37 protein-coding genes and 2 pseudogenes (1 of these 39 running past the window's edge) are annotated in these 57,671 nt (G+C 70.7%); 19 read left to right on the top strand and 20 right to left on the bottom strand.

Features of this window, described 5'->3' with window-relative positions; translation table 11 throughout:
• Positions 1–2,333, bottom strand: the 5' portion of a protein-coding gene (locus AB0M99_RS15630) for a polynucleotide kinase-phosphatase (RefSeq protein WP_365920519.1). 295 nt of this gene lie to the left of the window's left edge; only the first 2,333 of its 2,628 coding nucleotides appear in the window; the start codon lies at positions 2,331–2,333; the stop codon falls past the left edge of the window.
• Positions 2,330–3,835, bottom strand: a complete 1,506-nt coding sequence (locus tag AB0M99_RS15625) for a 3' terminal RNA ribose 2'-O-methyltransferase Hen1 (RefSeq protein WP_365920517.1) — start codon at positions 3,833–3,835, stop codon at positions 2,330–2,332. The genes AB0M99_RS15630 and AB0M99_RS15625 overlap by 4 nt, the downstream gene beginning before the upstream one ends.
• Before the next feature lie 193 nt (positions 3,836–4,028).
• Here AB0M99_RS15625 and AB0M99_RS15620 point away from each other — a divergent pair, with 193 nt between their 5' ends.
• A complete protein-coding gene (locus AB0M99_RS15620; RefSeq protein ID WP_365920515.1) occupies positions 4,029–4,451 on the top strand; it encodes a hypothetical protein in 423 nt (140 codons plus the stop codon).
• Between the two features lie 22 nt (positions 4,452–4,473).
• Here AB0M99_RS15620 and mmuM read toward each other — a convergent pair whose 3' ends face one another.
• Both mmuM and AB0M99_RS15610 read right to left on the bottom strand, forming a co-directional pair.
• Positions 4,474–5,373 carry a homocysteine S-methyltransferase gene (gene mmuM, locus AB0M99_RS15615; RefSeq protein ID WP_365920513.1) on the bottom strand — a complete coding sequence of 300 codons (900 nt, stop codon included), beginning with the start codon at positions 5,371–5,373 and terminating at the stop codon, positions 4,474–4,476.
• Between the two features lie 16 nt (positions 5,374–5,389).
• Entirely contained in the window at positions 5,390–6,313 is a 924-nt protein-coding gene (locus AB0M99_RS15610) for an LLM class F420-dependent oxidoreductase (protein WP_365920511.1), read from the bottom strand.
• A 203-nt stretch (positions 6,314–6,516) separates the two neighbouring features.
• Here AB0M99_RS15610 and AB0M99_RS15605 point away from each other — a divergent pair, with 203 nt between their 5' ends.
• On the top strand, positions 6,517–6,819 hold the full coding sequence (locus tag AB0M99_RS15605; RefSeq protein ID WP_365920703.1) for a hypothetical protein: 303 nt from the start codon (positions 6,517–6,519) through the stop codon (positions 6,817–6,819).
• Between the two features lie 51 nt (positions 6,820–6,870).
• Here AB0M99_RS15605 and AB0M99_RS15600 read toward each other — a convergent pair whose 3' ends face one another.
• From AB0M99_RS15600 to AB0M99_RS15585, 4 genes are all read right to left on the bottom strand, one after another.
• Positions 6,871–7,356, bottom strand: a complete 486-nt coding sequence (locus AB0M99_RS15600; protein WP_365920509.1) for a DUF6099 family protein — start codon at positions 7,354–7,356, stop codon at positions 6,871–6,873.
• 123 nt (positions 7,357–7,479) lie between these two features.
• The gene (locus AB0M99_RS15595) at positions 7,480–7,866 is read right to left on the bottom strand and encodes a nucleotide pyrophosphohydrolase (RefSeq protein ID WP_365920507.1); all 387 of its coding nucleotides are present in this window, start codon (positions 7,864–7,866) and stop codon (positions 7,480–7,482) included.
• Positions 7,863–9,143: an ATP-binding protein gene (locus AB0M99_RS15590; RefSeq protein ID WP_365920505.1), complete on the bottom strand. Its 1,281-nt coding sequence runs from the start codon at positions 9,141–9,143 to the stop codon at positions 7,863–7,865. The genes AB0M99_RS15595 and AB0M99_RS15590 overlap by 4 nt, the downstream gene beginning before the upstream one ends.
• A gap of 67 nt (positions 9,144–9,210) precedes the next feature.
• A complete protein-coding gene (locus tag AB0M99_RS15585) occupies positions 9,211–9,606 on the bottom strand; it encodes a cell division protein SepF (protein ID WP_365920503.1) in 396 nt (131 codons plus the stop codon).
• Between the two features lie 172 nt (positions 9,607–9,778).
• Between AB0M99_RS15585 and AB0M99_RS15580 the strand changes: the two genes are divergently transcribed.
• From AB0M99_RS15580 to meaB, 6 genes and pseudogenes are all read left to right on the top strand, one after another.
• Complete coding sequence (locus AB0M99_RS15580; protein ID WP_365920501.1) at positions 9,779–10,507, top strand: DUF2470 domain-containing protein; 729 nt, start codon at positions 9,779–9,781, stop codon at positions 10,505–10,507.
• Between the two features lie 45 nt (positions 10,508–10,552).
• The gene (locus tag AB0M99_RS15575) at positions 10,553–11,473 is read left to right on the top strand and encodes an NADP-dependent oxidoreductase (RefSeq protein ID WP_365920499.1); all 921 of its coding nucleotides are present in this window, start codon (positions 10,553–10,555) and stop codon (positions 11,471–11,473) included.
• 18 nt (positions 11,474–11,491) lie between these two features.
• Positions 11,492–11,950 (top strand): annotated as a pseudogene (locus AB0M99_RS15570) (ROK family protein); the annotation flags it as partial.
• Between the two features lie 62 nt (positions 11,951–12,012).
• The gene (locus AB0M99_RS15565) at positions 12,013–13,944 is read left to right on the top strand and encodes a methylmalonyl-CoA mutase family protein (RefSeq protein ID WP_365920497.1); all 1,932 of its coding nucleotides are present in this window, start codon (positions 12,013–12,015) and stop codon (positions 13,942–13,944) included.
• Positions 13,941–16,136: a methylmalonyl-CoA mutase gene (scpA, locus tag AB0M99_RS15560; protein WP_365920495.1), complete on the top strand. Its 2,196-nt coding sequence runs from the start codon at positions 13,941–13,943 to the stop codon at positions 16,134–16,136. The genes AB0M99_RS15565 and scpA overlap by 4 nt, the downstream gene beginning before the upstream one ends.
• Positions 16,137–16,146: 10 nt before the next feature.
• Positions 16,147–17,130, top strand: a complete 984-nt coding sequence (gene meaB, locus AB0M99_RS15555) for a methylmalonyl Co-A mutase-associated GTPase MeaB (protein ID WP_365920493.1) — start codon at positions 16,147–16,149, stop codon at positions 17,128–17,130.
• A 70-nt stretch (positions 17,131–17,200) separates the two neighbouring features.
• Here meaB and AB0M99_RS15550 read toward each other — a convergent pair whose 3' ends face one another.
• Positions 17,201–18,202: an asparaginase gene (locus tag AB0M99_RS15550; protein ID WP_365920491.1), complete on the bottom strand. Its 1,002-nt coding sequence runs from the start codon at positions 18,200–18,202 to the stop codon at positions 17,201–17,203.
• 130 nt (positions 18,203–18,332) lie between these two features.
• Between AB0M99_RS15550 and AB0M99_RS15545 the strand changes: the two genes are divergently transcribed.
• Positions 18,333–18,788 (top strand): Lrp/AsnC family transcriptional regulator, encoded by a 456-nt coding sequence (locus AB0M99_RS15545; RefSeq protein WP_365920489.1) that lies wholly within the window; start codon positions 18,333–18,335, stop codon positions 18,786–18,788.
• Positions 18,789–18,827: 39 nt separating this feature from the next.
• Here AB0M99_RS15545 and AB0M99_RS15540 read toward each other — a convergent pair whose 3' ends face one another.
• From AB0M99_RS15540 to AB0M99_RS15520, 5 genes are all read right to left on the bottom strand, one after another.
• Positions 18,828–19,490 carry a deoxynucleoside kinase gene (locus AB0M99_RS15540; protein WP_365920487.1) on the bottom strand — a complete coding sequence of 221 codons (663 nt, stop codon included), beginning with the start codon at positions 19,488–19,490 and terminating at the stop codon, positions 18,828–18,830.
• A gap of 355 nt (positions 19,491–19,845) precedes the next feature.
• On the bottom strand, positions 19,846–21,153 hold the full coding sequence (locus tag AB0M99_RS15535) for a TIGR02679 family protein (RefSeq protein ID WP_365920485.1): 1,308 nt from the start codon (positions 21,151–21,153) through the stop codon (positions 19,846–19,848).
• Positions 21,150–25,328, bottom strand: coding sequence for a TIGR02680 family protein (locus tag AB0M99_RS15530; protein ID WP_365920483.1), 4,179 nt, complete (start codon positions 25,326–25,328; stop codon positions 21,150–21,152). Before AB0M99_RS15530 ends, AB0M99_RS15535 begins: the two co-directional genes overlap by 4 nt.
• Positions 25,325–26,569 (bottom strand): TIGR02678 family protein, encoded by a 1,245-nt coding sequence (locus tag AB0M99_RS15525; protein WP_365920481.1) that lies wholly within the window; start codon positions 26,567–26,569, stop codon positions 25,325–25,327. The genes AB0M99_RS15530 and AB0M99_RS15525 overlap by 4 nt, the downstream gene beginning before the upstream one ends.
• Entirely contained in the window at positions 26,566–28,149 is a 1,584-nt protein-coding gene (locus AB0M99_RS15520; RefSeq protein WP_365920479.1) for a TIGR02677 family protein, read from the bottom strand. Before AB0M99_RS15520 ends, AB0M99_RS15525 begins: the two co-directional genes overlap by 4 nt.
• A gap of 432 nt (positions 28,150–28,581) precedes the next feature.
• Here AB0M99_RS15520 and pglW point away from each other — a divergent pair, with 432 nt between their 5' ends.
• Together pglW and pglX are read left to right on the top strand one after the other, a co-directional pair.
• Positions 28,582–33,225: a BREX system serine/threonine kinase PglW gene (pglW, locus tag AB0M99_RS15515; protein ID WP_365920477.1), complete on the top strand. Its 4,644-nt coding sequence runs from the start codon at positions 28,582–28,584 to the stop codon at positions 33,223–33,225.
• Complete coding sequence (pglX, locus tag AB0M99_RS15510; protein WP_365920475.1) at positions 33,222–36,836, top strand: BREX-2 system adenine-specific DNA-methyltransferase PglX; 3,615 nt, start codon at positions 33,222–33,224, stop codon at positions 36,834–36,836. Before pglW ends, pglX begins: the two co-directional genes overlap by 4 nt.
• Positions 36,837–36,905: 69 nt before the next feature.
• Here pglX and AB0M99_RS15505 read toward each other — a convergent pair whose 3' ends face one another.
• Both AB0M99_RS15505 and AB0M99_RS15500 read right to left on the bottom strand, forming a co-directional pair.
• Positions 36,906–37,115, bottom strand: a complete 210-nt coding sequence (locus tag AB0M99_RS15505; protein ID WP_365920473.1) for a DUF397 domain-containing protein — start codon at positions 37,113–37,115, stop codon at positions 36,906–36,908.
• Complete coding sequence (locus AB0M99_RS15500; protein WP_365920693.1) at positions 37,097–37,939, bottom strand: helix-turn-helix transcriptional regulator; 843 nt, start codon at positions 37,937–37,939, stop codon at positions 37,097–37,099. Before AB0M99_RS15500 ends, AB0M99_RS15505 begins: the two co-directional genes overlap by 19 nt.
• A 194-nt stretch (positions 37,940–38,133) precedes the next feature.
• Here AB0M99_RS15500 and AB0M99_RS15495 point away from each other — a divergent pair, with 194 nt between their 5' ends.
• The 4 genes from AB0M99_RS15495 to pglZ all read left to right on the top strand — a co-directional run bounded on the left by AB0M99_RS15495 (position 38,134) and on the right by pglZ (position 45,584).
• On the top strand, positions 38,134–38,364 hold the full coding sequence (locus tag AB0M99_RS15495; protein ID WP_365920471.1) for a hypothetical protein: 231 nt from the start codon (positions 38,134–38,136) through the stop codon (positions 38,362–38,364).
• On the top strand, positions 38,361–38,603 hold the full coding sequence (locus tag AB0M99_RS15490; RefSeq protein WP_365920469.1) for a hypothetical protein: 243 nt from the start codon (positions 38,361–38,363) through the stop codon (positions 38,601–38,603). The genes AB0M99_RS15495 and AB0M99_RS15490 overlap by 4 nt, the downstream gene beginning before the upstream one ends.
• A 187-nt stretch (positions 38,604–38,790) precedes the next feature.
• Positions 38,791–42,690: a phage resistance protein gene (locus AB0M99_RS15485; RefSeq protein WP_365920467.1), complete on the top strand. Its 3,900-nt coding sequence runs from the start codon at positions 38,791–38,793 to the stop codon at positions 42,688–42,690.
• Positions 42,687–45,584: a BREX-2 system phosphatase PglZ gene (gene pglZ, locus AB0M99_RS15480; RefSeq protein ID WP_365920465.1), complete on the top strand. Its 2,898-nt coding sequence runs from the start codon at positions 42,687–42,689 to the stop codon at positions 45,582–45,584. The genes AB0M99_RS15485 and pglZ overlap by 4 nt, the downstream gene beginning before the upstream one ends.
• 9 nt (positions 45,585–45,593) lie before the next feature.
• Here pglZ and AB0M99_RS15475 read toward each other — a convergent pair whose 3' ends face one another.
• The gene (locus AB0M99_RS15475) at positions 45,594–46,640 is read right to left on the bottom strand and encodes a CBS domain-containing protein (protein WP_365920463.1); all 1,047 of its coding nucleotides are present in this window, start codon (positions 46,638–46,640) and stop codon (positions 45,594–45,596) included.
• Complete coding sequence (locus AB0M99_RS15470) at positions 46,637–48,460, bottom strand: DUF262 domain-containing protein (protein ID WP_365920461.1); 1,824 nt, start codon at positions 48,458–48,460, stop codon at positions 46,637–46,639. Before AB0M99_RS15470 ends, AB0M99_RS15475 begins: the two co-directional genes overlap by 4 nt.
• Positions 48,461–48,609: 149 nt before the next feature.
• On the opposite strand from AB0M99_RS15470, the gene brxD reads away from it, so the two are divergent.
• The 4 genes from brxD (at position 48,610) to AB0M99_RS15450 (ending at position 54,539) form a co-directional block, all read left to right on the top strand.
• Positions 48,610–49,944, top strand: a complete 1,335-nt coding sequence (gene brxD / locus AB0M99_RS15465; protein WP_365920459.1) for a BREX system ATP-binding protein BrxD — start codon at positions 48,610–48,612, stop codon at positions 49,942–49,944.
• Positions 49,944–52,127 (top strand): DEAD/DEAH box helicase, encoded by a 2,184-nt coding sequence (locus tag AB0M99_RS15460; protein ID WP_365920458.1) that lies wholly within the window; start codon positions 49,944–49,946, stop codon positions 52,125–52,127. The genes brxD and AB0M99_RS15460 overlap by 1 nt, the downstream gene beginning before the upstream one ends.
• A gap of 147 nt (positions 52,128–52,274) precedes the next feature.
• Positions 52,275–54,146, top strand: a complete 1,872-nt coding sequence (locus tag AB0M99_RS15455) for a DUF2075 domain-containing protein (RefSeq protein WP_365920456.1) — start codon at positions 52,275–52,277, stop codon at positions 54,144–54,146.
• Positions 54,147–54,410: 264 nt separating this feature from the next.
• Positions 54,411–54,539, top strand: a complete 129-nt coding sequence (locus AB0M99_RS15450; protein ID WP_248844642.1) for a DUF6408 family protein — start codon at positions 54,411–54,413, stop codon at positions 54,537–54,539.
• Between the two features lie 58 nt (positions 54,540–54,597).
• On the opposite strand, the gene AB0M99_RS15445 is transcribed toward AB0M99_RS15450, so the two are convergent.
• Together AB0M99_RS15445 and AB0M99_RS15440 are read right to left on the bottom strand one after the other, a co-directional pair.
• On the bottom strand, positions 54,598–56,715 hold the full coding sequence (locus AB0M99_RS15445) for a DUF2075 domain-containing protein (RefSeq protein ID WP_365920691.1): 2,118 nt from the start codon (positions 56,713–56,715) through the stop codon (positions 54,598–54,600).
• A 334-nt stretch (positions 56,716–57,049) separates the two neighbouring features.
• Positions 57,050–57,671, bottom strand: a pseudogene (locus tag AB0M99_RS15440) (IS982 family transposase); the annotation flags it as partial.

The raw sequence follows: 57,671 nt of genomic DNA, 5'->3' as shown, positions 1-57,671 counted from the left end.
TTGACGACCATGCCCTCGCCGCCCGCGGCCGTCAGCTCCAGCCACCAGTCCGTGCCCGCCCGTACGGATTCCTCGTCGGCGGTGTCCACCAGGATCCGGCCGGTGCGGCGCAGCAGGCCCGTTCCGGCGGCCTCGTCCGCGGCGACCATCCGGTCCAGCCAGAACAGCTGCTCGTCGTGCGGTACGGCCGCGAGCGACCGCCCGGCCGCCGCCAGCAGCTGGAACGGCGCGAACCGTACGCCGTCCAGCCCGTCGGTGGTCCAGCAGTAGCGCCGGTACGCGTCGGTGAACCTCGCCGCGTCGGCGGCCCGGTCGCGCTGGCGCTCCAGCAGCTCGCCGGTGTCGACGCCCCGGGCGGCGGCCGCCCCCAGGGCGGCGAGCGCGTCCGGGAAGACCGCTGCGGCGGCCGCGCCCACGGCGGCGTACTGGTTGCGCAGCAGGCCGGTGGACTTCAGCGACCAGGGCAGCAGTTCCCCGTCGACGAGCAGCCAGTCGGTGCCCAGCTCCGCCCACAGGCCCGCGTCGGTGATCGCCGAGCGGAGCCGGGCGAGCACCTCCTCGGTGACCTCGGGATCGTTGAAGAAGGGCCGCCCGGTGCGGGTGTAGACGGAGCCGGTGGGACCGTCGACACCGAAGCGCTCGCGGGCCGCGGCGGCGTCCTTGCAGACCAGGACGGTGGCCCGGGAGCCCATGTGCTTCTCCTCGCACACGACCTGGGCGATGCCGTCCGTGCGGTACTGCGCGAAGGCCTCGGCCGGGTGCTCCAGGTAGCCCCCATCAGCGGCTCCGCCGCGGGCCTCCTCGCGGGAGGTGGCCGTGGGCGCCATGGTCGGCGGCAGGTACGGCACCAGGCGCGGGTCCACCGCGAAGCGGCTCATGACCTCCAGGGCCGCCGCCGCGTTCTCCTCCCGCACGTTGACGTTGCCCAGGTGGCGGGTCTCGACGACCCGGCGGCCGTGCACGTCGGCCAGGTCGAGCGGGCGCCCGTCGTGGCCGCCCGGCACCTCGGTGACCAGCGGCTTGACCGGCTCGTACCAGACCTTCTCGGCCGGTACGTCGACCAGTTCGCGCTCGGGCCAGCGCAGGGCGGTCATCCGGCCGCCGAAGACGGCGCCGGTGTCGAGGCAGATGGTGTTGTTGATCCAGGAGGTGTTCGGCACCGGGGTGTGGCCGTAGACCACGACGGCCTTGCCGCGGTACTCCTCGGCCCACGGGTAGCGCACGGGCAGGCCGAACTCGTCGGTCTCGCCGGTGGTCTCCCCGTAGAGGGCGTGCGAACGCACCCGGCCGGAGGTGCGGCCGTGGTACTTCTCGGGCAGCCCGGCGTGGCAGACCACGAGCTTCCCGCCGTCGAGCACGTAGTGGCTGACGAGGCCGCGGATGAACTCCCGTACCTCCTGGACGAACTCCTCCGGCTCCCCCTCCAGCTGCGCGATCGTCTCGGCCAGGCCGTGGGTCCGCTGGACCTTGGAGCCCTTCAGGTAACGGCCGAGCTTGTTCTCGTGGTTCCCGGGCACGCACAGGGCGTTGCCCGACTTCACCATGCCCATCACCCGGCGCAGGACGCCCGGGCTGTCCGGGCCGCGGTCCACGAGGTCGCCGACGAAGACCGCGGTGCGGCCTTCGGGGTGGACGCCGTCCTCGTACCCGAGTTTGCCGAGCAGGGTCTCCAGCTCGGACGCACAGCCGTGGATGTCGCCGATGATGTCGAAGGGGCCGGTGAGGTGGGTGAGGTCGTTGAAACGCTTCTCCAGCACCACCTCGGCCGCCTCCACCTCCTCCACGGAGCGCAGCACGTGCACCTTGCGGAAGCCCTCGCGCTCCAGGCCGCGCAGCGAGCGGCGCAGATCGCGGCGGTGGCGCTGGATGACCGCGCGCGGCAGGCCGGCCCGGTCGGGGCGGCCCGCGTTGCGCTCGGCGCACACCTCCTCGGGCAGGTCGAGGACGATGGCGATGGGCAGCACGTCGTGCTCGCGGGCGAGGTTCACCAGCTGCCGGCGCGACTCCGCCTGCACGCTGGTGGCGTCGACGACGGTGAGGCGGCCCGCGGCCAGCCGCTTGCCGGCGATGTAGTGCAGGACGTCGAATGCCTCCTTGCTGGCGCTCTGGTCGTTCTCGTCGTCGGCGACGAGGCCCCGGCAGTAGTCGGAGGAGAGGACCTCGGTGGGCTTGAAGTGCCTGCGGGCGAAGGTGGACTTGCCCGATCCGGTGGCCCCGACGAGGACGACGAGGGACAGGTCGGTGACGGGAAGTGTGCGCTTGCGGTGGTTCTCGGCTCCGGTGTGGGTGCCGGTGTCGGCGCCCGTGACTGTGTCGGTGTCGGTGTCGGTCATGCTGCTTCGCCCTCCTTCGGGGTGTCGTTGACGGTGGTGAAGACGGCCATCTGGGTGGGCGGCCCGACCTCGGGGTCGTCGTCGCCCACGGGGGTGAACTCGACGCCGTAGCCGAACCGTTCGGCGACCTGGGCCGCCCAGGCGCGGAACTCCGCGCGGGTCCACTCGAAGCGGTGGTCGCCGTGCCGGACGTGCCCGGCGGGCAGGGTCTCCCAGCGGACGTTGTACTCGACGTTCGGGGTGGTCACGAGGACAGTGCGGGGGCGGGCCGAGCCGAACACCGCGTACTCCAGGGCGGGCAGCCGCTCCGGGTCCAGGTGCTCGATGACCTCGCTGAGCACCGCGGCGTCGTAGCCCGCGAGGCGCTTGTCGGTGTAGGCGAGCGAGCCCTGGACGAGCTGGACGCGGGAGCTCTGCCGCTCGCCCATGCGCTCCAGCCGCAGTCGCCGGGCCGCGGTGGTCAGGGCCCGCACGGAGACGTCCATGCCGACGATCTCGGTGAAGGACACGTCCTTCAGCAGCGCCTGCACCAGCTGGCCCTGGCCGCACCCGAGGTCGAGGACGCGGCCGGCGCCGGCGGCGCGCAGGGCGGCGAGGACGGCCTCGCGCCGGTGCACCGCGAGCGGTACGCGCCGCTCCGCGGCCTCGGTGGCCGGCGCGCCCGCGACGGCCTCGGCGGCCGTCTCGTCGTCGTCCACGGCGTTGTCGAGCTCCTCGACCTCGCTGCCGTCCGCCTCGGCGAGGCGCACCAGCTCCAGCCGCTCCAGGGCGTCCTGGGTCAGCCGCTTGCTCCGGGCGAGGTAGCGGGAGGTGATCGTCGCGTTCTCCGGGTGGGCGGCGAGCCAGCCCTCCCCGGCGCGCAGCAGCTTGTCCACCTCGTCGGGGGCGACCCAGTAGTGCTTGGCGTCGTCCAGCACGGGCAGCAGGACGTACAACTGGCGCAGCGCGTCGGCGAGGCGCAGCTCACCCTCCAGTACGAGCCGTACGTACCGGGAGTCGCCCCACTCGGGGAACTCCTCGTCGAGCACCACCGGGGTCGCCGTCACGGAGTCCCAGCCGAGCGGGCCGAACAGCCGCTCGACCAGCTGCACTCCGCCGCGCGCCGGCAGCGCCGGGATCTCGATCCGCAGCGGGCGCACCTGCTCCGGCAGCTCCGGGCGGGCGGTGCACTGGCCCTTCAGCGCGCTGCGCAGCACCGCGCCGAGCGCGACGGCGAACAGCGAGGAGGCCGCGTACGGGCGGTCGTTGACGTACTGCGCGAGCGCGGCGTCGGGCGCACCGCCCCGGCCCCTGCCCTGACCGCGCCGCACGAGCGCGACGGGATCCACCTCCAGCAGGAGGGCCGCCGTGCACCGCTGCTCCGTCGCCTCGGGGTAGAACACGTGGGCCGTGCCGTGGGAAGTGGAGAACGCCTGCGCCTTCCCGGGATGCTTGTGCAGGAGAAAGCCCAGGTCAGTGGCGGGGTGCTCGGCTGTGCCGGTAGTGGAGATCGTCAGGAACATGCGCCTGAGTATGTGCTGACGCCACCGGCCGGGCCAACGTGTTTTGTGTGCTCCGGGGCCAGTGGGCCGCGCGGGAGCGGGCGCAGGGGTGATGACGTATCAATCATGACAGGTCAGAGCGTGTTTTCGTAGGACCAAGGGCACAGTCGATTGCCCTTGTTTGGACCTGTGTGCGGCTTTCAGAATCTCCCTCATGAATCCCACGGAGAACATCAATCACGACGCCGTACTGCGAGCCCGGGTGGCGCTGCTCGGATCGGGGACGCTGCCGGTCCGGCAGCAGGTCGCCGCTTATCGCGTTCTCGTCCAGGTGAGTCCGTTGGCCTTCCTGCCCCTGCTGGCGGTCGCCCTGTTCGCGTACAGCCGCCAGGAGTTCACCGATCGGCCCGGCATAGCGCTCGCCCTGCGGGCCGAGTCCGTCGCCGCCGCGCGCCGGATGTGCGCGCTGGAGCCCGAGCGGACGCAGCTGCTCCTCACCTCGCTGGTCCACTACCGCGAACAGCTGGCCCTCATGGACCTGCCCGCGGAACTCGCCGCCGTGGAGGCGGAGATGACCGCACTCGTCGGGTCGGGCGGCGGGCTGACCAGCGTGCGCTGGGACACCAGCGGCGTGTAGCGGCGCCGCGGGCCGGGAGGGGTTACCGGCCCGCGGCCAGGTCCGCGATGCGGGGCGGGCCGACGCGGCAGCAGCCGCCGATGAGGCGGGCTCCGGAGCGCCGCCACGCGGCCGTCGGCCAGGGGACCTCGGCCCGCGGCGCGTGCCAGGTCCGCGTGGCGGCGTCCCAGACGGAGCCGTCGTTCGGGTAGGCGAGGAGCGGCTTTCGGGTGACCGGGGCCGCCGCTTCGAGGGCGGGCAGCACGTCCTCGGGGTCGCAGCAGTTGACCCCGAGCGCGATGACGCCCGGGGCTGCGGCCGCGAGGGCGAAAGCCTCGTGCAGTGGCTGGCCCGCCCTGGTGCGGCCGCCCGCGACGGTGTAGGAGAGCCAGGCGCGGGCGCCCGTCTCGGCGAGGACGGTGAGCAGGGCCTCTGCCTCGACGGTGTCCGGGACGGTCTCCAGGGCCAGTACGTCCGGCCCCGCGGCCAGCAGCGCTGCGATGCGGGGCCGGTGGAAGGCGGCCAGCTCCCGCACGCTCAGCCCGTACCGGCCGCGGTACTCGGAACCGTCCGCGAGCACCGCCCCGTACGGGCCCACGGAGGCGGCCACCCACACCTCGTGGTCCGCCGCCCGCGCCGCACGGTCGGCGAGGCGCACGCTGCGCCGCAGCAGGGCGGTGGTCCGCGGCCGGCCGTAGCCGTGCCGGGCGAAGGCCGCGTACCCCACCTGGTAGCTCGCGGTGATCAGCACCTCGGCGCCGGCCCGCGCGTACGCCGTGTGCGCGGCCGTCACCTGGTCCGGCCGTTCGGCGAGCACGCGGCCCGACCAGAGGTCGCCGGACAGGTCGCAGCCCTGGTCGGCGAGCTGGTTGCTCAGTCCGCCGTCGAGGGTCACGGTCCTGCGGGCCAGGGCCTCGGCGAGCGGGCCGGACGCGCGGGGCATCTTCCGGGTCCTCCCGTCAGCCGAGCCGGGACAGGACCTGGGCCGAGATCAGCTCCAGGTGGTCGAGGTCGTCGAGGTCGAGAAGCTGGAGGTAGATGCGGGAGGAGCCGATGGCACCGTAGGTGCCGATCTTCTCCACGACCTCGGCCGGGGAGCCCGCCAGACCGTTGGCCTTGAGCTCGTCCACGTCGCGGCCGATGGCGGCGGCCCGCCTGGCCACCTCGGCGTCGTTCTTGCCGACGCACACCACCAGGGCGTTGGAGTAGACGAGTTCGTCGGCCTTGCGGCCGGCCTCGGCGGCGGCCTCACGGACCCGGGCGAACTGCCTGCGGCTGTCCTCGACCGAGGCGAAGGGCATGTTGAACTCGTCCGCGTACCGGGCGGCGAGGCGCGGCGTGCGCCGCGCGCCGTGGCCGCCGATCAGGACGGGCACCTTGGCCTGGGCGGGCTTGGGCAGCGCCGGCGAGTTCTCCACCTGGTAGTGCCTGCCGGCGTAGTCGAAGGCGGCGCCGGGCTCGGTGGCCCACAGTCCGGTGACGATGGCCAGCTGTTCCTCCAGCCGGGCCATCCGCTCCGCCGGGAAGGGGATGCCGTACGCCTTGTGCTCCTCCTCGAACCAGCCCGCGCCCAGGCCCAGTTCGATCCGGCCGCCGGACATCTGGTCGACCTGCGCCACCTGGATGGCCAGTACGCCGGGCAGCCGGAAGGTGCCGGCCGTCATCAGCGTGCCGAGCCGGATCCGCTTGGTCTCGCGGGCGAGCCCCGCGAGGGTGATCCAGGCGTCGGTGGGACCGGGCAGGCCGTCCGCCGAGCCCATCCGCAGGTAGTGGTCGGAGCGGAAGAACGCGTCGAAGCCCAGGTCCTCGGTGGCCTTGGCGACGGTCAGAAGGGTGTCGTAGCCGGCGCCCTGCTGGGGCTCGGTGAATACGCGGAGATCCATGTCTCCCATCCTGCCCGTTCCACCCCGGCCGGGTGAATCTGTGTCAACCGGGCGGTCCACCCCCGGCCCCGCCAGTGACCAGCCCGGATGGGGATCGTTGGCTCGGACGGAGCCGGACCGCCCGGCCCGCGCGCCGGCGGCCCTTCGCCGGTGTGTCCACCGCCCCCTTCCGCCTCGGAAGGGCCAGGGCCGAGGAGGCCGCCATGTCCCAGGAGTCCGTGCCGGAAGCCCCCCGACATCTCCAACCGCTCCGACAGGACGGACAGACCGGACAGGCAGCGCACGACCATGCACGCCAGGAGTCCGCCGTACCCGCTCAGGGCGGCGCACCCAAGGGCCTGCTGCAGCAGATGGAAGAGCTGATGGCGGCGCTGAACGCCGACCTCTCGCAGCTCGACGCCGACCTCCAGTCCTCGACGGACCGCACCGCGGGCAGCCCTGACGCGCTGCCGGCCCCGGGGATCCGTACGCCCGAGGGCGAGCGCCCCTCCTACCGGTCGTACTGACCGCACGGGTCCCGCCGCGCGCGGCGGGACCCCGCCACGACGCGCCGGTGCTCAGGCCACGCCGGTCGCCGACCCCCGTTCGCGGACGGTCAGCCGGCGCAGGATCGCCCGTACCCGATCGCTCGACTCGTCGGCCGCGTCTATCGACTCGATGCACTGCCAGTACAGGCCTTCGTCGTCCGTCCCGCAGGCCACCCCGACCAGGGCTATGCCCACTTCGCCGAGCAGCGCCTGGAGTCCGAGCAGCGCCTGCCGGACGTCCGCCACCCCGGTCAGCTGCGCCGCCCGCGGCGGATGTTCGGGCGCGATGCCCTCGCCGAGCAGGGCCGCTCTGTCGAGCACCCCGCAGCCTCTGCCCCCTGCTTCACCCAGCCCCCGTGCCTCCGCTCTCAGCTCCGGCGGCCCGGTGACCGCCAGCCAGCTCCCTATTCCCTGCGCGAGGGCCTGTGCCTGCCAGGCCTCGCCCACGATGTCCCACGCAGCCCCGCTCTGTGCCAGCGCGTGCCGGCCGGCCGCGATGAGCCGTACCGCATCCATATGCCGTCCCCCGTCCGCACGACATCCGCCGTTCTCACCACTACCCAGAGTGAGGGCAACGAACCAGTAAAGCCAGGGGTATTCGGAAATCTGTGGACACAAACATGGTTGTGGACGACGCCATCACTCCGAAGAGTGACGATTCGGTGTCCAATCACCCGGCGCCGGAAAGCGGAGCTCGTTCCTCTCGATCTTCGCGGCGAGCGCATCCAGCACATCCACCCCTAGGACCTCACAGAATTGCAGCAGATACGCGAGCACGTCTGCCACCTCATCGGCAACTCTGTGTGCGGTTTCGGGCTGTTCCATGACCCTGGCCGACTGTTCCGGCGTCAGCCACTGGAAGATCTCGACCAGTTCGGCCGCCTCCACGCTCAACGCCGCGGCCAGATTCTTGGGCGTGTGGTACGGCTCCCAGCCGCGCGCCGCCGCGAACTGCGCGAGCCGCCGCTGGAGTCGGTCCAGGCGCTCGTCGGGCCGGGCTTCAGGGGTGTCCCGCATGTCGTTCATGCCGACAGGTCTACCACCGACACCCCCGGGAGATCCCGGGCGGCCGCCGCGCACGCCTCCCCCACCGATGCCACCAGCCGGACGTGCCCGCGCCCGCACGCCAGCCGGGCCAGTCGCAGCAGCTCGGCGCTCTGCCGCCGGTCCAGGTCCCGGTCCAGGCCGTCGGCCAGTACGGTCAGCGCCTGCCGCGCGGACAGCAGTTCGGCGGCCGGGTCCATGGCCAGCACCCCCGGCCCGGTCAGCAGGACCAGCGCCAGCGCCAGGAAGCGGAGCTCGCCCGCGCCGAGCCGGCCCAGTTCCGTGCCGGGCCGGCCGGGGCCCCGGTCCAGCAGCGCGGTGACGGGGCCTTCCGCGGGAGCCCGTACGTCCAGCGCCGCCACCGGGCCCGCGCAGCCGGTACGGGCCGCCTCGGTCAGCAGCGTGTGGCGGGTGCCGCACTCGCCGCGGGTCCGGCGCAGTACGTCGGCCAGGTTCGCGCAGTCGCCCAGCAGCCGCCCCCACCCCGGCGGCACTGGCGCCCGCATCCGCTCCGGGCGGGGGTCGCAGGGGAACACCGAGCGCAGCGCCACCACCACCTGCTCGGCGGCGGCCAGCACCTGCCGCTGCCCGGCCGTGGCGCCGGCGACGCGCAGCGGGAGCATCGCCGTACCGAGCCGGTCGTCGGGCAGCGGGGCCCTGGTGACCCCGGTGGCGCCGCCGGTCAGCCAGGCGGCCTGGACGGATCGCCGGCCGGGGTCGCGCAGCGCGGTGCTGAGCAGGATCTGCCCGTCCACCGAGAGCCGTTCGCCGACGATCCGCAGCGTCGGCTCGGCCTGCACGGCGAGGTCGAGCCGGACCGGCCCGGCGGGCCCGTCGACGGTGCAGCCGATGCGGAAGCCGCGGCGCCGCTCGGCGTCGGGCACGGCGCGGTCCGGGATCAGGGCGCGCGCGTCCGGGAAGGCCTGCTCCAGGGTGGCGCCCGAGCCCAGGGTCGCGAGGGCCCCGTAGGCCTCCAGGGCCTGGGACTTGCCGCTGCCGCTCGGCCCGGCGAACAGGGTGACGGGCCCGAGCGGGAAGACGGCCCCGCGGTGCGAGGCGTAGGCGGAGAGCCGTAACTGCGTCACCGCGGGCCGGTGGTGGACCGTGGCGTCCGGCGGCGCGGCCGGATCCGGGAGCGGGGTCGCGGCGCCCGAGGTCGTGGCGTCCGGGGCGGCGGCGTCCAAGGTGGTGGCGTCCAAGGTGGTGGCGTCCAAGGTGGTGGCGTCCAAGGTGGTGGCGTCCAAGGTGGTGGCGTCCATGCGCCGGACGGTACGGCCCGCCGGAGCCCCCGGGGGCCCGCCGAACCGTTCCCTCGCCGCGACCTTCCTACGATCGGGGGACGGCCGCGGCCGCGATCCCCTCGACCTCGGTGCCGACGGGCGCCAGCAGGAAGACGTTCCGGTCGACCCGGTGCATCCCGCTGCCCAGCCCGAAGACCACGCCGCTGCTGAAGTCCAGGATCCGCTTCGCCACTTCGCTGTCCGCGCCGGTGAGGTCGAGCAGCACCGGGATCTGCGCGATCAGGTACTCGGCCACCTCCCGGGCGTCCGCGAAGATCTGGACCCGGATCACCACGAAGCGCCGCTGCTCCGCCGCCACCGCTCCGGGAGCCGTGGAGATCGTGCGGTGGTCCACCCGGGAGGGCCATTCGTTGCGGCTGCGCAGGGGGACCACCTGGGCGAGCCCCTCCCACTGCTCGTCGGTGACGTCGTACCTGCTCACCGGGCCGCCTCGGCCGTGCGCTTCATGTGCATCCCCCCATCCTCTCGTGTTTCACCCGTTCAGCCCAACAGCGACACGAGGCACCTGTCACCCCGTCCACTACCCCGGGACCTGACGGATGGGTTAGGTTAGGCATACCTAAGTAACCACTCGGGACGATGGAGAGATCCTCATGCGCAAGTCCGGCCCCCCTGCCACCCCGGCCGACCACCCCGCGCCCGCCGCCGCCCGGCCCACCGACGCCGAGCGGGTCCGGTCGGTCCTGGCCGCCGCGCACTCGATGACCGTGGTCACCGACGGACTGCGCACCGAGGTCCGCCACCTCGACGGCTCCGACCCCCTCGGCCGGCTGCACCTGCACCCCGCCGAGCCGGGCGGCCACGCCGAGCACCGGCCCGCCATCCGGCTGGAGTTCACGGACATCGCCCCCACCCCCGTTCGCGACCGGGTGCGCGCCCGGGTCACGCTGCTGGGCCGGCTGCTGACCCCGTACACCGAGGAGGGCGCCGACTCCACCTGCGTGGAATTCGGCCGCGCCGTGCTGGAGACCGGGGACGGCCGCTCGTACGTCGGCCTCGACGAGCTGGACGCCGCCTGCCCCGACCCGCTGGCCCCGTACGAGGCGGGCATGCTCACCCACCTCCTCGACGACCACGCCGAACTGGTCACCCTGCTGCTGCGCCTGGTCCGGCCGGTGCCCGTCACCGCCGTCGTCCGCGCGCTGCCGGTCGCCATGGACCGGTACGGGATCACCCTGCGGCTGGAGCAGCACCGCGGGCACCACGACGTACGGCTGCCCTTCCCCTCACCCCTGGACGACGTGGAGCAGTCCGGGGCGCAGATCCAGGCCCTGCTCAGCGCGGCCCGCCGGCGCTCGCACCGCAACACCCTGCCGGCGTGAGGCGGGACGCGGAATAGCCGGGGGCGGCGTCCCGTTGGGGTGATCATGAAGGCCATCACATACAGCGCATACGGAACTGCCGACGCCCTCGAGCTCGTTGACGTACCGGAGCCCAAGGTCGGCCCCGGCGAGGTGCTCGTCCGCGTCAAGGCCGCGGGCGTCAACCCGGTGGACTGGAAGCTCGCCGCCGGGTACCTCGACCCGATCCTGGAAGTCCGCTACCCCGTCATACCCGGCTGGGACGTGGCCGGAGTCGTCGAGGCCGTCGGCGCCGACACCTTCGACTACGCCGTCGGGGACGAGGTGTACGGGTACGTCCGCAAGGAGTGGGTGGAGCTCGGCACCTACGCCGAGCTGGTCTCCGCCCCCGTCCGCACCCTCGCGCGCAAGCCGCGCTCGCTGACCTTCGAGCAGGCCGCGGGGATCCCGCTGGCCGGCCTCACCGCCTACCAGTCGCTCACCCGGGTGGGCCTCAAGGCCGGCGAGACCGTGCTCATCCACTCCGCCGCCGGCGGCACCGGCTCCTTGGGCGTGCAGATCGCCGTCGCGCTCGGCCTGCGGGTCATCGGTACGGCGGGCGCCCACAACCACGACTACCTGCGCTCCCTCGGCGCCGAGCCGGTCCTCTACGGCGAGGGCCTGGCGGACCGGGTCCGCGAGCTGGCACCCGAAGGCATCGACGCGGGCCTGGACTTCTACGGGGACGGGGTCGTCGAGACCCTCCAGTCCCTCGTCAAGGAGCGCGCCCGGGTGGTCTCCATCGCCGACTACGAAGCCGCCGCCAAGGGCGCGCACCAGCTGTGGGTGCGCCCGGACACCACCGACCTGACCTTCCTGGCGAAGCTGGCCGAGGAGGGCGCGCTCACGGTCAACGTGGAACACGCGCTGCCGCTCGCCGAGGCGGCCAAGGCCTGGGAGCTGAGCGCCTCGGGCCGCACCCGCGGCAAGATCGTCCTGACCGTCTGAGCGCTCCGGGGCCCGGGCGCGGCCGCCGGTGACGTCGCGCACCTCCCGGTGCCCGGTTCGCGGACCCCGTGCACGTGTGGACGTACCGGCTGCCTCCGGGCGACCGTCTCCGACACCGTCCTCGGCGCCGAGGCGGTGCGCCGCGGCATCGTCCCGGACCCCTCCGTCAACCTCCTCGTGGACGCGGCCGCCACCGGCGACCCCCGCGCCGACCGGCTGCTGCGCGAGCGGGCGCGGGCGGTGGGCCGGGCCGCGGCCCTCCTCCTCGACGTGTTCAACCCGGCCGTCATGGTGATCACGGAGCTCTCCAGCGTGCTGGACGAGGACTACCTCGCCGAGATCCGCCGGGCGGCCGGAGACTCCGAGCGCTACGGGCAGCGCACAGTCGGCCCGCACGCCGGACCCGCCGTGCTGCCCGTGGCCGCCGCGACCGTACTGCTCGGTCCGCTCTTTCGTGACCCCTCCCGTCTCACATGAGAGGGGGAGATCACATCCGATGGTTATAGGCGCGCTTCGGGGACCCCCCTAACATTCGAGCCATGACGGTCCTGCCTGATGACGGGCTCTCCTTGGCCGCCGAATTCCCTGACGCGACGCATGAGCAGTGGCAGCGCCTGGTAGAGGGCGTGCTGCGCAAGTCGGGCAAGGAAGTTTCCGGCGAGGCAGCGGAAGACGCGTTGTCCACGAAGCTTGAGGACGGGCTCACCACCCGCCCGCTGTACACCGCACCCGCGACGGCCGAGGACACCGGCCCCGGCGGGGACGAAGGCGTTCCCGGGTCTCCGGGGAGCGCGGCGTCCGCCGCGTCCTCCGCCTTTGCTGCATTCCCAGGGTTTGCCCCCTTCGTACGGGGCGGCAGGCCCGAAGGCAACGCCGCCACCGGCTGGGACGTACGCCAGCGGCTCCTCGGCACCGATCCCGTACGGGTGAACGAGGCGGTCCTCGCCGACCTGGAGAACGGCGTCACCTCGCTGTGGCTCACCGTCGGCGCCGGCGGCCTCCCGGTCGACGCGCTCCCCCGCGCCCTGGCCGGGGTCTACCTCGACCTCGCGCCCGTCTCCCTCGACGCCGGCGCCGAATACGCCGACGCCGCCCGCGCGTTGCTGCGCCTGTACGCCGAGCGCGAGGTGGCCCCCTCGGCCGCCCGGGCCTCCTTGGGTGCCGACCCGCTGGGCCACGAGGCCCGTACGGGCGAGCGGCTCGACCCCGCCGAAGCCGTCGAGCTGGCCCGGACGGCCGCCGCCGACTGGCCCGGCGTCCGCGCCCTGACCGCCGACGCGCTCCCGTACCACGAGGCCGGCGGCTCCGCGGGCCAGGAACTGGGCCTGTCCCTGGCCACCGGCGTGGCCTACCTGCGCGCCCTCACCGAGGGCGGGCTGGGCATCGAAGCGGCCCTCGGCCAGCTGGAGTTCCGCTACGCCGCCACCGCGGACCAGTTCCTCACCATCGCCAAGTTCCGCGCCGCCCGCCGCCTGTGGGCCCGCGTCGCCGAGGCCTGCGGGGCCACGGAAGCCGGTGCGCAGCACCAGCACGCAGTGACCTCGCCGGTGATGATGACCCGTCGCGACCCCTGGGTGAACATGCTGCGCACCACCGTCGCCTGCATGGCGGCGGGCGTGGGCGGCGCGGACTCGGTCACCGTGCTCCCCTTCGACCACGAACTGGGCCTGCCGGACGCCTTCGCCCGCCGCATCGCGCGCAACACCTCCACCATCCTGCTGGAGGAGTCGCACCTGGCCCGCGTCATCGACCCCGCCGGCGGCTCCTACTACGTGGAGCAGCTCACCGACGAACTCGCGCACGCCGCCTGGGAGTTCTTCCAGACGATCGAGAAGTCCGGCGGTCTGGCCGCCGCCCTGCGTTCCGGGCTGGTCGCCGACCGCCTCGCCGCCACCTGGGCCGAGCGTTCCGCCAAGCTGGCCAAGCGCCGCGAGCCGATCACCGGCGTCAGCGAGTTCCCGCTGCTGTCGGAGAAGCCGGTCGTACGCGAACCCGCACCGCCGCTGCCCACCGGCGGGCTGCCCCGCGTACGGCGCGACGAGGCGTACGAGGCGCTGCGCGCACGCAGCGACGCGCACCTGGCCGCGACCGGCGCCCGCCCGAGGATCTTCCTCGCGGCGCTGGGCCCGGCGGCCGCCCACACGGCCCGCGCCACCTTCACCTCGAACCTGTTCCAGTCGGGCGGCGTCACACCGGTGCACGACCCCGTCTCGGTGGACCCGCAGAGCGCCGCGGCTGCCTACGCGGCGAGCGGCGCGGACGGCATGGCCGTGCTGTGCTCCAGCGACGCCCTGTACGAGGAGCAGGCCGAGGCGGTGTCCGCCGCCCTGCGCGCGGCGGGTGCCACGACCGTGTTCCTCGCCGGCCGGCCCGGCACCGCCGGGCAGGCCGCGGACGAGTACGTCTTCGCCGGCTGCGACGCCGTCGCCGTGCTGTCCTCCGTTCTCGACCGGATGGGAGTCGCGTCTTGAGCGGCACCGGTATCCCCGATTTCTCCGGGCTCGCGCTGAACGGCGCCGCCCCCGCGGCCGGTTCCCAGGAGCAGTGGCGCGCGGCGGTGAAGGAGTCCACGGGCACCGCCCCGGGCGATCTGCTGTGGGAGACCCCCGAGGGCATCGGCGTACAGCCGCTGTACACCGGCAGGGATCTGGAGGGCCTGGACTTCCTCAACACGTACCCGGGCGTGGCCCCGTACCTGCGCGGCCCGTACCCGACGATGTACGTCAACCAGCCCTGGACGATCCGGCAGTACGCGGGCTTCTCCACGGCCGAGGAGTCCAACGCCTTCTACCGCCGCAACCTCGCGGCCGGCCAGAAGGGCCTGTCGATCGCCTTCGACCTGCCGACGCACCGCGGCTACGACAGCGATCACCCGCGCGTGACCGGCGACGTCGGCATGGCGGGCGTGGCGATCGACTCGATCTACGACATGCGCCAGCTGTTCGACGGCATTCCGCTGGACAGGATGACGGTGTCGATGACGATGAACGGCGCGGTGCTGCCGGTCCTCGCGCTGTACATCGTGGCGGCGGAGGAGCAGGGCGTCTCCCCCGACAAGCTCGCCGGGACCATCCAGAACGACATCCTCAAAGAGTTCATGGTCCGCAACACCTACATCTACCCGCCCAAGCCCTCGATGCGGATCATCTCCGACATCTTCGCGTTCACCTCGCAGAAGATGCCGCGGTACAACTCGATCTCCATCTCCGGCTACCACATCCAGGAAGCCGGGGCGACGGCCGACCTGGAGCTGGCGTACACCCTCGCCGACGGCGTGGAGTACCTGCGGGCCGGGCAGGCCGTCGGGCTGGACGTGGACGCGTTCGCGCCGCGCCTTTCGTTCTTCTGGGCGATCGGCATGAACTTCTTCATGGAGGTCGCGAAGCTGCGCGCCGCCCGCCTGCTCTGGGCCCGGCTGGTCAAGCAGTTCGACCCGAAGAACGCCAAGTCCCTTTCGCTGCGCACCCATTCGCAGACCTCGGGCTGGTCGCTGACGGCGCAGGACGTCTTCAACAACGTCACGCGCACGTGCATCGAGGCGATGGCGGCGACGCAGGGCCACACCCAGTCGCTGCACACCAACGCCCTCGACGAGGCCCTGGCGCTGCCGACGGACTTCTCGGCGCGCATCGCCCGCAACACCCAGCTGCTGCTCCAGCAGGAGTCGGGGACCTGCCGCTCGATCGACCCGTGGGGCGGCAGCGCGTACGTCGAGAAGCTGACGTACGACCTGGCGCGCCGGGCCTGGCAGCACATCGAGGAGGTCGAGGCGGCCGGCGGCATGGCGCAGGCCATCGACGCGGGCATCCCGAAGCTGCGCGTGGAGGAGGCCGCGGCCCGTACCCAGGCGCGGATCGACTCCGGCCGGCAGCCGGTGATCGGCGTGAACAAGTACCGGGTGGAGAGCGACGAGGCGATCGACGTCCTGAAGGTCGACAACTCCGCGGTGCGCAGCCAGCAGATCGCCAAGCTGCGGCGGCTGCGCGAGGAGCGCGACGAGGCGGTCACCCAGGACACCCTGCGGGCGCTGACGAACGCGGCCGAGCGCGGGGAGGGCAACCTGCTGGCGCTGGCGGTGGACGCGGCGCGCGCCAAGGCGACGGTCGGTGAGATCTCCGACGCACTGGAGAAGGTGTACGGGCGGCACGCGAGCCAGATCCGTACGATCTCGGGTGTGTACCGAACCGAGGCAGGCGAGTCCCCGTCCCTGGAGCGCACGCGTGCGCTCATCAACCGGTTCGAGGAGGCGGAGGGCCGCCGTCCGCGCATCCTGGTCTGCAAGATGGGCCAGGACGGCCACGACCGCGGCCAGAAGGTGATCGCGACGGCCTTCGCCGACCTGGGCTTCGACGTGGACGTCGGCCCGCTGTTCCAGACCCCGGCGGAGGTGGCCCGCCAGGCCGTCGAGGCGGACGTCCACGTGGTGGGCGTCTCGTCGCTGGCGGCCGGCCACCTGACCCTCGTACCGGCGCTGCGCGAGCAGTTGGCGGAGGAGGGCCGCGAGGACATCATGATCGTCGTGGGTGGGGTCATCCCGCCCGCGGACGTGCCCACGCTCCTGGAGATGGGGGCGACGGCGGTGTTCCCGCCCGGCACGGTCATCCCGGACGCGGCGCACGACCTGGTGGCGCGGCTCGCCGCGGACCTGGGCCACGAGCTGTAGGCGGCGGCCGGTGCCGAAGATCGACATCGAGGCCTACGCGAAAGGGGTGCTCGACGGGAAGCGCGCGTTCATCGCACGCGCCATCACCCTCGTCGAGTCCACCCTGCCCGCGCACCGGCCGCTGGCCCAGCAGCTCCTGACCGAGCTGCTCCCCCACTCGGGGCGGGCCCGGCGCATCGGGATCAGCGGTGTGCCCGGGGTGGGCAAGTCCACGTTCATCGACGCGTTCGGCACGATGCTGACGGCGCTGGGTCACCGGGTGGCGGTGCTGGCCGTCGACCCGTCGTCGACGCGTACGGGCGGCTCCATCCTGGGCGACAAGACCCGGATGGAACGCCTCTCCGTCGACCCGGCGGCCTTCGTACGCCCCTCGCCCTCCGCCGGAACACTGGGCGGGGTCGCGAAGGCTACGCGCGAGTCGATGATCGTGATGGAGGCGGCGGGCTACGACGTGGTCCTCGTCGAGACGGTCGGTGTCGGCCAGTCGGAGACGACGGTGGCGGGGATGGTCGACTCCTTCCTCCTCCTGTCCCTGGCCCGCACGGGCGACCAGCTCCAGGGCATCAAGAAGGGCGTGCTGGAGCTGGCCGACGTGCTGGCGGTGAACAAGGCGGACGGCCCGCACGAGCGGGACGCGAAGGCCGCCGCGCGCGAACTGTCGGGCGCGCTGCGCCTGATGCACCCGGCCGACGCGGCCTGGACCCCGCCGGTCCTGACGTGCAGCGCACGGGAGTCGGCGGGTCTGAACGAGGTCTGGAACCGGCTGGAGCAGCACCGCCGGCTGCTGGACGCGGGCGGCCGGCTGGCGGCCAAGCGGGCGTCCCAGCAGGTGGAGTGGACCTGGTCGATGGTCCGCGAGGAACTCCTGGAGCGGCTGCGCGCCAGCCCCGCGGTACGGGACCTCGCGCCGGCCCTGGAAGCCTCGGTGCGGGCGGGCGAGGTGACGGCCACCTCGGCGGCGGACCAGATCCTGACGGCCTTCGGCCGGAGCTGATCCCTGCCGGGGGCGCTGCCGAAAGGCGGCGGCCCCGGCCGAGCTCCGGCCCCGGCCGACCCCGCAGGGGTCAGGCGTCGACCAGGACCGATCCGGCCGCGCCGAGCACCTCGCGCAGGACGCGGCCCTGCTCCACCACGTCGTCGGAGGCGAGCAGCGCGGCCAGTACCGCGATCCGCGCCTGCCCGGCCCGCAGGGTCCCCGTCGGGGCGGCACCGGCCGCGACCAGGTCCACGGCGCCGCCGTGCGTGTAGATCTCGGTGACCGGCCCGGCCGCGACCCGGGTGGTCAGCGCGACCAACACCCCGCGGGCGACGGCGGCCTCGACGGCCTCCACGATCTCCGGGGTGGCATTGCCCGCGCCCGTCCCGACGAGCACGATCCCCCGCGCCCCGGCCGCGACGGCGGCGTTCAGCAGGACGGCGTCCCCGTCGGCGTGGTGCACGACCACGTCGACCCGCGGCGGCAGCTCCGGCATCGCGGGCAGCGCGAGCGCCGCCGGCCGCTGGGGCGTCCGCAGCACGGTGACCTTGCCGAAGCCGACCTTGCCCAGCAGTTCCTTCGAGGGGTCGGCGAACGCGTCGAGCGCCACGGCCTGCGTCTTCACGGTCCCGCGGGCCGCGTGCACCCGGCCGGCGAACGCGACCAGCACGCCCAGGCCCCGTACCGTCGCGGCGGTCAGCAGCGCGTCGTACAGATTGCCGGGACCGTCCCCGTCCGCCGTGCCCATGGGCCGCTGGGAGCCGGTGAACACCACGGGGCGGGCGTCGTGGTGGTGCAGGTCGACCAGGAACGCCGACTCCTCCAGGGTGTCGGTGCCGTGCGTGACGACGATGCCGTCCACGCCCGGGTCCGCGAGCACCTCGTGCACGGTGCGCAGGAGGGTGAGCTGGTGGGCGGTCGTCAGGCGGGGGCTGTTCACGCTGAACAGGTCCACGACCTCGACGGTGATGCCCTCGGGAAGCGGTGCGGTCGCGATGACCTCGCTCCCGGCGGCGTCGGCGGCGAAGCCGGATCCCTGCCAGCGGCTGGCTATCGTGCCGCCGGTGCTGATGACGACGATGCGTCCCATGGCCGCCCTTCCCTCACATCACATAGAGGTCGTACAGATTTTCTACAGAGAGCAATGGTAGGCGGTTCAACACGCAATGTGATTGCGACTATCGCCCGGTACGCAATACATGGTGATGAATAATTGCGCCATGGACGCCATCGACAGAGATATCTTGCGTGAGCTCCAGGCCGATGGCCGGCTCAGCAACCAGGAGCTGGCCGCGCGCGTGGGCCTGACCCCTTCCCCCTGCATGCGCCGCGTCCGCCAGCTCGAACAGGACGGGGTCATCCAGGGCTACCGTGCGGTGATCTCCCCCGAGGCGGTCGGACGCGGCTTCGAGGTGCTGGTCTCCGTCGAGGTCCGCCGCGACCGGGAGGCGGTCGAGGCGTTCGAGTCCGCGCTCCAGGACATCCCCGACGTCATCGAGGCCTACCGCCTCTTCGGCAGCCCGGGCTGCCTGCTGCGCATCGCGGTCGCGGACCTGCGCGCGTACGAACGCCTCTGGATCGAGAAGCTGACGGCCCTCTCCGGCGTCACCGAGGTCAACTCCCAGATCATCATGAAGCGCATCAAACCCCACACGGGCCTGCCGGTGGACGGCTGACCTCGGCCGTACCGTCCACCGCACCCGCCGCGGAGCGGCTCAGCCCCGGCGTCGCGCCGCCGCGAGGGCGTCCCTGACCTCCTGCGCCACGCGGGCCGCGTCCTCGGGGTTGTTCACGACGTCCGTGCAGTTCATGTCGACGACGAGGACGTCGCTGGCCGAGTAGTGCTTGTGCACCCAGTCGTCATAGCCGGACCACAGCGTCCGGTAGTACTCGACCAGGCTCTCGTCCTGCTCGAAATCGCGGCCCCGCAGCCCGATGCGGTGCAGCACCGTCTCGAAGTCCGCCTTGAGGTAGACCATGAGATCGGGCGCCTTGCGGTACGGCAGGCCGTCGATCTCGCGCATCATCTCCTGGAGCAGCCCCTCGTAGACCTGCATCTCGAGGGAGCTGATCCGGCCCAGCTCGTGATTGACCTTGGCGAAGTACCAGTCCTCGTAGATGGACCGGTCGAGGACGTTGTCGCCCTGCTTGTACGCCTCCTTGATCGCGGCGAACCGCGTCTGGAGGAAGTAGAGCTGGAGCAGGAAGGGGTAGCGCTTGGCCTGGATCTCCTCGGGGCTCGCCGTGTAGAAGAGCGGCAGGATCGGGTTGTCTTCCACGCTCTCGTAGAAGACTTCGCTGCCGAGCTCCTTGGCGAGGAGCTCGGCCACGCTCGTCTTGCCGATCCCGATCATGCCTCCGACGCAGATCACTGCCATACCTCACTTCTCCCTGGGGGTCTTCTTTTCACGGGCGGGTGCACTGGGCGCCCCACACCACAGGGACGTGAGCCGCGGCCGATCGATTCCCCATGATCTTCACGATCAGCGTCACGTGGCCCCGTCCGGACCCAGCCCCGGCGCTAGCCTCCGCGCCGGACCGGCTGCCCCGACCGTTCCGCAGCGCCGTTTTGTACGGCAGACCTGCAGGTCAGGCGCCCTTTGCCACCGGTTCCAGGATCGCCACGCACTCAGCCGATAAAAATAGCAGGTCAGCGATCCAGCGCACCTTCGGTGCGCGCCGGGGGCGTGGTAAATGCCGTGGCGCGCGCCGGGGTGCTTCGTCAGAGGCGGATCACGGCGCCGTTTGCGGGCTGACTCGGGGCCCGGGCGTCAAACGGGCGTCACGGCCGGATGCATCTGCTCCCTGCCCAAGGTCTGCCAGCAGCAGGTCGAGAACCGCCTCCTCCTCGATGCGCATCCCGTGTTCTGCCAGCGCGAGGGCCAGATCCGGGTCCCACGGCGATGGGGCCGGCTGACCGGAGAGCGGCCGAGACAGACCTGCCCCGGTCGCCGCCACGCCCTCCCGGTAGTCGTCTGCCGTGTAGCGCCAGGGCCGCCAGGCCACGTGCCGCATCAGCACCGCGGCGATGCGCAGACCACCCCAGTCGAAGTCGCCGTGGTAGCGGAACTCCGTACCCCACGCATGCAGGTGGTTCAACAGCGTGAGAGCGGCGGCCGACGGCTGGCCCTGGACACAGACCAGCGGTCGGGCGTCCGGTCCGTGCACGTCCGCTGCGGCCGCAAGGACCGCGGGATTCTCACAGATGTGGACCACGGGCGGTGCCGTGCGCGGCGGACGGTGGGCGAGCTGCCGGAGGGTGAGGACGCACGGCTCGCCCCCGTCGGCCATCCAGTCCAGGGCCGGAGTCCCGCGGAGGCCCAGGGTGAGCACCGTCGAGGAGACATCGTCCCGGAGCAGGCCGACGGAAGCCCACGCGGCCCGCCGCCACGCCGCTCCCACTCCGTCGGGGTGGCCGGTCAGTGCGCGGGCGCCGGAAAGGGCGAGGGTGGCCACCGGCGTGCCGTCGTCGAGTGCGTGGGCACTCCCCAGGACGTCCGCGGCGAACACTGACAGCGACCGTGCCGGTTCGACGGGCAGTTCCCGCAGCACGCGAACGGTCTGCTCCAGGATCGGACGGGCGGCGGCAGGTGTGCGGGCGAGACGGCGTACGAGGCCGTCGTCGCGAACACGGGCGGCCCAGGCAGCGTGCTGCGGAAGGTCTTCGGCCAGCAGGGCGAGAGAGGTGTACGCCTCCTCCCAGGCATGCTCCTCACTCCGGCGGAGCTCGTCGAGTGGAACGACCCGACCGGTGAGCGCCGTCACCGCCGCCTGCAGGCCTTCCGGGCTGACACCTGATCTGACCAGCACGGCGTCCACGGTGTCGAGCCGGACCGTCAGCGCCCTGCCGCCGCCGGGTGTCCGGCCCAGCAGCCTCTCCGCCGCTGCCCGCTCGGCCGGACTCGGTGCCGCCAGCGAGACCGCTCCGGTGAGGGGCTGCCCGCGCTCCAGCCGCCGGCGTACCCGCTCCACCAGCCAGGCCAGGTCGGCGCCGCCGAGGAGGCGGCGCAGGCGGGCTTCGTCCACCGGCGTCCCGCTCACGCCCACAGGGGCTCCGGGTCCGCCGGACGCACCGGATCCTCGCGGCGCGTCCGGGCCGTGCCGTCCCACTCCCAGCGGGTGACGAGTACGGCGGCCACCTCGTCGACACGGGAAAGCTGGGCGATGGCGATGCCCGGAACCTGCGGGTAGCAGGCCCACTCCCGCTCGCTGGTCATGACCACGTCCAGGTCGAAGGCGTGGAGGAGCCCCAGGCACTTGGCGCGGGAGTCGTCGTCGACTCCCGCGAACGCCTCGTCGAGGGTGACGAGCCTGGGTGCGTGGGGGCTTCCCGCGCTCGCGTAGTGCGAGGAGGCGGCGGCGAACAGCGGTACGGAGACAGCGAGTACGCGCTCGCCCCCCGAAGCCGGTCCGGTGGCGGGCACCCAGCGGCCGTGCTGCTGGCGTTCGACGGCGAACTCGTGCCACGAGCGGTAGTCCAAGGCAGCCGTGAGGTGGTCCAGCCAGCTGCCCGCCGCGTCCTCCGTCTGCTGGCGGGCGATCTGCGTCTGCAGGAACTCCCCGACCGCGGCCCGGTCCTCGGGAGTCCAGGCATCGGCCGTCTGGAGCAGCCGCCCCCGGGCCTGGGCAAGGCCCGCCGGAGCCTTGCGGGAGGCCCGCCACACCAGACGCAACGTCATGCCGGTGGAAGTGGGCCGTTCCTCCAGCTCTGCGTTCATGGCCAGCACCTTGCGCTCCGCGGCCCCGATGAGTTCCTGGAGCGTGCCCGCGACCTCGGTGATGAGGTGGGTTTCCAGGATCTCGCGTTCGTGCGCGGAAAGGATGCGGGTGAGTTCGCCGACCTCCACGGCAAGCGCCTCGGCAAGTTCGGGTACGGCACGCTCCCGGCCCTGGTACACGATGTCGACGACCATGCCGTCCTCGACCATCCGGGCGGAGGCGGTGTGGCCGTGGCGGGACAGCGCGTCCTGGAGGGTCTTGAGCTCCTCGCTCAGGCGCCGCTGCACCCGCTCCCAGGCCCCGTCCGAGTCGTCGGTGGCCGCGAGTTCCGACTCCAGGGCGCGGGACAGCGCGATGGCCGGGGTGGCCGCCCACGGTCCGTCTCCCGTCGCGGGTACGGCGAGCTCGGGGAGCGCGACCGTGATGAGGCCGGTGGTCGCGAACCGCTGGAGCGCGGCGATCGCTTCGGAACGCGCGGCGGCGGCACCGGTGACGTCCTTCTCCAGCTGCTCGATCCGTCCCTGAGCCCGGTTGGCCCGACCGTCCGCCTGCGTGCGGCGGTCCTGGGACAGACTCTGCTCGACCGCACAGGCGCGCAGGGCCCGGGCGGTCTCGGCGAGCCTGCGCTCCAGCTCGGCCACGGCGGTTCCGACGGTCGAGCGCAGGGTGGCAAGCCGCTCGTCGGCAGCTGCCGCCTCCCGTGCGGTCTCCTGAGTGCGAAGGCCGAGTGCGGCGGAGCGCGCCGCAGCCCGGGCGGCTTCCTCCCGTTCCCCCTCCACCTGCTCGGACGCCTCCGAGCGCTCGCGCAGCGCGGGCCAGAGGGCGGCCAGTACGGCGGCGAGTTCGCCGAGCGCCTGCCGTACGCCGGCCAGGGCGGACCGGTCCGCGGGCAGCCCCAGATCGGCCGCGGCCTCGTGGAGTCCGGCGGTCGCCAGCTCGGCCTGCTCGGCCGCGGCCAGCACATCCGCGGCCCGCTCCGCACGACGGAGCCCGGCCCGGCGGCCGGTCTCGGCGGCGGCCGCGGCACGGGCATGGGACCGGGTCAGCGCGGTCTCGTCCGGCAGGGAGGCGAGTTCGGCATCGAGCGTACGGCGGCGGTCCGCCAGCCCCTGTGCCTCGTCCGCGACGGACGCCGACTCCCTTCGCAGGAGTTCCAGTTCGGCGCGCAGCGCATCGGCGCGAACGCGGCGCGCGGCCTCCCGGGCGCCTTCGCCGATGTACTCGGCGGCCTGCTTGGCCCAGCGACCGGTGAGGGCGCCGACGCGGAAGGTTCCGTCCACCGCGGCCCAGGTGTCCACGGCGGCCCAGGGGTCCTCCGCCGGCCGCGTGCTCCCCCGCACGGCATCCGGCACTCCCGTCCCGGCGGCCGTGTCCGCGTCGGCCGCACCCAGACCGATCGCCGCGAGCAGGCGGGACACCGCCGCTTCGCCCACGGCGGCGGACCGGGCATCACCGCGGTCCACTGCCGGGCACAGGACATCGGCGAGCGACGGTCCGTCGACCGGCCCCCTCGCCGGGTCGAGGAGAACGTCGTGGCAGTCCGCGGCGAGGACCCCGCCGTCGGGACGCACCCACGCGTCCAGCAGTCCGGCCGCCTCCAGGGCCGCTTCCAGCCCGGCCCGGTCACGGTCGCCGACCTGCTCCCGGAAGTCGATCAGCCGCCACAGGGGGGCACCGGCGAACCGGTCGCGAAGGCCGGGCGTCCGGGTGGGCGGGGCTGCCGGTCCGCGTCCGCCGCCGGCCTCCAGGGCCCCGAGCTCTTCCTCGGCCTCGGAGGTGCGGGCCGTCAGGCCCGCCCGCTGCTGCGCCGCCTGCGCCATCCGCTCGGCGAGCACTCCTGCCGTGGCGCTGTGCGCCAGCGATGCATGCCGCCGGGCCGGGTTGGGGCCGTCCTGGTGCCGGGCCCATTCCTGGAGCTCGTCCAGCAGCCCCGTCGGATCGGGGTAGGCGAGTTCCGTGCAGCGGCCCGTGTGCTCACGCACGGCGTCGACCAGGGCGCGCCCCTCGGCCGTCACCGCCTCCTCGGCGGTGTCCCGGGCCTCGGCGGCCTGCGCCAGGTCGGCCTCCGCCTCGTCGAGCCGCCGTACCGCGCTCCGACGCTCGGCCTCGGCCTCGTCGGCCCGGTCCGCCAGGTCCTCCATGTGCGCGAGGCTTCGGCGGCGGCGGTCGGCGGCCTCCGTCACGGCGGCCTTCAGCTCGGCAGGCGCCAGTGACTCGTCCCCGGGCAGCTCCAGCCGGGCTGCAACGGCTGCTTCCCGTGCGCTGATCAGCGTCTGCCCGGCCCGCTCGTGTGCCGCCCGGAGCCGGTTCTCGGCGCTCCCGAGACGGGTGAGGGCCCGCGCGTGCAGGGCATCGGCCTCCTCCTGGTCCTCGCGTGCCCGGTCGTGTGCCTGCGCGGACCGCTCCGAAGTCTGGGCCGCCCGCTCCAGTTCACGGGCGCTGCGCATCTCCGGGCCCTCGCGCAGGGCGGCGTCCGTCGCCTCCAGCCTCGCCTGCGTGTCGGCCAGCTCGCCGATCCGGCCGGCGGCCGCCTCGCGCTCGCCTTCGGCCTCGCTCTTGTCCGCCTGTGCCACGGCGAGCTCGCGCAGGAGCTGCTCGTACCTGGAGTGCTCGGTCCTCGGCAGGCGTGCCCGGCGCCTTGAGGCGATGCGCGCGTAGCGCCGGTAGTGGTCGAGGAACGCGGAGGCCGCGCGCTCGGCCGCCCCGGCGGCCCGCAGTTCCTCCTTCTCCTCGTCCAGGGAGCGGAAGGCTTCCGCGACGTCCGCGATGACGGCCTGGTCCATGGGCGGCAGCGCCTCGGTGAGGGCGCGGGAGAGGGCGGCCTCGTTCGGACGTTTGGACAGCTGGGGCTGGCGCAGCTGGATGAGGAGGTCCACCAGGGCCGCGTAGCGCTGCTCGCCGAGCCCGAACAGCGCCTCGTCGACGGCGCGGCGGTACGCCTTGGCCTGGTCGTAGACCATCCCCGCTCCGGCTACCGCCTCGATGAGCCGGTCCCGGGAAAGGACCGTGCCGGTGGCGTCGAGGAGGCTCAGGGATCCCGGTGAGCGCAGCTCGGCCGGTGCGTGGTCGATCCGCTGCGCGGTCACCGCCCACCAGTGGCGGGCGATTCCGCGTCCGCTGACGGCTTTGAGTCCGCAGACGAGCGTACGGAAGTGCTCCTCCCCGCCGGCTTCGTCACGGCGCCCGAATTCCACCCAGGTGTAGCCGAGCCGTTCGGAGTGGGGGTGCTCGCCGCCGAGGAGGAGGTTCCACTCCATCCGCTTGCCCGCGTCGCCGTCCGGCTCGACACGGCGGGCGCTGAGATCCCCGTCGAGGAGGAAGGGCAGGGTCAGGGCGAGCACCTTGGACTTGCCGGTCCCGTTGTTCCCGCGGAGCAGGAGCCGGCCGTCGCGGAAGTAGAACTCCTCCACGTCGTAGTGGAAGAGGTCGACGAGCCCCATCCGCAGGGGCTGCCAGCGGGAGCGCGCGGGGGCCGGGAGCCCGGTGCGGGGGTTCATCGTCGGTTGGCCTTTCGCTGTGCGGGCACCGCGGCGGAACCCGCCGTGCCGGGTTCGATGACGACGGTCGGTCCGACGGCGTACCGGGCGAGTGCCGGGCGGGGCAGGACGCCGCCGGGGGTACGGGAGACCAGACCGAGGGCGCAGAGCCGGGCGAGTGCCTGTTCCACGAGCTCCCGTTCGGCGCCCGGCTCCCGCGCGGACTTGGACCAGAAGCCGCCGTGCTCCGAGGCCAGGTCGGCCACCCGGTGCTCCAGAGCGGCCGTGGTGACGAAGCCCCCGGCTGCCGCCAGGTGTTCGGCCAGCAGGAGGGTGACATGGCCGTGGGTCCCCGATTCCGGCATGCGGATGTCGGTCAGGTCGTCGTCGGGGTCGACCATGGCGATGCCCTCGGCCCGGACCTCGGGCACCAGACCCGTCAGCTCGGTGATCCGCGCGGTGAGGAAGCCCCGCTGGCGGGTGAGGTAGGCCAGTTCGGCGTCGGTGAGTTCGTCGTAGTAGAGCACGGGGTCGTCGAGCAGCCGGCGGGTCAGTGCCCGGCGCATCGCGCGGAAGCGCAGTTCGTCGCTGTCGAGGGCCGTCTCGGCGGTGAGTTCGGCCAGCCGGTCCTCCATCGACTCGGCCCGGACGGTCGAAGGGCCCCTGCGGGTGGCGAGCAGCCCGGCGAGCACGCGCCGTTCGACGTCGTACAGGACGTCGCCGGCTCCGCTGACGTACGCGTCCTCGTCGCCGGCGACCCGGCGCAGGACGCCGAGGCCGAGCAGGAGCCGTACGACGGCCGCCAGGTCGAGGCGCTCCTCCCGGCGGTCCAGGGTGAAGTGGATCCCGGCGGCGGCGAGCCGGGGATCGGCGGCGTCCAGGACCACCTGGTCGGCGAGCCGGCCCAGCGCGATCTGTGCCTCGCCGCGTTCGAGGGCGGCGAGGGCGAGGCACAGCAGGACGTAGCGGCGGCGCGTGAACGGAGCGGCGCTCCGGGTGGCGTCGCGGGCCGGGTGGGTGGCGTCGTCGAGGCGCGCCGGGGTCTTGCCGAGCCTGGCCGTGTCGGCGTCGGCCTGGAGGGACCAGCCGGTGTTGCGGTCGAACCATTCACGCAGCTCGGAGGCGTGCCGCCGGACGAGACGGAACTCGTCGGACTGGGGACCGTGCGCGAGCAGCAGGGGGTGCTTGAGGAGGGCTCGGGCGGCCTTGCGCAGTTCGGCGGCGTGCTGCCCGTCCAGCACTTCGGCGAGCGGAGTGCTCACGCTCCCTCACTCCCTTCGACGCGGCCCCCGGTGAGGTCGGTGAGGTCGGTGATCTCGATGGTGTGATCGGGGCCGCGGAACACCCCGTCCGGTGTGCGGACTTCGGCGGTGGTCCCGTCGGCCCCGGCGGTGAGCCGGATCTCCATGGATCCGTCGTTGCTGGTGGCCACGGTGTGCGTCATACCGGGCCGCCAGGTGGCCAGTGCGTCGCCGAGCAGCTGGAGGAACATCCGGAAGCTGACGGGGTCGAGCTCGCCGAGCCCGGACAGCCTGGTGGTGCCGTCGGTGGCGAGCCGGGCCCGGGCGGCGGCGATCTCGGCCGCCTGCTTGGCCGCCGTCTCGGCGAGCAGCCGGCGCGCCTCCTGCCGGTCCTCCACCTTGCGGGGCTTGCCGCGCCGCTCGTAGCTGCCGGTACGGCGCAGCTGGGGGCTGATGTGCAGCGGCGCGGCGTCGGCCCACGGGGTGGACGCGGGATCCGGGTGCGCGAGCCTGGCGGCCAGCGTCTCGGCGTCCAGCGAGAGGTGCCGTGCCGGATAGAGCCCGAAGGCGGTCCGCCACAGCCGGTGCCGGGCGTCGTCGTCGGGTGCCTCGGCGAACCACTGGGCGAGGGTGCGGAAGTCGGCGGACCGGTCGGAGCGCCCGGCCCGTCGCTCGTTCAGCGACCGCACGACGGCGAGCAGCTGCGGAATCGCGCCCAGCGCTCTCCCTCTCAGCAGCCGGGCCTGCGACTCCCGGCCGTCCCGGCTGAGGAACCAGGCACCGAGCCCGGCCCACCGGCCGGCCCACCGCTCGTACGCGGCCAGCTCGGCGTGCGCGGCCTCCTGCGGGGTGGCGTCGGCGGCCTCGCGGGCGGCGGCGGCCCGCAGCAGGGGCTGGATCCGGCCGTCGCCCTCCAGCTCCAGGATCAGCCGGGCGATGCGCCCGCCGAGGGTGATCAGGTCCTGGATGAAGCGCTCCAGGTACTGGATCAGCTGGTCCTTGTAGGCGAGGAAGACCTCCTCCCCCACGTCGTGGAGGTCGATGGTCCGTTGCAAGGACCCCATGAAGGCCCGCGCGTTGTCGGCGAGCGCGGCGAAGCGGCTGGCGAGGGCGTCGAGCGCGAGATGGGCCTTGGCAGGATCCGGCGCCTCCTCGGCCGCCAGCACCAGGAGGGCGCGCAGCTGCGTGACGATGTCGTGCAGCGCGACGGCCTGCAGCGCACCCCGCCGCCCCAGCGCCTCGTCGTACGCGGACAGGGCCTGCTCGGCGGCCTCCCCCTCCCGCGTGAGCTGGTAGATGAAGCGCTTGCGGTAGAAGTCCTCGACGGCGGTGACCCGCCCGGTGTCCGGATCGGCCCGCAGGTTCCCCCACGCCACGAGCTTGTCCAGGGCGCCGACGACCCCCTCCAGCTCGGCCGGCCGTACACCGCCCACGAGCCCGGCGTGCACCTCCTCGGGCCGCAGGTGCACGGCGAACCGCTCCTTGGCGACGAGGAACGTCCGCATCACCGCGCGGTAGAGCAGCACGTTCGGGGCGGTGAGGTGCGCGAAGGGCCCGTATGCGTCGGGCGGGCCCTCGGCCTGCGGAGAAAACATGTTCATTGCCCGCCATCCTCCCCGAACATCGCCCTTGATCGACACAGGCTTGGGTACTTGACCGATTCGTATCGATCCTGACCGTGCCCGGCCTGCAGCGAAGTCACCGGAAGCGCCGGAGGATGCCCGTGCGCTCGAGTTCCGACACGTGTTCCGCGACCCGCGCCGGGGCGGAGCCCGCAGGTGCCTCGGCCAGACCGCCTCGGCCACCACATACGGGTGACGCGCGTCGGATATCGGAGGTCCTCCACGCCCGAAGGTCCACCTCACCGGTGGCTCGATGACCTGCACCAGTGGCCCGATGACCTGCGCTGCCCGCTTGGTCGTACCTGCCCCGGATGTCGCATCCCGCGGATAGGATCTCCCTTCGAGCTGCGTACCGCCGGATGGCCGAACCGGGCAGCTCTCCAGCACCAGGCGACGAAGCGGGGGCGGCACATGCGGGAAGGCCGGTGGACCACGGTCACCGAGTCCGAGTACGAGCACGAGCACCGCGGCCTGGAGGCGATCCGCGAGAAGCTCCCGGACTCCGACCCGTGGCGAGCCTGGTCGAACTTCACCTTCACCGCGAACACCGGACACGTCCGCGAGATCGACCTGCTCGTCATCGCCCCCGGCGGCGTCTGCATGATCGAGCTCAAGAACTGGCACGGCTCCGTGACCAGCGAAAACGGCACCTGGGTACAGACCGCGCCCAACGGCCGACGCGTCCTGCACGGCAACCCCCTGCACCTCGTCAACAAGAAGGCCAAGGAGCTCGCCGGGCTCCTCGGCCAGAACGGCAAGCGCGTCTGGGTCGCGGAAGCCGTCTGCTTCACGGACGACGGCCTGCGCATCCGCCTTCCCGCCCACGACGAGAACGGCGTCTACACCGTCGCCGAGCTGGTCGCGATGCTGCAGCAGCCGCCGCGCGACGAGCGCCGGCGGATCACCGCCGTCGACTCCCGCGAGATCAAGGCCGCCCTGGAGCGCGTCGGGGTCCGCCCCAGCGACGCCAAGTACAAGGTCGGCCCGTACGAACTGAAGCGGAAGTCCTTCGACTCCGGCGAGACCTGGGCGGACTACCTCGCCGAGCACACCGAGCTGCCCGAGGTCGCCCGCGTCCGTATCTACCTGCGCGAACGCGGCTCCGACACCACGATCCGGCAATCGGTCGAGAACGCGGCCCGGCGCGAAGCGGCGGTCCTGCGCCGCTTCCGCCACCCCGGCGTCGTCCAGCTCAAGCAGTACGACCCGTCCGGGCACGTCTCGGGCCCCGCCCTGATCTTCGACTACCACCCGCAGACCCTGCGCCTGGACGAGTACCTCCTCCAGTACGGCGAGAAGCTCGACATCCTCGGGCGCATGGCCCTGGTCCGCCAGCTCGCCGAGACCATGCGCTCCGCGCACTCCAGCCGTATCCACCACCGGGCGCTGGCCGCCCGCTCCGTCCACGTCCTGCCGCGCAACCGGGGCCGCGAAGGGCAGGCACTCGGCGAGGACGCGGCCTGGCTCTCCCCGCACCTGCAGATCTCCGACTGGCAGATCGCCACCCAGCGCAGCGGAACGGGCGGCTCCGGGGAAGGGGCGACCCGGTTCGCTCCGACCGCCCTGTCCGCGATGCACCTGGCGGAGGGCTCCGACCCGTACCTGGCGCCCGAACTGACCGCGCTCAACGCCGACCCGGTCTACCTGGACGTGTACGGCCTCGGCGTCCTCACCTACCTCCTCGTCACGGGCAGGGCGCCGGCTGCGAGCCAGGCGGAACTGCTGACCCGCCTCGAAGCGGGCGAGGGGCTGCGTCCCAGCTCGCTGGTGGACGGCCTCTCCGAGGACATCGACGACCTCGTCCAGGCGGCCACCGCCTACCGGCCCAGCCAGCGCCTCTCCAGCATCGACGAATTCCTGGAGATGCTGGAGCTCGTCGAGGACTCCCTCACGACCCCCGCCGGGCCCCCGGTCCCGGAGGCCCCCGAGAAGGACCCCCTCGAAGCCGTCGCCGGCGACGTACTGGGCGGCCGCTGGCAGGTCCGGCGCCGCCTGGGCACCGGCTCGACCAGCCGGGCCTTCCTCGTCCACGACCAGGACCACGTCGGACGCAAGACGCGTCCCCTCGCGGTCCTCAAGGTGGCGCTCTCCGACAACCGCGGCGAGATCCTCGCCCACGAGGCCGAGATCATGGGGCGGCTGCGCGCCGACTCCCGCATCATCCGGCTCGTGGAGCCGGAGCCGCTGAAGATCGCCGACCGTACCGTCCTCGTGCTGGAGTACGTGGGCGACGAGCGGGAGGAGAGCGGCGAGGGCGAGGAGTCCGCCGCCCCCCGTGCCCGTCGCCGCGAGGAGACCGTCGCCCGCCAGCTCCGTGAGAGCGGCCGGCTCCAGATCGACCAGCTGGAGGCGTACGGCGACTACCTCTTCGGCGCCGTCGACTTCCTGGAGGGCGAGAGTGTCTGGCACCGCGACATCAAGCCGGACAACATCGCCATCCGCATCCGCCCGAACCGCACCCGCGAGCTCGTCCTCATCGACTTCTCCCTGGCCGGATACCCGGCGAAGGACTACGAGGCCGGTACCGAGGGCTACCTCGACCCCTTCATCGGGACGCTGACCCGCACCGCCTACGACTCCCACGCCGAGCGGTACGCCGTCGCGGTCACCCTGCACCAGATGGCCTCGGGCGAGCTCCCCAAGTGGGGCGACGGCTCGGTTCTGCCCCGGATGACCGACCCGAAGAAGCACCCGTACCCGACCATCGCGAAGGACGCCTTCGAGCCCGGTGTGCGCGACGGCCTGGTCGCCTTCTTCGAGAAGGCCCTGCACCGGGACGCCGCCCGGCGCTTCCCCGAGCTGAAGCCGATGCGCGACGCCTGGAAGAAGATCTTCCTGGACGCCACGCAGACCGTCCCGTCCAGCCACCGCTCCCGCCACCCGGAGCCTTCCGAGACCCCGGCCGTCGATGCCGGTCAGGCCGCCATCGCGGACGCCGAGCCGCTCACCGCGGAGCAGCAGCGCGAGCAGCTGGCGGCGGAGGTCACCCGCGACACCCACCTGTCGGCCGCCGGCCTCACCCCGGCCGCCGAGGCGTTCCTGTACGGGTTGCACGTCACCACGGTCGGCGAGCTCCTCGACTACAGCCGCCGCAAGCTCCTCAACGCCCCCGGCCTGGGTGCGAAGACCCGGAGCGAGGTGCAGCGCCGCCAGCGCGAGTGGGGCGACCGGCTGCGCGAGACACCGGTCTCGCCGCTCACCCCGCGGGGCCGGGCGGAGGCCAAGGAGGAACTGGCCCAGCTGTCCGCCACCGAGTCGGCGCTGCTCGGCACGCTGGCCACCGGGGACGAGGCCGGCGGACTCAGCGGCTCCGCGCTGCGGGCCGTCAGCCTGGACACCCTGGCCACGATCTTCGTACCTGAGCTCAACAACAACCGCTCGAACCACAGCAAGGTCGAGACCGTCCGCCTGCTCCTGCGCCTGCCCAACGCGCAGGGCGAGCTCCCCGACATCGGGGTCTGGCCGAAGCAGAAGGACATCGCGGACGCGCTCGGCCTGTCGGCCGGCCGCATCCCGCAGCTCCTGAAGGAAGAGCGCAAGCGCTGGAAGAAGCACCCGGCGATCCAGGCCCTCCGCGCCGAGATCCTGGACCTCCTGTCTGATCTGGGCCGGGTCGCTTCGGCCGCCGAGATCGCCGACGCCCTCGCCGTGCGCCGGGGTACGCAGCTCTCGGAGCGCGAGCAGCGCCGCGCGCTGGCGCTGGCCGCCGTACGGGCCGTGGTGGAGGTGGAGCAACTGGAGCCGGAGGAAGCCGAGTTCCAGCACCAGCCCAACCGCAAGGCCACCGAGGAGGCCCTGGGCGCGGGCCTCCTCGCCCTGGACGTCCGCGAGGACGACGCCCCGGACACCCCGACGGCGCCGGGCCTGCTCGACTACGCCACCCGCCTCGGGAAGACGGCTGATCGCCTGGCCAAACTCGAAACCCTGCCGACGGCGACGACGGTCCTGGGCGAGCTCGGCTCCCTCACTCCGCCGCCGGGCTCGGTGGAGTGGGACGAGCGCCGCCTGGTGGAGCTGGCTGCCGCCGCCTCCCTCAACGCAGCGGCGACCCCCCGCCTGGAGATCTACCCGCGCGACCTGTCCCTGGTACGCGCCCTCCGCCTGACCCAGGCCGGCCTGGTCCGCCTCATCCCCGGCGTCCCGGACGCCCGCCAGCCGGGCGTGACGGGCGAGGACGTCCACGAGCGCGTCCGGGCCCGCTTCCCGGAGCTGGTCCTGCCGGACTCCCGCGGCGGCTTCTCCCACGACCTCCCGACGGCAGGCCCCCTCACCAAAGCCCTCCGGGATGCGGGCTTCGACCTCACCCTGTCCACGCGCGAGGACACCAAGACCCTGCGCTACCTCCCGACGCGGATGGACAGCGCGTCCAGCTATCTCACGACGGGCGCGTGGCGCCAGGCCACCGATGTCGGGGCCGTCACCCGCTACGCGGACGATCCGGCGCTGGCGGCCGCGGTCCGCGCGAAGGAACGTCTGACCGCCTCGGCCCGCCGCGACGGCTACCGCGTCCTGACCGTGCACCACCACCGCCCGGAGGAAGCAGTACGGGCGCTGGGCGCGGCCCCCATCGGAGCCCAGGCCGTCTCGGTGACGGCCCTGTTCCTGGAAGCCATGCACGCACTGGCCCCGGAAGGCTCGAAGCCGACGTGGGAAACCCTCCTCAAGGCAGACGTGGCGGAGGCCGGCTCGCGAGGCGCGATGAAGTTCGCGGAGTACGCTCGGACGGCCTGGGGCTCGGTGGAACCCCAGATCCGCACCCTGCTGGACCCGTCCGCCGGCTCCGGCCCCGTCCTCCTCACGGAGGCCTCGGCCTTCGCCCGCTACGACGCGATGGGCGTCGTGGACCGGCTGGCGGACGCGGCCCGCCAGGGCGGCCGAGGGCTGTGGCTCCTCGTCCCGCAAGGCGACCCGGCCAGGGAGCCGAAGCTGGGCCAGGTCGCGGTGGCGTACCAAGCGGGCCTGGGCGAATGGATCGAACTTCCGGACTCGTGGGTCAAGGACGCGAGGACGAACACGACAGCAGTAACCGATCGACCCGAGGGAGACACCAAGTGATCGACCGCAAGGCCCTGTTGGAAGACCTCAAGAAGCAGGTCAAGGCGGTCGAGACGGACCTCGGCAAGCAAGTCAAAGCCGTCGCCGAGGTAGGTACTCGCCTCCGCGCCGAGTACGACCAGGCCCGCAAGCTGGGCCGCACTGCGGCGACGTGGAACTCCTGGCTGGACGAGCGGGTGACGCAGGTCGCGGTGGCCTGGGTCCTGGGCACGGTCTTCGTCCGCTTCTGCGAGGACAACGAACTCATCCCGGAGCCCTACCTGACGGCCCCGGATGCCGATCGTCGTGACCTGGCCCTGGCCCGGTACGAGGAGTACGTGACCAAGGACCCGGACCCGACCTTCCGCGGCTGGCTGGAGCGCGCCTTCGAGGACCTCGGCGCGGGCCAGGCAGGCCGGCTCCTCTTCGACCGCAAGCACAACCCCCTCTTTCAGATCCCCCTGTCCCACGACGGCGCCCGCGAACTGATCGCGTTCTGGCGCGAGCGTGACGAGGCGGGAATCCTGGTCCACGACTTCACGGACAAGCTGAACGAGGACGGTACCGAGGGCTGGGACACCCGCTTCCTCGGCGACCTGTACCAGGACCTGAGCGAAGCCGCACGGAAGACGTATGCGCTGCTCCAGACTCCGGAGTTCGTGGAGGAGTTCATCCTCGACCGCACGATGGACCCGGCGGTCCGCGAGTTCGGCTACGAGGACCTGAAGATGATCGACCCCACATGCGGGTCGGGCCACTTCGTCCTGGGCGCCTTCCGGCGACTGGTCCGCCTGTGGGGCGAGGGCCAACCGGGCAAGGATGTGCACGAGCGAGTCCGGACTGCCCTCAATTCGGTGCACGGAGTCGACCTGAACCCATTCGCGGTTGCCATTGCTCGGTTCCGGTTGCTCGTAGCCGCGATGGCATCGAGCGGCGTGCGGACGATGACGGAGGCCTCGAGGTACGAGTGGCCGATTCATCTGGCAGTCGGCGACTCACTAATCAAAGCGCGACAACTGGAGCTGAGGCTGGGCGGCGATGACGAGTACAACTCTCTGGCCTCATTCGCTTACGCCACTGAGGATGTGCACGAGCACCCTGGAATTTTGCAGCAGGGGCGGTACCAAGTAGTAGTCGGAAACCCGCCTTACATCACGGTGAAGGACAAGAAGCTTAACGCCTTGTACCGCGATTTGTATGACGCCTGTTCGGGGACTTACGCCCTGTCCGTTCCGTTCGCACAGAGGTTCTTCGAGCTGGCCCAGCGAGGCGGACCCGATGGAAACGGCTACGGGATGGTCGGCCAAATCACAGCAAGTTCATTCACCAAGAGGGAATTCGGAAAACGACTCATCGAGGATTTCTTCACCCACAAAACCGAGATCTCGGAGGTAATTGATACCTCCGGTGCCAACATTCCGGGCCACGGCACACCAACGATTATCATCATTGGCAGAAACAACTCGACGGCCAGCCGATCAGGGACCATTAGAACGGTACGTGGAATCCAGGGAGAACCTTCAACGCCCGAGAGCGGCAAGAGCGGGCTGGTCTGGCAAGCAATCACGAGTCAAATCGACTTTCCCGACTCAGTCAGCAGCTGGGTTTCCGTTGAAGACTTGGAACGCTCACGCTTTTTCGGGAGCCACCCATGGATCCTTGCCGCTGGGGGCCGCGAAACCGTCGATGAGATCGAAGCAAACGCGCACGGCACCCTCAAGGGTGGCTCAGTCCGCGTCGGTTTCGTTGGCATGACACACGCAGACGATGTGATGATTCGCCCCTCCCGCGCTTGGTCCGACCTCTTGAAAGAAGAAGTCACCCCTGCAGCTAGCGGCGACGAGCTCCGCGATTGGGGCGTGTCGACTGAAAACTCCGCCCTCTTCCCATACACCCCCGATCGGTCACCCAAGCCGCTTGCGACGGCGGTTCTGCAGTCGGCAGACATATGGCCATACCGGACGGAATTGGGAAATCGAGCCACTTTTTCCGGGCAAAATTATTTCCACGCAAATCGCCCTTGGTGGGAATGGCATCAGCTACCTAAAGATTCGGATACGCACCCCTGGTATCTCGCCTATTCGTTTGTCGCCACACACAATCACTTCACGCTAGACAGAAATGGCACGGCATTCAAGCAATCCGCACCAGTCGTTAAGCTTTCAAGCGATGCGGAGATCGATGATTTTCAGAATCTACTCGGAATTCTGAACAGCTCCACGGCGTGCTTCTGGCTTAAGATGCGCTGCCACAACATGGGGAGCACGGTGGATGCCCAGGGGTCACGTCAGACCACCGTGCCGTTCGAGGATTTTTATCAATTCAACGGATCCAATGTTCATCGTTTTCCCCTTCCCGCCGCCTACCCCACTCCCCTCGCCGCCGCTTTGGATGGCCTCGCTCAGGAGCTCGCGGCCACCAGCCCGTCCGTCGTGGTAGCCAACGGCACCCCCACCGCCACCGCCCTTCGCGAGGCCCGCACAGCTTGGCAATCCGTCCAAGCACGCATGATCTCCCTCCAGGAGGAGCTAGACTGGCAGGTCTACTCGCTGTACCACCTGGCCCGTGAGGACCTTCGCGCCTCCGAGGACCCCAACGCTCCAGACACCCCCACACTCGCCCTCGGCGAGCGGGCCTTCGAGATTGCGCTCGCCCGCCGGGCTGCCGCAGGCGAGGCCAGCGACGAATGGTTCAGGCGGCATGGATCTACTCCCGTAACCGAGATGCCTCACCATTGGCCCTTTGCCTACCGCGAGGTCGTCCAGAAGCGGATCGACGCCATTGATTCGAGCCGGGTCATCGGGATGGTCGAGCGGCCGGAGTACAAGCGGCGGTGGGCCACCGAGGGGTGGGACGCGCTTCAGGAGAAGGCGCTTCGGTCCTGGCTGCTTGACCGGATCGAGAACCGTGATCACTGGTTCGACGAGAACGACATGCCCGCCCTCGTCAGCCTCTCCCGGCTCACGGACGTGCTCTCCCGCGACGAGGACTTCGTCTCCGTTGCCAAGATCTACGCGCCCCGCAAGGAACTTCCCGCCGTCGTCGCCGAGCTGATGACCGACGAACATGTGCCGTTCCTCCCCGCCCTGCGCTACAAGCCCTCCGGACTGAAGAAGCGCGAGGACTGGGAGCACGTATGGGACCTCCAGCGGCAGGAAGACTCCGCCCCGGACGAGCCGGCCAAGCGGAAGATCCGGGACGCGATCCCCGTACCGCCGAAGTACACCTCGGCAGACTTCCTGCGGCCCTCCTACTGGAAGGCGCGCGGCAAGCTCGACGTGCCCAAGGAACGGTTCATCTCGTACGGGCAGACCAACACCCCCACCCCCGACCTCTACGGCTGGGCCGGCTGGGACCACCGGGAGCAGGCATACGCCCTCGACGCGTACATCGCCTCCCACGAGGCCCTGACCACCGAGGAACTGACCCCGTTCCTTGCCGGGCTGCTGGAACTCCAGCCCTGGCTTGAGCAGTGGCATGACGAGTTCGACGCGAACTTCGGTGCCTCGCCAGCCGCGTTCTTCCGTGGCGACCGGCAGATGGTGCAGGGCGAGCACGGCCTGACCGACGACGACCTGCGTGCTTGGCGCCCGGCCGCCGCCACACGCGGGCGGCGCGCCACCAAGAAGTAGCAGCCGGAACAGCGGATGGCTCTCGTGGACTCATCGAGTCCACGAGAGCCATCCGCTTGCTCCGCCGGTTCAAGCGGACATCTGGCCGCCGCTGACCGCGCGGACGAAGGACCGCCAGGCTCCTACCGGAAAGACGAGCACCGATCCGTTCGGGAGCTTGCTGTCCCTCACGGGAACGACCGTGATGAAGTCATGGGAGACCTCAAGACACGCGCCGCCGCCCGAGTTGCTACGGGAGCTCTTGCGCCACGTCGCGGCCCTCAGGTTGATGGGTTGCACGGTGTTGCCTCCAGCAGATCGAGGATGAACTTCCGCGACTCAGCCGGGGAAAGGGCCATGTCTCGAATCTCGTCGTAGGCGCGGTGAAGGCGTTCCACCGGTGCGTTCTCCTCAATCAGGTCACCCCGGTAGGCATTCTCCGTGTACGCCACCGTCCGCCCATCGGGTTGACGCAGGAACGACAGGTCTGTGCTGTCGAGCCCATGCAACCCGGCGCTGAACGGCAACACGTGGACGACCACGTTGGGCCAGGTCGCCAACTCGGCAACGTACTCCAACTGCTCCCGCCAGGCCTGCCCGTCCCGTAGGGCTGTCCGCAACGCAGTCTCCGAGAGGATCGTTCGGAAGCGCGGCGCCCCCGCCCCTTCCAGCAGGGCCTGCCGCCCCAATCGTGCCTCCACCTGCTGGGTCAAGTCATCCCCGGAGAAGCCACCTGCAGCCAGCAGCTCGGTCGCGTAGTCCTGCGTCTGAAACAGCCCCGGCAACACACTCACCCCGAAGTGCGACAGGCTGACCGCCTCCGCCTCCAGCCCCATGTACCGCCGGTACTGCTCTTTGAACTGTGTCTTGTCCCCCAGCGCCACTTCCCACAACGCCAGCAAAAGCCCCGGCGTCCCGTAGTGCTGGTCCAGCGCCTGGACGACCTCGGGGCCGCCCAGGGTCTCGCCCTTCTCCATCTTCCCGAAGAGCGACCAGTCCCACCCCAGCCGTTCCCCCAGCTGCCGCAGGCTCGCCCCGCTCCCCGTCCTGAGCCGCCGCAGCTCCTCCGCGAACCGCTGCCGCGGCTCCCTGCTCCGGCCCGTGACCGCTCGACGTGGCGGCATGACGACTACCTCCCTGATGACCATGGAAGTGGAAGGTGTGGAACTAACGACGCGGGCCGGGGAACCACACCCCCACCCACAGCAGCACCGGCCTCCTGCGGATCCATGCTCGTAGTGCCCGGACTACGCACCGTAATCCACGCCACACCTCCCGGTCCGGGAAACCAGCGCACCACCAGCCGAAGGAGACCGCCATGACCACCCCTCGCCCGTCCACCCCCACCCAGCGCAAGGTCAAGGAGGCCATGGACGCCCGCGATGCCCTCGCCACCGCGCTCACCAAGGCCGGCATCCAGATCCCCGCGATGGACATCCGTACCCCGTGGGCCGAGGGGTCCCGCTACGCCTTCGTCCACCTCGGGCAGTGCTCCGCTCCCGTCGCCCACGCCCTCGCGGAAGTGATCACGAGGGGCGCCTCCCGGTGACGGCGACCGGCCGAGGCCCCCAACCCGCCATCGGCGACACCGTCCGCGACACCCGCCGCGGCCGGCTCGGCGTCGTCACCGACCGCCTCGGCCCGTACCTCCAGCTCCGCCCCCTCGCCGGGGGCCGCGAGTGGGACGCCGACCCCGCCCACATCGAGCCGGTGACACCTCCCGAGGTGCTGCGCGCCCGCCTCGCGGAGGTCAACGCCCGCAGTCTCAAGCGCCCTCCGAGCGGCTGAGCCGGCCGCCCGCCACCCCGCACCGTCGTCGTCCGTGCCCGCTGCCATCCCGATCCTCGGGAGATTTCCGCCCATCAGGCCCGTAACCAGCGCCGATGCCGGACAATGTCCCGAGGAACTTGTCCCGGTACCGCTACCGGCACGGACAGCGACGGCGACGGCCGTCAGAAGGTGAGCGAGACGCGCAATGGCCCAGCAGCCGCCCCTGCTCCGCGATGTCATCAACATCAAGGAGTCGATCTCCACGTCCGACTTCGTCCTTCAGCTGTCCGAGGCCACCACCCCCGAGGGTGCCGAGCTCGCGCTCAGGGACTACGTCGTCACGGAACGGCTGCTGGAGAACTTCGACGAGGCCCTCGGCCTGATCAAGGCGTCCCTCGACGGGCACACCTCCAAGGCCGCGTACCTCCACGGCTCCTTCGGTTCCGGTAAGTCGCACTTCATGGCCGTGCTGCACGCCCTGCTCAGCGGCAGCCCGGCCGCCCACCGCCGCTCCGACTTCGACTCCGTCCTCACCAAGCACGAGTGGCTGAGCACGGACGGCAAGAAGTTCCTGCTCGTCCCGTACCACATGCTCGGCGCGAAGGCCCTGGAGCAGCGCGTCCTCGGCACGTACGTGAGCCACGTCAAGAAGCTCCACCCCGAGGCACCGACCCCCCGCGTGTACCGCACCGACTCCCTCTTCGCGGACATCCACGCCATGCGGGACCGGATGGGCGACGAGGCCGTCATCAAGGGGCTCGGATCGGTCGGCGGGGAGGCGGACGAGGACGACGAGTGGGGCGAGTCCTTCGCCTGGACCCCCGCCCTCCTCGACACCGCGCTCGCCGCCGAGGAGATCCACGAGGCCGGGTACGCCCTCAACCCCGTCACCCCCTCCACCCCTGTGGAGCTGCGCGCCCGCCTGGTCCAGGACGCCAGCACGAACCTCCTCCCCGGCTTCACGCAGAACGCGCACGAGAACGAGCACGGCTTCATCTCGCTCGACGCCGGTCTGTCCGTGATCGCCGAGCACGCCAAGTCCCTCGGGTACGACGGCCTGATCCTCTTCCTCGACGAGCTGATCCTCTGGCTGGCCACGCTCATCCACGACCAGAAGTTCGTGGGCCGCGAGGCCGGCAAGATCACCAACTTCGTCGAGGGCGCCGACGCCCGCCGGGCCATCCCGATCGTGTCCTTCATCGCCCGCCAGCGCGACCTGCGCGAGCTGGTCGGAGAGGAGCTGTCCGGAGCCGCCGAGTCCTCGATCCAGGACACCCTCAACCAGGCCTCCGGCCGGTTCGACAAGATCACCCTGGAGGACCGCAACCTCCCCCAGGTCGCGCACGCCCGCCTTCTCCAGCCCAAGGACTCCGCGTCGGCCACCCTCATCACCGCCGAGTTCGAGAAGACCCGCAAGGTCCGCCAGGAGGTGTGGGACACCCTCCTCGGCTCCGACCGCGGAGCCGACGGCGTCGGCGCCGACGAGGAGAGCTTCCGGCTCACCTACCCCTTCTCCCCCGCCTTCATGGACACCCTCGTCCACGTCTCCTCCGCGCTCCAGCGCAACCGCACCGGCATGAAGCTCATGGGCCAGCTCCTCGCGGACCACCGCCACGAGCTGCGCCTGGGCGACCTGATCCCGGTCGGTGATCTGTACCCGCTGATCACCGCGGGCGGCGACAAGCCGTTCACCGACAGCCTCAAGGTCGTCTTCGAGGCCGCGGACAAGCTGTACCGGACGAAGCTGCGCCCGTTCCTCCTCGCCACGTACAACGTGTCGGAGGAGGACATCGAGCAGTACACGCACCGCCCCGAGAGCATCACCGACGCCGCCCTGCGCGGCCGGGTGAAGACCTTCGTCGGCGACAACCGGATCATCGGCACCCTCCTGCTCTCCGCCCTCGCGCCGAGCGTGCCGGCCCTCGCCGATCTGACGATCCGCAGGCTGTCCGCGCTCAACTACGGCTCGGTCGTCGCCCCGATCCCCGGCCGCGAGTACGGCATCCTCAAGAACAAGGTCGCCGACTGGGCGGGCCGCTTCCCGGAGATCAAGGAGACCGGCACCGACACCAACCCGGGGGTCCGCCTGGAGCTCTCCGGTGTCGACGTCGACTCGGTCATCGCCAACGCCAACGTCAACAACAACCCGGGCAACCGCCTCGCCCTCGCCAAGCGACTGCTCGCCGAGGAACTCGACGTCAGCCACGGCCAGCTGGTCGAGGAGCTGCAGTTCGTCTGGCGCGGTACGAACCGCTCCGTCGAAGTCATCTTCGGGAACATGGCGGACGAGGACGAGCTGCCCGACCACGACCTGATGCCCCGCGAGGAAGGCCGCTGGCGCATCGCCGTCGACCTGCCCTTCGACGACGGCGAGTACGGCCCCGTCGAGGACGCCAACCGCATCCGGCGCCTGCGCGAGAAGCAGCAGGGCGAGCGGTCGCGGACCGTCGCCTGGCTGCCCACCCACCTCTCCAGCCAGCGGTACGGGGACTTCTGCCGACTCGTCGTCATCGACAAGGCGCTCGCCGACGACCAGCGCTTCGACAGCCAGTACGCCGGGCACCTGAACGCCGACAACCGCGCGCGTGCCAAGGGCCTCCTGGAGACCCAGCGCGAATCGCTGCTCAAGACCGTCAAGGCCGCCTTCAAGCAGGCGTACGGGCTCGCCGAGAAGAAGCCCACGGACGTGGAGCTGGGCTTCGGCGACCACCTGGAATCACTGCGCGAGGTCGACGGGCTCACCCTCTCCTTCGGCCAGTCCCTGCGCGACGGCATCCGGCACATCGCCGGCAAGCTGCTGGCGACGCAGTTCCCGGACCACCCGGACTTCGATGCCGACCACACCGGCACGGTCGTCAAGGCCGGCGACGCCAAGAAGGTCTTCACGCACGTCCGTGCCGCCGCCGAGGCTCGCGACGGCCGCACCGAGGTTCCGGCCGGCGACCGTGCACTGATGAAGCGGATCGCCGGGCCGCTGCGCCTCGGGCAGCAGAAGGAGGCGTACTTCGAGCTGTCCCCGTACTGGGCCGACCACTTCCGCCAGCTCGCCCGCGAGAACGGCGTCACCGGCGACCTCACGCTGATCACGCTCACCGACTGGACCGACAAGCCCGCCCCGCGCGGTCTGCCGGACTTCCTCGGACGGCTCGTCGTGGCAGCCTTCGCCGAGATGGACGACCGGGTCTGGGTACGCGAGGGCATGCCCCTCGACCCCGCTCCGGAACTGGCACAGATCAAGGACCGCGACGCCCTGCGCAGCCAGCCGCTGCCTTCCCCGGAGGACTGGGAGTCCGCCAGGCAGCGCTTCGCGGCCGTCTTCGGACAGTCGGCGCCCACCCTGCTGCGTGGACGCATCGTCAACCAGTTCGCCCGCCAGATCACCGAGCAGGCCCGTGCCTTCCAGGAGGCCACCGCCGAGCTGGCCGAGCGGCTGACCGAGCACGCCGGCTTCCTCCACCTCGACCAGACCGCAGAGACCGGCCGCCTCGCCCTCGCCCGACGGGCCGTGGAGCTGCTCAAGGCCCTGACCGCGACGGCCGGCCAGGGTGCGGCCGGCGCCAAGAAGACCGTGGAGGCGCTCGCCCGGTTCGACCTCGGCGAGATGACGCCCGAGCAGTACGGGACCTCCGTCAAGCAGGCCCGAAAGGTGGCCGAAGCACTCGCCGCGACTTCCTGGAGCACCCTGGAGCTCGCGTCGGCCGAAGGCCCGGAGGGCGACGCGCTCCTCGACTCCCTGCGCAATGTCGCCCGCAGCGACCAGCAGCGGACGGACAAGCTGGAGGAGGCCCTCGTCCGCACCCAACGCGAGGTGCTGGCGCTGGTCAAGCGGAACCGAGCGGTCTCCCCGCCGCCTCCGGTGGCCCCGGCCCCCGGCCCCCAGGGTCCCGCCGACGTTCCTCTGGACACGAAGACCAGCGATCCGAGGATTCCCTACGAGGAGTCCCAGACCTCGCCGTCCGACCCTGCCGGGAAGCGCCGCACCAGCGGGGCACGGACGACGACGGCTTCGCGCGCGGTGGCCGAGCTCCAGGCGGAGCTGGCGGAGCTGGCCTCCGCCGAGCCCGGCGTCACCGTAGAGATCACGTGGCGGGTCGTCGGCCGATGAGCGTCACCACCGGCGCCGTCGCCGTACGCCTGAACCTCGCGACCGTCACCCAGTACCTGTCGTCCCAGAGCTCCCTCACCGCCTCCCTGAGCGGAAACGACCGTCGCCGCGCGGTGCTGTTGCGCTCGACGCCCCAGTGGGAGGGCCCGACCGAGCCCGCCTGGGGCGACGGGCTGACGGCCCGCATCGCGGCCGCACCGTCCCCCCTCGCCGTGCATGAACTGCTGCTGGGCCATCTCGACGGCACGGCGCCCGGACCGGCCGTGCTCGTCGTCCTGACCGACCGCGAGCAGAACGAGCTGGATCCCGCCATCCTGGCGCGGGCGCACAAGAAGCGCGTCGACACGGTCGACAGCTGGGACGTGGTCCGTGACGCGTTCCGCGCCCAGCAGGTCGATCCCCGGCTCAAGGACTCCAACTGGGCCGCGGAGGCCCTGCTGGACGCCACCCCGCCGAAGGGCGGCTGGCCGCCCGTCGCCGGCGGCATGCTCTCCCGGCGCACGGCCCTCACCTCCCTGGCCCTGCGCCGGCTGCGGCTGGGCCGGTACGACAGCGAGGCGGAGTCCTCGGGACGAGCCCCGGCCGGTGACACGCTGGACCCGCAGACCCTGTTCGGGTGGTCCCTGTCCGCAGGCGGGCCCGAACTCCTCCTGAAGCTCCGCCGCCCGGAACGGGAGGGCCTGTCCTCGTTCCTCGGCGAGGAGGACCAGGCCGGTCACGCCGGTCGGGCTCTCCTGGCGCTGGTCGAGGCCGACCACGGCCCCGACGCCGTTGCCTTCGGTCTGGTCTGCGCCGCCCTGTGGGTGCACAGCGAGCCGGACGCCGCCGTGTACCGGGCTCGTGGGCGGGCCGAGCGGTGGCTGGGCGAGCAGCCCGTCGCGAAGGGCGAGGAGCTCGACCTCCTCGTGTCCCGGTTCGCGCTGGCCGCCGAGAAGTACGTCGCCGGGCTGTTGACCTCCGCGGCTCGCGGCACCAGCGGTGACGCGGAGGCACTGCGTGAGGCCCGGCGGCTCAGCGACACCGTCCTGGACCGGGCCTCCACGCTGGTCCGCCAGTTCGGCGCGGAGGAGGCCGCCACATCCAGCGCGATGCTGGCCGCGGGTCTCGAAGCACGTTTCGCCGCGGTGGGCCGGGCTCTGACAACCGGCGACCCGGGTTCCGTCGCGGATGCGGTACGCGCCCTGGGCGAGCACAGCCAGGCCGACGGCCCGGAGGCACGGGCCCGGGTGGAGCGTGCCCGGATGGGCCGGCGACTCGCGCAGTGGCTCGCCGGCGACCCCGCCGTCGCCTCGGACACCGTGGCCGATGCCCTACAGCGCCACGTCGACGAAACCGGTTGGGTGGACCGGGCCCTCGAGCACATCGAGGCGGGCGGGGACCCGGATCTCGTCCTGAAGGCGGCGTACGACGCCCTCGGCCGTCAGGTCCGCGGCAAGCGCCACGAGATCGACGCCGACTTCGCCCGCGCACTGGCCGGCTGGACGGCGGCCGGCACCCAGCCCGGCTCCATGCTGACCGTGGAGACCTTCCTCGACCGGGTGGTGAAGCCCGTCGTGCGCGGCGGGACAGACCGACGCGTACTTCTGCTCGTCCTGGACGGGATGAGCGCCGCGATCGCCGCCGAACTCGGCGAGGAACTGCGTGCGTCGTGGGCCGAGTTCGACCCGCTCGACGAGGGAGGAGCACCTAGCCGCCGCGCGATGGCCGCTGCTCTGCCCACCGTGACGGGGGTCTGCCGTACGTCCCTCTTCGCAGGCCGACTACTGAAGGGCACGCAGGCGGAGGAGAAGCGGCTGTTCCCCGTCCACGCCTTCTGGGGCGGAGCGCCGGCCGCGGTCTTCCACAAGGACGACCTGCGCGCCGAGGGCTCCGGGGACACGTTCGGCCCGGCACTCACAGAAGCCCTCGGTGACGGGCGCACGCACGTCGCGGTCGTGCTGAACACCATCGACGACCGGCTCGCGAAGGAGCAGAAGCTCGGTGACGGGGCCTGGCACCTCAACGAGATAGGGCGGCTGCGCGATCTGCTGCGGGTCGCCGCGACGCAGGGCATGGCGGTGGTCCTCACCAGCGACCACGGCCACGTCGTGGACCGTCAAGGGGTCAAGGTGGATGCCGGTGCACCGGATTCCGCCCGCCACCGCTCCCCGGGCGGCCCCCTGGGAGACAATGAGGTCGCCCTGTCGGGTCCCCGCGTGGTCTGGCCCGACGCAGGCGGCTCGATCGTCGCCCTCTGGGACGCCGACTCCCGCTACACCGCGCTCAAGGCGGGCTACCACGGTGGCGCTTCCCTGCGTGAGGTCACCATCCCCGTACTCGCTTTCCTCCCGTTCGGTGCGGTGCCGCCCAGCGGCTGGCGCGAACTGGGTGACCAGCGTCCGGCATGGTGGCTGCTCGACGGGCACGCGCCCGTCCAGAACGCCGTTCTGGGCTCAGCGTCGACCGTGCCCCGTCCGGAAAAGCAGAACCGGCACAAGCCGACGAAGGCGCAGGCCGAACTGGCCCAGACGCACGACTCCCTCTTCGACGTCGCTCTGGTTCCGGCAGCCGAACACGAAGATGCCTTGGTCACACCCGTGCTGGTCGCGCCGGACGATGCACTGATCTCCGCGTTGCTCACGTCGGAAGCGTTCCAGGACCAGGTGGGGCTGCTGGCCCGCAAGCCCCCCATGGACAAGCTGGAGAAGGCGATCCGGGCCCTCCTGGAGGCCGGCACCCTGCCCGTGACCGCTGTGGCGCAGCGCGTCGACTACCCGGCCACCCGAGCGGACGGCTTTGCCGCGGTGCTGCGCCAACTCCTCAACTACGACGGAGTGCAGGTGCTGCAGACCCTGCCGGACGGACGGACGCTCCGTCTCGACAGGAGTCTGCTGCAGCTGCAGTTCGGAGTGTGACGGGGTGGCTCAGCCCGCGTAGTCCCGCAGCAGGGTGGTGAAGGCCGTCAACTCCCGCATCGACTCGAGGGGCAAAGGCTCCGCATCGAAGTGAGCGATGCGGTTGCGGATGCCCTTCACCCGCTGCAGATGACGCACGAACTGGCCGCGGTCCAGAGATTCGCACTGGAGCGCGGCCCAGTTGAGGTCCGCCTGCTGGGCCATGGCCGGCTTCTTCTGCTCTCCGTTGAGGAGGTAGACGTAGTCGCCGAAGGTCAGGTCCTCGACCTTGCCGGAGCGGTGCTCGGCCTTCTTGTTCGTCTGCACCGCCTTGATCGCCTCCTCCGTGAGGGCAGCTCCCAGCCATCGGCGCAGGAGGGATTCGATCTCGCCGAGGAGGAAGAAGGGCCGGGCAGCGCTTTCGAAGCGGTGGATCACATGGGCCTGGGTCACGATGCCCGAGAGACTCCCGTCCTCGCCTCGGACCAGAAGGTAGCCGTGCTCCAAGAGCATGGGCAGACACGAGAAGAACTCCTGTCGCGCGTCGGCCAACGGCAGCGAGTCCTGCTGCATGGCGTTCTCCAGGCCGACCTCCTTCCCCCGCTCGTACATGAGGGCCAGGGAACGCCAGGTGACGACGCCGTGGACCGTGGTCATGCCCGTTGTCACAGGGATCTGGGCATAGCCCCGCTGGCGCATCAGGTACGTCGCCTGAGACAGCTCCGCGGTGAGGGACACGCATCGGACCCCGCCGCGGGCGGACGGCAGGTCACCGATCAGGAGCCGCTGCGGCAGTGCGGCCGAAGGAAGCGGATCCCTCTCGGCCGCTTCGACTTCGTCAGTCTCCGGTGTTGCCTGCACTGCCGTGACGAAGGCTACGACCTGGACGCACTCACCCGGCGCACAGTTGGCGAAGTCCGGCAGCGTAGCCAGTCCCGCGTCGGTGAGAGCCTGTCCGATCTCGTGCACGTTCCACGGCCTGCGCACCCGCACGCCGAACAGGTCCAGCAGTTCCCCGAGAGGAAGCTCCGTGCCCTTGAGCGCGAGGAGCTCCTCGGTGGTCGGCTTCCGGTTCACTTGACCGCCTTGGCGTCGGTCATGTCGCGCAGAATGGTCCGCTTGCCCATGGCTGCGTACACCATGTCCTCGAGCTGCTTGGCCCGTGCCGCGTAGAAGGCCTCGTAGTCGTTCTGCCGCAGGAGGTACGGATCGATCAGGTGCGTAGCGATGACGTCGTCGAACCACTCCCGGCGCATGTCCGAGGCAGCGGCGAGCGAGTCGAGATACGTACCGGGGGCGCCGGTGAGGGCCTGAGCCGCGCGCAGGGACAGCGGCGTCTTGTTGACGATGGAGTTGGCGGGGGGCGTCTTGGCCCCGTCGTACAGCCGCCGCACCCACGCCCTCGGGAAGATGTGACGGACGTCCACGCCGTACTCGTCCATCAGGCCGGGCTTCAGCGGCGTCTCCGTGTGGTGCCAGTCCACAGCGCCCTGCTTGATGAGCAGCGCGTAGATTCCCTTGTAGGCAGCGCTGTTCCGCGTCGTGAGCGTGTCCAGCCGCTCGGGGAAGAAGTAGGCGTCGCTGACGGTCTCCGGCGCGGGGCCCTCACGTCGGACCCATGCCACCAGCTGCTCGACGTCCCGCGTGAAACGGGTTTCGGTGGAGCCGCCGTACATTTCGCCGAGCACGCCGCACCAGTACCACTGCGTGATCATGTCTTCCGCACCCAGGCTGTCGGTCGCCTCCCCGAGGATGGCCCGGATGGCGGCGAGCGGTACCAGCTGGGTGCGATAGGGCAGCTCGGCAGCCCGAACGATGCACTGCCTCTCGAGGAATGCTCCCGCCCATGCGAACGCCTCGGCCAGTCGCGGGGCGAGCGACTCGAAGTCCGCGAGAGGGAGCTCAAGGAGGTCACGACGCTTACAGGAGACACCGGTACCCAGCCCGTCCTGCTTCCGCGACCAGGTACGCACCAGAGCCACGGCCTGCAGGAAGTCGCTGCTGCTCAGTCCGTCGTCGATGCCCACCTCTAGCCGCCCGAACACGGGATGGCGGCCGGCGAGCTCCTCCTTGATGGCCCGCCAGACCTGGGGCAGCTGGTAATAGTCTCCGGTCCGCTCGCGATAGGCGCGGTCACCGGCGTAGGTCGCCGTCAGCAGCTCGAAGACGTTGAGGGGCACACCTCCCGTGTTCACCCGCTCGAAGACGGCGCAGACAGCGTCCATGGAGGTGGAGGCGGCCAGTTTGATCATGGGCACCTGGAAGGAGCGCACGGGCTCGAGGACCTGGTCCTCGAAGAGGCTCCATCGATCGAAGTGACCGTCGTCAGCCTTCTCGTACGCCCGTCGCCAGGCATTCACCTTCGCCGTGTCGAAGACGATACTCAGGGGGAAGAGTCCGGCCTCGCATTCCCCGTGGGTGGTGGTCAGGTCGTGGACAACGTCCCGGGCGAAGTTCGCGCGCAGGACCTTGTCCTCGGGTGCGGAGACGATCGCTTCGTCACGATCCGCGGGCGAGCCGATCGCCTTCTCGATGTCCACGTAGTACCAGCGCCTGACGGCGTTGCCCCGCGCATCGCTGGTCTCGACGGGACTGTCCTGGAAGAGTGCTTGGAACAGCGAGGTGAGACGTTGCTGTCCGTCGAGGAGCAACAGGTTGGGTGTCGTCTCCTCCGCCACCTGTGCGCCCGTGAGCGCGCGGGCACGGAAGGGCGAGTCACCCCCTGCCTCCAGCGTCATCACCACGCCCAAGGGGTAGTCGAGCGTCACCGTCGCAACAATGGCTCGAATTCGGTCGTCATCCCACTTCCAGTCCCGCTGGAAGTCGGGGAGTTGAAGGGATCCTGACGCGACATCCGCCAGAAGTGCCTTGAGCTTCACATTGTCGAGTCCTGCCACGTGCTCGTTCCCCACCCTCGCAGTGCTGCGCGTTCTTCACACGGGCGGCGATTAGACCAACGACGTGACATAGCGGTCAACGCGATCGGCAGTACCAGCGGCCAACTTCAGCCAACCGCAGGGCGCCGCTGGAATGGGACACTGATGACGTGAGTACCGCTGCTTCCTCCCGTCCCTCCCCGGCCAGCGCGGCCCGTCGCCGCGCGGTGATCGACGCCCTGCGTCGCGGCGCCGTCCCCGAAAGCGGGCTCGACCTCCTGGCCACTGGCCTGGACCGGTTCGATGCGGCGCTCGATGCCGAGCTCGAAGCGGTCGCCTCCGGCTCGTCGGTGTTCAAGGCCGTCCGCGGCGAGTACGGCTCGGGCAAGACCTTCTTCACCCGATGGCTGGGTGAACGGGCCAAGCGGCGGGGCTTCGCCCTGGCGGAGATCCAGATCTCCGAGACCGAGACGCCTCTCCACAAGCTGGAGACCGTCTACCGACGCCTTACCGAGCGACTGGCCACTGCAAGCTTCCCGCCGAGCGCGCTCCGGCCCGTCGTGGACGCATGGTTCTACACCCTGGAAGAGGATGCCCTCGCGGACGGCACCGATGAGGAGGACCTCGCACCGGCGGTCGAGAAGCTGCTGGGGGCGCGACTGACCGAGGTGTCGCGGCATGCCCCGTCGTTCGCCACCGCACTACGCGGATACAAGTCGGCCCTCGCCAACGGCGACGAGGCGACCGCCGCAGCCGTCCTGGCGTGGCTGGGCGGCCAGCCCCACGTGGCAGCAGCCGCCCGCCGCTCCGCCGGCGTGCGCGGCGACCTCGATCACTTCGGGGCCTTCGGCTTCCTTCAGGGCCTCCTGACCGTACTGCGCGACTCCGGGCACAATGGTCTGTTCGTCGTCCTGGACGAGGTCGAGACCCTTCAGCGTGTGCGTTCGGATGCGCGGGACAAGGCATTGAACGCCCTCCGACAGCTCATCGACGAAGTACACTCGGGCCGGTTCCCCGGCCTCTATCTCTTGATCACCGGAACTCCTGCGTTCTACGACGGACAGCAGGGGGTTCAGCGGCTCGCTCCGCTCGCGCAGCGCCTCGCCACCGACTTCACCACCGACCCGCGCTTCGACAACCCGCGTGCTGTGCAAGTCCGGCTGCCGGGCTTCACACAGGAGTCTCTGGTCGGCCTCGGAGTGACCATCCGGGACCTCTACGCGCAAGGGGCCACGTCGCCGGAGCGTGTGAAGTCGCTCGCCGACGATGCGTACATTGCCGATCTCGCCCGCGCGGTGGGTGGAGCCCTCGGGGGAAAAGTCGGCGTGGCGCCCCGGCTGTTCCTCAAGAAGCTGGTCGGTGACGTTCTGGACCGCATCGACCAGTTCGAGGAGTTCGACCCCCGGCAGCACTACCGGCTGACCGTGACGAGCAGCGAACTGACGGACGTGGAGCGCAACCACGCCGTATCCGGATCAGCCGACGACATCGACCTGGACGTCTGATGGGCGGAGACGAAGTGGGTGGGGCCGGCACGGACCCCGTCGACCGCCTCGACCCCGTCATCCTCCACCATGTCGTGAACACCCTCGGCTGGCCCGACCTCCGACCTCTCCAGAAGGCCTCGATCGATCCCCTCATGGACGGCGAGGACGCCGTGCTCCTGGCTCCCACAGCCGGCGGCAAGACCGAGGCAGCCTGCCTGCCGATCCTTTCGGCCATGTCCCGCCAGCACTGGTCCGGAACGTCTGTTCTCTACCTGTGCCCGCTCAAAGCCCTCCTCAACAACCTGGCCGTCCGCGTCGACTCCTACGCCCAGTGGCTCGGCCGCCGAGCCGCGCTGTGGCACGGCGACACCAAGGAGTCCCAGCGCAGGCGCATCCGTACGGACACACCCGACATCCTCCTCACCACTCCCGAGTCCCTCGAGGCGATGCTCATCGGGGTCAAGACCGACCACGCTCAGCTCCTGGGCGGGGTCCGGGCGGTCGTGGTGGACGAGGTGCACGCCTTCGCGGGCGACGACCGAGGCTGGCACCTGCTTGCGGTACTGGAACGTCTGGAGCAGGTCACTGGACGCCCCATCCAACGGATCGGTCTCTCTGCCACCGTCGGCAACCCTCAACAGCTCCTCACCTGGCTCCAGGGATCCGGTGCCGGCAAACGCCCCGGGCGGGTCGTCGCCCCCGGCGTCGAACTGACGCCGGCCACTGCGTCGGCCGTGGCCACCTCGCCCGTGGACCGCCGGCCGCTTGGCGAGGTAGAGCTGGACTACGTAGGGTCGCTCGAGAACGCGGCCAAACTGATCTCAGCACTGCACCGCGGCGAGAAGCGGCTGGTGTTCTGCGAGTCACGGCGACAGGTCGAGCTGCTGGGAGCCGCCCTGAGGGCACGAGAAGTGACGGTGTTCCTTTCGCACGCCTCGCTCTCGGCCGAAGAAAGAGCCCGGTCGGAACAGGCCTTCGCGGAGGCACGGGACTGCGTCATCGTCTCCACCTCCACACTGGAGCTCGGCATCGACGTGGGCGACCTGGATCGGGTCATTCAGATCGACTCGCCCTGCACAGTAGCCTCCTTCCTGCAGCGCATCGGCCGTACCGGCAGACGCTCGGGAACCACGCGCAACTGTCTGTTCCTTACAACCGGCAAGGACACCCTGCTGCAAGCAGCCGCCCTCCTGTTGCTCTGGGGCCGCGGCTGGGTCGAACCGGTGACGCCTCCTCCCGAACCTCGCCATCTCGTGGCACAACAACTCCTCGCCGCCACACTCCAACAACACCGCATCGGCGACCAGACATGGCAAGGAATGTGGAACGGACTGGCGCCGTTCGACCGATCAGCGGCTCCCGTCCTGCGGCACCTGGTGAGCGAAGGGTTCCTCGACGAGGACGGCAGCATGCTCTTCATCGGTCAAGAGGCGGAGCGACGGTTCGGCCGCCGTCACTTCATCGAGTTGACCGCCTCCTTCACCGCACCCCCTCAGTTCACAGTCCTGTCGGGTCGTACCGAGATCGGGCAAACCGACCCTTCCGTCCTGACGGAGGAGCGGCCCGGCCCACGCCGGTTGCTGCTCGGCGGACGCAGCTGGCAGGTGACGTTCATCGACTGGGGGCGCAAGCGCGCCTTCGTCGAGCCTGCTGATGGTGGCGGCGTCGCCAAATGGACCGGTGGGGGGCTCGCCGGCCTGTCATACGCGCTGACCCGTTCGATGCGCGACGTGCTTCTCGGAGCGAATCCCCCAGTCCCTCTCACTCGTCGGGCCGAGGCATGCCTGACCGAATGGCGAGAGGAGGACGCTCCCCAGATCACCGATGCCGGCTGCTCAGTGATCACCCGCGACGGCACCGATGTGCGTTGGTGGACATGGGCCGGATATCGAGCGAACGCGACACTGGCTGCCACTCTCCCTTCGATCAGCGACCCCATGCAGCGGCCGACGGACTGCTACGTGCGGCTGCGGGAGGACCTGACACCGGGCATGTGGCGAGAGGCTCGTACGGATACCGACGGCGGGAACGCGCTGGTGCTACCCGACGTCGATCACCGAGCGGTGCACGGCCTGAAGTTCTCGGCAGCGCTGCCCCAACGTCTTGCGCTGGCCACCGTTGCCGCACGGCTGGCCGACTTCGATGGGGCGCGCGCGGCCTTGCAGGAGACCGTACGGTTCCACCTCACCTCCCCCGGGTAAGACTTGGGGCCAATCCCTTGATCCACCGCCTGTTCTAGGATGACCAGGACAGACTCAGCGGCCCGACAGGCTTCCGCTCCGCATCCGCGGAACTCAGGACATGCCCCCACCCGCACGAGCTACTTCGTGCTGCCTGGGGGCGTTTTCTTGCTGTTCCGTGAGTCCGCGGCATCGTTGGCCACTCGCACCCATGTCGAGGGGAGATTGGCTCGACTCCTGACCGAGAACTTCCTGCACCAGCACCGCCACCGGCCACAGCCGGCGGAGGTCAATGCTTGGGAACGCAGCATTCCGGCACTCATCAACGTGCTCGTGGAAGCAGGGCTCGGCGAAGTCGAGATGCTGCTGGAGTACGGACTACCGCTGACAAGCAAGCGCGCTGACGTGATACTGGCCGGCGAGCATCCGGCCACTGGTGAGCCGTCGTACGTGGTGGTCGAACTGAAGCAGTGGAGCGAGGCCCACCCCGAGGCGGAGGACCCCCTGCTGTGCCGCATCGACGCCTGGGCACATCCGATCCTCAACCCGATCGAGCAGGTACGCGGCTACTGCGACTACCTGGTCTCGTTCAACGGAGCGCTGGAGCACAGTCCGGAGTCGGTCGTCGGCATCGCGTACCTGCACAACGCTCCGGAGTCCAAAGTCTCGGGCCTACGCCTTGTCACCGAGGACGACCGCGGCCGGATGTTCACCGGCGATCAGCGCGGCGCGCTGCTCGGATACTTGCGCTCGCGGCTGGCCGCGAAGCCTGGCGCCGAGGCGGCCGACGCATTGCTGCAGGCCAAGGTCCGGCCTTCGAAGCAACTGATGGCCGTCGCCGCGGCAGAAGTACGCGACCGGGAGCAGTTCGTCCTGCTCGATGAACAGAGAACCGCTTACGAGACGGTCATGGCGGCGGTGCGACGGGCTCGACGGGCCAATCACAAAGAGGTCGTCGTGGTGACCGGGGGGCCTGGCTCCGGCAAGAGCGTGATCGCCCTGTCCCTGCTGGGAGACCTCTACCGGCGCGGGGTGCCCGCTCTGCACGCCACCGGCTCTCAATCCTTCACCAAGACGATGCGCAAGATCGCGGGCACTCGCAAGCCCGAGGTTCAACGTCTCTTTCGGTATTTCAACAGCTTCATGGAGGCCGAGCCCAACGATCTCGACGTCCTGATTTGCGATGAGGCCCACCGGCTGCGCAAGACGTCCGCCAACCGCTACACGAAGGCGACGCTCCGCACGGGGCGGCCACAGATTGCGGAACTCATCGCAGCCGCTCAGGTTCCGGTCTTCCTGCTCGACCAGCACCAGGTGGTCCGTCCTGGCGAGATGGGGACGGAAGAGCAGATCCGGGAGGCAGCCGCCGCCTTGGGGCTCACATGCACCGTGGTGGAACTGGACAGCCAGTTCCGGTGCGGTGGTAGCGACGCTTACCTGCGGTGGGTCGTCGACCTGCTGGGGCTTGAAGGTCACTCCCCCACCGCATGGGAGCCGGACGACAAAGTACGGCTGCTGACCGTCGACACCCCACAGCAGCTGGAAGACTTCCTGGTCGCTCAACGGGAACAGGGGTACGGCGCCCGCATCTCCGCGGGCTACTGCTGGAAATGGACGACGAAGATCACCTCCAGCATGAACGCACTGCCCGCCGACGTGGTCATCGGCGACTGGGCAAGGCCGTGGAACCTCTACGGTGACCGGGCTCTGCTCGGCGCACCGCCGGCGCCGCTGTGGGCCACCGACCCCGAGGGGTTCGGACAGGTCGGATGCGTCTATACCGCGCAGGGCTTCGAGTACGACTGGTCGGGTGTCATCATCGGCCCGGACCTCGTCTGGCGCACCGACCGCTGGGTGGTGGACCGCACTGCGTCGAAGGACCCGTCCTTCACGAAGGCAACATCGGACGACGACGTGGATCGCCTCGTGCGCAACACCTACAAGGTGCTTCTCACCCGGGGCATGATCGGGACGGTCGTCTACTCGACGGATCCCGAGACCCGCGAGAAGCTAGGCTCTCTCATCCCTCCGACGCCTTGAGTCCCGACCGCATCCGAAGCCGAGGAACCTGGGGAGCATCCGTCCCTGGAGCTTTCGAGAACACCCACGCGCAAGACCGATGCGCCAGATAGCATGATCACGCTGCGCACCTTCCCGGAGGGTACGAGGCAAGGGTCGCTGTGCATGCCCCAATGACCCGTGAGCGACGAGTGGTTGTGCCCGTCGTGTGGTGACACACGGCGTGAGCGTGGATGCCCGCAGGGCGTCCCCCTGCCATTCCGATCTCACTGCATTGGAGCGGCCATGACCTCGGTCGAGTACAAGCCTGCGCGTCGTGAACGGATCCGCGAGATCCTGATCGAGATCGCTGTCGGAGTCGTCACCAATCTTCTGGTGACGGCACTGCTTTCGATCGCGGGTCTGCTCTTCTAGAGCGGGCGAGTGGCGGGCCCGGTGAGCCCGCCACTCACATCTGACGCGACCATCCAACTCAGAAGAGGGTCAGGTCGGAACCCTTCTTCTTGCGTGACTTCCGCCGATTCTTGCCGCGACTTCCCCTACCAGGCCGGGGCATGTTCGGCTTGCGGGCCTCCGCCGGCAGGTTCTCCCACGTGGGCCGCAGCGCGTGGATCTCGACGGGCCCGACGAGCTCTTTGAGGTAGGTCCGGGTCTCCTCGTCCGTGGAATACAGCACCGTCGCCCTGCTCGCCCGGGTCATCAGAACGTGATATGCGTGCCGGACGAGCCGGGCGAATTCCTCGTCGTCGACACTGCCCGCCTTCACCTTCGGGTCGAAGGAGCCCGGCCGGTCCACGCGCTTGATGTCGGAGCCCTCCTCCTTGCGGTCCTTACCCCGGCGGAACACCCACTGCCCGTCCCTGCGCACCATGTCCTCTCCCATGATGACGCCGCACCAGTCCCATTCGAGGCCCTGAGCCGTGTACACACATCCGATCTGGCCGAGCCCGTTCTCATGCACGGACCAGATCTTGGACGGGGGTACGGAATCGGCGCAAAAGCTATCGCTGTCCGCGTTCCACGGCCGGTGCCAGCCACCGATGCGCACATCGGCCTCCAGCCTCTTGTCCTTGCCGAGCGGCTTCGTCCAAGGCCAGCAATAGCCGGCGACCATCCGCGCGGAAGCCCCGGCAAGGGCTTCGGTACGGATGATCCCCTCCAGTTCCTCGGGAGTATCTGCCACCTCGACGTGCATCAAGCCGTCCGGGCACCAGCGCTCGGCCTTTTCGTCGTTCACGCCGAGCACGGCGCGTACCCAACGGGGGTAGGCATCGCTCCCTCCACAGCGGAACTGTTCCCGGAGTCCCATCTCAATGAGGTGGGCATCGTGCCGTGCGGCCGCTTCCTTGATCAGGCTGGCGGTGCCGACCTCGTTCGGCCTGACGGACTGTCCTTCGTCCATGAGGAACACAGTGAGTCGCGATGCCGCGAGAAGCTCATCCACCTGCGGCCCCGTGCCCTGGTCCTCGGGCTTCCAGAATCTGTTCGTGGACCTGTCTCGAAGGCGGTGTGCCTCATCGCAGATCAGCACGTCCAGAGGTGGTTCTGGCGCTTTGACGAAGTTGCTGAAGTAGGTGAACGTCTCCTTGAAGGCCCGGTCCCCGTATCCGACGTGCTCTTGCAGAGCACCGTTGAACGCCCTGCTCCCACTGGCGTAGTTGACCGTGCGGCCTTGCGCCTCCAGCTCAGCCTTGATCTGCAGTCCGATCGCACTCTTCCCGGTGCCGGCACCGCCGGTCACCAGAAAGATCACCCGACGTTCGTCCGGGATCAAGGCCGGCGTATTCGGATCCGGCAGAACCTTGGCCGCAGTCTCCAGGACTTGGTCGGCCACGTCCTTCTGGCGCCCCCGCAGGGTGAACACGGAGTCGGCGCCGTGGGAGCAGATCATTGCGTCGAGCAACCGCGTGTTACGCAAACCCATGTTCGCAAGCATCTTCTCGGCCTCTGAGTCCGCGCCATCAACAGCGAAGTACTTGCGGAGGTCCTGCAGCAAAGCAGGGCGCCGATCACGGGTGTAGACGTGGGCATAAGCACCCGTCGGCGCGTCCACCTCGATCAGCGGGCGCACCGACTCTTCCGTGGCATTGTGCAGGTAGGCGAAACCTCCGCACTCGAACTCGGCCTTCCGAAACGGGCCTCGTTCGCTCGTGAACGCCTGGTAGTACGAGCGCAGTTGCAGTGCCGGATGCTGCTTCACCTCATCCATGGCCGGCACATACAGCAGGTCTGCCGTGGCCCGCTCCACCCTCGTGACCATCGACCACCGCTTCAGCTCAACCAGCTGCACGGACGGCACGCCGCTTTCCGGGTGGCGACCCACCAGAACGACATCAATGAGGCGTGCGTTCTCCGAACGGATCACCTCGTCGACCGTGGCAGCACATTCGACAACCATCTCCACGTTGCCACGTTCTGCAGCGACCAGATCGTTCGCCAGGCTCACCAGGCTCTCCGCCCAGGCTGAACGTTCTGACAACGAAGCATCCGCGCCCCTGAAGTGCCGCCATCGAGCGGCGAGGTGCGGCACCATCCGACGCCGCGCATTCAGATTGAGCAGGTCCTCCGCCGACAACTTGAGCAGGAGCATGGACACGAGGTGGTTCCCCCAGGGCACGAGTGACTCGTGCGGGTGGGGGCATGTCCTTGGCAGGAAGCCCGTCGGGCCGCAATCGGTTGAAGTGATCCTAGGTAAGAGCTGTCGGACCGCCTACGCTGCCACGACGGTCGGCTGGAACTTAGGCGATCATGGCTGAATCAGTCGGTCCGCCTCCGAGTGTGCGGCCAGCCTGGCGTCTGCCTCGGGGTGCTCCTACCACCGGGGACACCAGGTCCCGGAGGTGACGTTCAGGCGTCGCCTGATCGTCGGCGCCAGAAACTCCGAGACGAAGGCGGGTTCGGACTAGATGATCGATTCCAAGGGGTCAGTGGTCATAGGCGGTCAGCGAGCGGAGGACGTGCTGTCCGGTGTGGTCGTTGTGCCAGATCGCGGCGGTCAGCGCGAGGATTCGCTGCATGACGCGGGCGACGACACCACCGGGTGTGCGCCCTCGGTGCTGTTCGAGGTCGAGTTGGCCCTTGAAGGTCTCGTTGACCGACTCGATGACCTGCCGCAACCGGTTTGAACAGGGGAGCTCCGGGCCGTTCCGGCTCGCCCTTGCGGGTCGGCCGCAGCAGCCGGATGTCCTGTTCGGCGAGCTCGTCTTCGAAGCCCCGGCCGAAGTAGTTCTTGTCGCCGATCAGGGTTTGGGCAGGACGCAAGGCGACGAGGCTGGGTTCGGCGGCCAGGAGGTCCAGCAGGGTCTCGCGCTCGTCGGCCTTGGCCCCGGTCAGAGCGAAGGCGACGGGCAGGCCCTGGAGGGTGCACACCAGATGCAGCCGCAGGCCCCAGAAGAAGCGGGTGTGACTGGCGCAGTACCCGTACTCGGCCCATCCGGCCAGCTCGGAGCGCTTGATGGTCTCGCGTGAGCGGCCGCATTCCACCGGAGTGGAGTCCACGATCCAGACATCGTCGCTCCACACCGAGGTTTCGGTGGCCAGTAGCCG

It is taken from the genome of Streptomyces sp. NPDC051183 (assembly GCF_040682455.1).
Classification (GTDB): domain Bacteria; phylum Actinomycetota; class Actinomycetes; order Streptomycetales; family Streptomycetaceae; genus Streptomyces.
The sequence above is the reverse complement of the archived record's forward strand: the minus strand, read 5'-3'. Positions and strand labels throughout refer to the sequence as shown.

Coding starts and splice junctions, on each gene's coding strand:
- AB0M99_RS15500 (WP_365920693.1), bottom strand. CDS start 37,939: ATGCCGCCACGTCGAGCGGTCACGGGCCGGAGCAGGGAGCCGCGGCAG.
- AB0M99_RS15595 (WP_365920507.1), bottom strand. CDS start 7,866: ATGAACGACATGCGGGACACCCCTGAAGCCCGGCCCGACGAGCGCCTG.
- AB0M99_RS15620 (WP_365920515.1), top strand. CDS start 4,029: ATGAATCCCACGGAGAACATCAATCACGACGCCGTACTGCGAGCCCGG.
- AB0M99_RS15590 (WP_365920505.1), bottom strand. CDS start 9,143: ATGGACGCCACCACCTTGGACGCCACCACCTTGGACGCCACCACCTTG.
- AB0M99_RS15605 (WP_365920703.1), top strand. CDS start 6,517: ATGTCCCAGGAGTCCGTGCCGGAAGCCCCCCGACATCTCCAACCGCTC.
- pglW (WP_365920477.1), top strand. CDS start 28,582: ATGCGGGAAGGCCGGTGGACCACGGTCACCGAGTCCGAGTACGAGCAC.
- AB0M99_RS15485 (WP_365920467.1), top strand. CDS start 38,791: ATGGCCCAGCAGCCGCCCCTGCTCCGCGATGTCATCAACATCAAGGAG.
- AB0M99_RS15625 (WP_365920517.1), bottom strand. CDS start 3,835: ATGTTCCTGACGATCTCCACTACCGGCACAGCCGAGCACCCCGCCACT.
- AB0M99_RS15550 (WP_365920491.1), bottom strand. CDS start 18,202: ATGGGACGCATCGTCGTCATCAGCACCGGCGGCACGATAGCCAGCCGC.
- AB0M99_RS15520 (WP_365920479.1), bottom strand. CDS start 28,149: ATGAACATGTTTTCTCCGCAGGCCGAGGGCCCGCCCGACGCATACGGG.
- AB0M99_RS15445 (WP_365920691.1), bottom strand. CDS start 56,715: ATGCTCCTGCTCAAGTTGTCGGCGGAGGACCTGCTCAATCTGAATGCG.
- AB0M99_RS15540 (WP_365920487.1), bottom strand. CDS start 19,490: ATGGCAGTGATCTGCGTCGGAGGCATGATCGGGATCGGCAAGACGAGC.
- AB0M99_RS15530 (WP_365920483.1), bottom strand. CDS start 25,328: ATGAACCCCCGCACCGGGCTCCCGGCCCCCGCGCGCTCCCGCTGGCAG.
- AB0M99_RS15460 (WP_365920458.1), top strand. CDS start 49,944: ATGGGCGGAGACGAAGTGGGTGGGGCCGGCACGGACCCCGTCGACCGC.
- AB0M99_RS15495 (WP_365920471.1), top strand. CDS start 38,134: ATGACCACCCCTCGCCCGTCCACCCCCACCCAGCGCAAGGTCAAGGAG.
- AB0M99_RS15565 (WP_365920497.1), top strand. CDS start 12,013: ATGACGGTCCTGCCTGATGACGGGCTCTCCTTGGCCGCCGAATTCCCT.
- AB0M99_RS15580 (WP_365920501.1), top strand. CDS start 9,779: ATGCGCAAGTCCGGCCCCCCTGCCACCCCGGCCGACCACCCCGCGCCC.
- AB0M99_RS15450 (WP_248844642.1), top strand. CDS start 54,411: ATGACCTCGGTCGAGTACAAGCCTGCGCGTCGTGAACGGATCCGCGAG.
- AB0M99_RS15600 (WP_365920509.1), bottom strand. CDS start 7,356: ATGGATGCGGTACGGCTCATCGCGGCCGGCCGGCACGCGCTGGCACAG.
- AB0M99_RS15545 (WP_365920489.1), top strand. CDS start 18,333: ATGGACGCCATCGACAGAGATATCTTGCGTGAGCTCCAGGCCGATGGC.
- mmuM (WP_365920513.1), bottom strand. CDS start 5,373: ATGCCCCGCGCGTCCGGCCCGCTCGCCGAGGCCCTGGCCCGCAGGACC.
- pglZ (WP_365920465.1), top strand. CDS start 42,687: ATGAGCGTCACCACCGGCGCCGTCGCCGTACGCCTGAACCTCGCGACC.
- AB0M99_RS15575 (WP_365920499.1), top strand. CDS start 10,553: ATGAAGGCCATCACATACAGCGCATACGGAACTGCCGACGCCCTCGAG.
- AB0M99_RS15610 (WP_365920511.1), bottom strand. CDS start 6,313: ATGGATCTCCGCGTATTCACCGAGCCCCAGCAGGGCGCCGGCTACGAC.